The sequence below is a fragment of the Aequorivita viscosa genome (assembly GCF_900106795.1).
Classification (GTDB): domain Bacteria; phylum Bacteroidota; class Bacteroidia; order Flavobacteriales; family Flavobacteriaceae; genus Aequorivita; species Aequorivita viscosa.
Window position 1 is genome coordinate 57,672 of record NZ_FNNS01000014.1, and the last position, 40,483, is coordinate 98,154.

32 protein-coding genes and 1 pseudogene (1 of these 33 running past the window's edge) are annotated in these 40,483 nt (G+C 37.7%); 17 read left to right on the forward strand and 16 right to left on the reverse strand.

Features of this window, described 5'->3' with window-relative positions:
- Together BLW28_RS09530 and pbpC are read left to right on the forward strand one after the other, a co-directional pair.
- Positions 1-2,031, forward strand: the 3' end of a protein-coding gene (locus tag BLW28_RS09530; protein ID WP_073218333.1) for an alpha-2-macroglobulin family protein. The gene continues 3,585 nt to the left of window position 1, outside the view; the window shows 2,031 of its 5,616 coding nt (coding positions 3,586-5,616); the start codon falls outside the window, past its left edge; the stop codon is at positions 2,029-2,031.
- 191 nt (positions 2,032-2,222) lie between these two features.
- The gene (gene pbpC, locus BLW28_RS09535; RefSeq protein ID WP_073218330.1) at positions 2,223-4,580 is read left to right on the forward strand and encodes a penicillin-binding protein 1C; all 2,358 of its coding nucleotides are present in this window, start codon (positions 2,223-2,225) and stop codon (positions 4,578-4,580) included.
- Positions 4,581-5,276: 696 nt separating this feature from the next.
- Here pbpC and BLW28_RS09540 read toward each other — a convergent pair.
- Positions 5,277-6,800, reverse strand: coding sequence for a T9SS type A sorting domain-containing protein (locus tag BLW28_RS09540; RefSeq protein ID WP_073218327.1), 1,524 nt, complete (start codon positions 6,798-6,800; stop codon positions 5,277-5,279).
- A 223-nt stretch (positions 6,801-7,023) separates the two neighbouring features.
- Here BLW28_RS09540 and BLW28_RS09545 point away from each other — a divergent pair, with 223 nt between their 5' ends.
- The 6 genes from BLW28_RS09545 (at position 7,024) to BLW28_RS09565 (ending at position 14,086) form a co-directional block, all read left to right on the forward strand.
- A complete protein-coding gene (locus BLW28_RS09545; protein ID WP_234946472.1) occupies positions 7,024-7,512 on the forward strand; it encodes a GbsR/MarR family transcriptional regulator in 489 nt (162 codons plus the stop codon).
- Positions 7,513-7,524: 12 nt separating this feature from the next.
- Entirely contained in the window at positions 7,525-8,655 is a 1,131-nt protein-coding gene (locus tag BLW28_RS09550; protein ID WP_073218324.1) for an efflux RND transporter periplasmic adaptor subunit, read from the forward strand.
- Positions 8,656-8,664: 9 nt separating this feature from the next.
- Complete coding sequence (locus BLW28_RS09555) at positions 8,665-11,811, forward strand: efflux RND transporter permease subunit (RefSeq protein WP_073218321.1); 3,147 nt, start codon at positions 8,665-8,667, stop codon at positions 11,809-11,811.
- Positions 11,812-11,823: 12 nt separating this feature from the next.
- Entirely contained in the window at positions 11,824-13,215 is a 1,392-nt protein-coding gene (locus tag BLW28_RS09560; RefSeq protein ID WP_073218319.1) for an efflux transporter outer membrane subunit, read from the forward strand.
- A 143-nt stretch (positions 13,216-13,358) separates the two neighbouring features.
- Positions 13,359-13,601 carry a copper homeostasis protein CutC gene (locus BLW28_RS16060; RefSeq protein WP_262481108.1) on the forward strand — a complete coding sequence of 81 codons (243 nt, stop codon included), beginning with the start codon at positions 13,359-13,361 and terminating at the stop codon, positions 13,599-13,601.
- The gene (locus BLW28_RS09565) at positions 13,598-14,086 is read left to right on the forward strand and encodes a copper homeostasis protein CutC (protein WP_262481109.1); all 489 of its coding nucleotides are present in this window, start codon (positions 13,598-13,600) and stop codon (positions 14,084-14,086) included. Before BLW28_RS16060 ends, BLW28_RS09565 begins: the two co-directional genes overlap by 4 nt.
- Positions 14,087-14,119: 33 nt before the next feature.
- On the opposite strand, the gene BLW28_RS09570 is transcribed toward BLW28_RS09565, so the two are convergent.
- Positions 14,120-14,590, reverse strand: a complete 471-nt coding sequence (locus BLW28_RS09570) for a CYTH domain-containing protein (protein WP_073218316.1) — start codon at positions 14,588-14,590, stop codon at positions 14,120-14,122.
- A 45-nt stretch (positions 14,591-14,635) separates the two neighbouring features.
- A complete protein-coding gene (locus BLW28_RS09575; protein ID WP_244885845.1) occupies positions 14,636-15,334 on the reverse strand; it encodes an NAD(P)H-binding protein in 699 nt (232 codons plus the stop codon).
- 75 nt (positions 15,335-15,409) lie between these two features.
- Here BLW28_RS09575 and dinB point away from each other — a divergent pair, with 75 nt between their 5' ends.
- Both dinB and BLW28_RS09585 read left to right on the forward strand, forming a co-directional pair.
- Entirely contained in the window at positions 15,410-16,513 is a 1,104-nt protein-coding gene (dinB, locus tag BLW28_RS09580) for a DNA polymerase IV (RefSeq protein ID WP_073218310.1), read from the forward strand.
- Between the two features lie 48 nt (positions 16,514-16,561).
- The gene (locus BLW28_RS09585) at positions 16,562-17,323 is read left to right on the forward strand and encodes an SH3 domain-containing protein (RefSeq protein WP_073218307.1); all 762 of its coding nucleotides are present in this window, start codon (positions 16,562-16,564) and stop codon (positions 17,321-17,323) included.
- Positions 17,324-17,448: 125 nt separating this feature from the next.
- On the opposite strand, the gene BLW28_RS09590 is transcribed toward BLW28_RS09585, so the two are convergent.
- A complete protein-coding gene (locus BLW28_RS09590; RefSeq protein WP_083540715.1) occupies positions 17,449-18,939 on the reverse strand; it encodes a phosphatase PAP2 family protein in 1,491 nt (496 codons plus the stop codon).
- A 318-nt stretch (positions 18,940-19,257) separates the two neighbouring features.
- Here BLW28_RS09590 and BLW28_RS09595 point away from each other — a divergent pair, with 318 nt between their 5' ends.
- Together BLW28_RS09595 and BLW28_RS09600 are read left to right on the forward strand one after the other, a co-directional pair.
- Positions 19,258-20,352, forward strand: coding sequence for a mechanosensitive ion channel family protein (locus tag BLW28_RS09595; RefSeq protein ID WP_073218304.1), 1,095 nt, complete (start codon positions 19,258-19,260; stop codon positions 20,350-20,352).
- A 68-nt stretch (positions 20,353-20,420) separates the two neighbouring features.
- On the forward strand, positions 20,421-21,362 hold the full coding sequence (locus tag BLW28_RS09600) for a YeiH family protein (protein ID WP_073218301.1): 942 nt from the start codon (positions 20,421-20,423) through the stop codon (positions 21,360-21,362).
- 93 nt (positions 21,363-21,455) lie between these two features.
- Here BLW28_RS09600 and BLW28_RS09605 read toward each other — a convergent pair whose 3' ends face one another.
- The 6 genes from BLW28_RS09605 to BLW28_RS09630 all read right to left on the reverse strand — a co-directional run bounded on the left by BLW28_RS09605 (position 21,456) and on the right by BLW28_RS09630 (position 26,736).
- Entirely contained in the window at positions 21,456-22,844 is a 1,389-nt protein-coding gene (locus tag BLW28_RS09605) for an NAD(P)(+) transhydrogenase (Re/Si-specific) subunit beta (RefSeq protein ID WP_073218299.1), read from the reverse strand.
- 139 nt (positions 22,845-22,983) lie between these two features.
- Entirely contained in the window at positions 22,984-23,280 is a 297-nt protein-coding gene (locus BLW28_RS09610) for an NAD(P) transhydrogenase subunit alpha part 2 (protein ID WP_073218296.1), read from the reverse strand.
- Positions 23,281-23,298: 18 nt separating this feature from the next.
- Complete coding sequence (locus tag BLW28_RS09615; protein ID WP_073218294.1) at positions 23,299-24,411, reverse strand: NAD(P) transhydrogenase subunit alpha; 1,113 nt, start codon at positions 24,409-24,411, stop codon at positions 23,299-23,301.
- Positions 24,412-24,482: 71 nt separating this feature from the next.
- Positions 24,483-24,863, reverse strand: a complete 381-nt coding sequence (locus BLW28_RS09620) for a hypothetical protein (protein WP_143036861.1) — start codon at positions 24,861-24,863, stop codon at positions 24,483-24,485.
- A gap of 70 nt (positions 24,864-24,933) precedes the next feature.
- Positions 24,934-25,350: a GreA/GreB family elongation factor gene (locus BLW28_RS09625; RefSeq protein WP_073218289.1), complete on the reverse strand. Its 417-nt coding sequence runs from the start codon at positions 25,348-25,350 to the stop codon at positions 24,934-24,936.
- 90 nt (positions 25,351-25,440) lie between these two features.
- Complete coding sequence (locus BLW28_RS09630; protein ID WP_073218286.1) at positions 25,441-26,736, reverse strand: Glu/Leu/Phe/Val family dehydrogenase; 1,296 nt, start codon at positions 26,734-26,736, stop codon at positions 25,441-25,443.
- Between the two features lie 524 nt (positions 26,737-27,260).
- Between BLW28_RS09630 and BLW28_RS09635 the strand changes: the two genes are divergently transcribed.
- Positions 27,261-27,449 (forward strand): hypothetical protein, encoded by a 189-nt coding sequence (locus BLW28_RS09635; protein ID WP_073218283.1) that lies wholly within the window; start codon positions 27,261-27,263, stop codon positions 27,447-27,449.
- A gap of 78 nt (positions 27,450-27,527) precedes the next feature.
- On the opposite strand, the gene BLW28_RS09640 is transcribed toward BLW28_RS09635, so the two are convergent.
- The 6 genes from BLW28_RS09640 to BLW28_RS09665 form a co-directional block, all read right to left on the reverse strand.
- Positions 27,528-28,847, reverse strand: a complete 1,320-nt coding sequence (locus BLW28_RS09640) for a sigma-54-dependent transcriptional regulator (RefSeq protein WP_073218451.1) — start codon at positions 28,845-28,847, stop codon at positions 27,528-27,530.
- A gap of 2 nt (positions 28,848-28,849) precedes the next feature.
- Entirely contained in the window at positions 28,850-29,941 is a 1,092-nt protein-coding gene (locus BLW28_RS09645; RefSeq protein WP_073218280.1) for a sensor histidine kinase, read from the reverse strand.
- Between the two features lie 131 nt (positions 29,942-30,072).
- Positions 30,073-30,426 (reverse strand): hypothetical protein, encoded by a 354-nt coding sequence (locus BLW28_RS09650; RefSeq protein ID WP_073218277.1) that lies wholly within the window; start codon positions 30,424-30,426, stop codon positions 30,073-30,075.
- A 134-nt stretch (positions 30,427-30,560) separates the two neighbouring features.
- Positions 30,561-31,466 carry a DUF6268 family outer membrane beta-barrel protein gene (locus tag BLW28_RS09655; RefSeq protein WP_083540714.1) on the reverse strand — a complete coding sequence of 302 codons (906 nt, stop codon included), beginning with the start codon at positions 31,464-31,466 and terminating at the stop codon, positions 30,561-30,563.
- 25 nt (positions 31,467-31,491) lie between these two features.
- Positions 31,492-32,985: an aminotransferase class V-fold PLP-dependent enzyme gene (locus tag BLW28_RS09660; protein WP_073218448.1), complete on the reverse strand. Its 1,494-nt coding sequence runs from the start codon at positions 32,983-32,985 to the stop codon at positions 31,492-31,494.
- Between the two features lie 60 nt (positions 32,986-33,045).
- A complete protein-coding gene (locus tag BLW28_RS09665; protein WP_073218445.1) occupies positions 33,046-35,118 on the reverse strand; it encodes a protein-disulfide reductase DsbD family protein in 2,073 nt (690 codons plus the stop codon).
- Positions 35,119-35,396: 278 nt separating this feature from the next.
- Between BLW28_RS09665 and BLW28_RS09670 the strand changes: the two genes are divergently transcribed.
- The 4 genes and pseudogenes from BLW28_RS09670 to BLW28_RS09685 form a co-directional block, all read left to right on the forward strand.
- On the forward strand, positions 35,397-35,906 hold the full coding sequence (locus tag BLW28_RS09670) for a hypothetical protein (protein WP_073218272.1): 510 nt from the start codon (positions 35,397-35,399) through the stop codon (positions 35,904-35,906).
- A gap of 288 nt (positions 35,907-36,194) precedes the next feature.
- Positions 36,195-39,599: an isoleucine--tRNA ligase gene (gene ileS / locus BLW28_RS09675; RefSeq protein ID WP_073218442.1), complete on the forward strand. Its 3,405-nt coding sequence runs from the start codon at positions 36,195-36,197 to the stop codon at positions 39,597-39,599.
- A 3-nt stretch (positions 39,600-39,602) separates the two neighbouring features.
- Positions 39,603-39,986 (forward strand): TraR/DksA family transcriptional regulator, encoded by a 384-nt coding sequence (locus BLW28_RS09680; protein ID WP_073218269.1) that lies wholly within the window; start codon positions 39,603-39,605, stop codon positions 39,984-39,986.
- A gap of 231 nt (positions 39,987-40,217) precedes the next feature.
- Positions 40,218-40,483: pseudogene (locus tag BLW28_RS09685) on the forward strand (IS982 family transposase); the annotation flags it as partial.

Sequence of the window (40,483 nt, forward strand, 5' to 3'; positions counted from 1 at the left end):
GGGGGTGGCGATGAAGCTTTGGGGGCTAAAAACCGAAAGGCTGACCGATTTAAACCTGTGGTGAAATATCTCGGTCCGTTTGAACTCGCGGCTGGGAAAACGACAACCCATCAAATAATGATGCCTAATTATGTAGGTTCTGTACGAACAATGGTCATTGCGGGCGATAACTCAAAAGGCGCTTATGGCAATGCAGAAAAAACAACACCCGTTCGCAAACCATTGATGGTGTTGGCTTCGCTTCCGCGGAAATTATCTCCAGGCGAAACTGTTACCCTTCCTGTCACTGTTTTCGCAATGGAAAATAAAGTGAAAAATGTTTCCATCACTGTAAAAACAGGAGATGCCCTAAAACCTATAAATGGAACTTCAAAAACTGTTTCGTTTAGTTCTCCAGGAGAACAGATTGTTAATTTCGAATTCCAAGTTTTACCAACCCAGGAATTTCAAACAATTGAGGTTTTGGCTTCCGGAAATGGTGAAAGTGCTTCTTATAAAGTTGAAATCGACGTAGAAAACCCCAACCCGATTTCGCAGAAATCCACAAATTATACTCTAGAAGCCAACTCTTCCCAAACCATCGATTTTGAAACTTTCGGTGTGCCGGGCAGCAATTCCGCTACATTAGAGTTTTCCACTTTACCTCCAATGGATTTTAGCAGACGGATGGAATTCTTGATCCATTATCCCTATGGCTGTTTGGAGCAGACCACTTCGGCAGCTTTTCCACAGTTGTATTTGGCAGATGTTTTTGATATCACCTTCGACAAAAAGCAGCAAATGGAGAAAAACGTAAAAGCGGCAATCGAAAGAATGGGAAGATTCCAAACCACCAATGGCGGACTTGCTTATTGGCCAGGCGAACGAGAAGCGGATGAATGGACGACCAATTACGCGGGTCATTTTATGCTGGAGGCCCAACAAAAAGGATATGCTTTGCCAATTAGTTTTATGAGCAATTGGTTGCTTTATCAGCAAAACACGGCGCGACAATGGCGAAATTCTTATGCGGTTTACAATTCTAGTTTGGTACAGGCTTATAGGCTTTACACTTTAGCCTTGGCCGGAAAACCAGAACTGGCCGCGATGAACCGACTTCGCGAGAGCAAGGAACTCAGCAATGATGCCAAATGGAGATTGGCAGCGGCTTACGCCTTGGCGGGCAAGAAAAACGTTGCGGAACAGATTGCACAAACGGCAAATATCAATTTCGTTCCACAGAAATATGACTATTACACTTACGGCTCCCCTTTTAGAAATAAAGCAATGGCCTTGGAAACTATGGTGCTTTTAGGGGATTCCAAACAGCGAGATTTAGCATTATCACTAGCCAAGGATTTATCATCAAAACGTTGGTACAGCACCCAAGAAACTGCTTATGCATTGATGTCTCTAGCAAAAATGGTTGAAAAGAGCGGAGGGAAAGAAATGGAGCTCACCTTCACCAAAAATGGAAAAACCAAAGAGGTCAAAACCGATCGTGCCATTGCACAACGCGATCTTTCCTTTGTAATGGGCGGAAATTCCGTTACCGTTACCAATAAAAAAGGGAATTTAGTTTACGTTACGCTTTCACAAAGAGGTAAACTTCCTTTAGGAGATGAACTGGCCGAACAGCGAAACCTTTCTATTAAATCGCAGTATTTGGATGGGACTGGAAAAGCTTTGGACGTTTCCAATCTACGTCAGGGAACAGAAATAATTGCAAAAGTCAGCATCACCAATACTTCCAATAGCAGCATAAATAATGTAGCGTTAGCGAAAATTTTTCCAAGTGGTTGGGAAATTGTAAACACCAGTTTTACGGAATTCGGCGGCGGTGCGACAGGAAAAGCTAGGTATACCGATATCCGCGATGACAGGGTAAATTTCTTCTTCGATTTGGATATAAATGAAACGCGGACTTTTACGGTTAAATTGAATGCATCTTATCTAGGTACTTATTATTTGCCGGGAACCCAGGTTGAAGGGATGTATGATAATAATTATTATGCACGGAATAAGGGAATGTGGGTGAAGGTCCAGTTATGAGTATTTCAAGTTATGAGTTTGAGCAATTAAGGGCAGAAAAAAGGATTTTAAAATTTGCAAGGTTTTCCAAATGGGAAATCTTTGAACGAAATTCCTGCAAGGTGTTCCCCGCTTTTTCTGCGGGGCTCCTTGTAGGTCTTATTCCAATATTTATTCGTGCAAGTTCGTGACATTAGTGGTTACTCCAGAAAATGAAAAAGATTATTCCCTTCCTCAAAACCCACAAAATAAAACTCGGCATTGCGTTGATTGTATTTTTATTTTGGCTTTTCTGTCTCCCTTCGCCATTATTCAATGTTCCCACCGCAACCGTTGCAGAAAGCAGCAACGGACAAATGCTGGGTGCACGGATTGCGGATGATGGGCAATGGCGGTTTCCGCAAATGGATTCGGTGCCCGAACGCTTTGAAAAATGTGTGCTCTACTTTGAGGACGAGCATTTTTATTGGCATCCTGGGTTTAATCCAGTTTCAATTTCAAAAGCGCTTTGGAATAATCTCACCACAGATTCCCGCCGTGGAGGAAGTACAATTACCCAACAAGTTATTCGCCTTTCCCGACAAAATAAAGGTCGAACGTATTTTGAAAAACTAATCGAAATCTTTCAAGCTACCCGTTTGGAGGCGGGCTATAGCAAAAAGTCAATTTTGAATTTATATTCGTCCTACGCACCTTTTGGTGGAAATGTGGTAGGGTTGGAAACTGCCTCTTGGCGGTATTTTGGAATTCCCACCAGTGAATTGAGCTGGGGGCAATCTGCAGCGCTAGCTGTCCTTCCCAATGCGCCTTCTTTGATATTTCCAGGAAAAAACGAAACTATTCTAAAACAAAAAAGAGATGCGCTTTTATTGAAACTTTTTCAGAAGAATGTCATTGATGAAACTACTTTCGAACTCGCTTTGGAAGAAAATCTACCGGGAAAACCGCATGGGTTACCTGAATTCGCCCCTCATTTAACCGAAAAAATTCGAAAGGAACACCACGGCCAACGGATTAAGACAACGATTGATTTTTCACTTCAAAATAAAGTGAATTATATTGTAAAAGAGCATCATTACATATTGGCTCAAAATCAGATACACAATCTCGCAGTTTTGGTGATGGACGTGAATACACGAGTGATTCTGGCTTATGTAGGCAATTCTCCAACTACCGCCGACCATCATAATTTTGTGGATATCATTGAAAAACCCAGGAATACCGGGAGTATTTTAAAACCTTTCCTCTTTGCGTCGATGCTTGATGCGGGAGAAATCCTTCCAAATGTTTTAGTTGTGGATATTCCAACTTCGGTGAATGGATATTCCCCAGAAAACTTCGACAAGAAATATAATGGCGCCGTACCCGCAAGTGTGGCATTGTCACGGTCATTAAATATTCCAGCCGTTAGGATGCTTCGCGAATTTGGATTTCAACGATTTTACAATATTCTGAAAAAGACCAATCAAAAAGCGATTGACAAACCTGCCGATTATTACGGGCTCGCGATGATCCTGGGTGGCGGAGAAAGCAGTTTGTGGGATATCACCAAAGCGTATGCGGGAATGGCTTCAACCCTTAATTTTTTCAATACTTCTTCAAGTGAATACAGGGAAAACGAATTTGTGGAACCTGTTTATGTGAAAAATCACGCTGACATTCCCTTTGGAAAAGTTCAGCAAAAACCTTCGGTTTGGAATGCGGGTGCTATTTATGAAACCTTTGATGCAATGCAGAAAGTGAATCGGCCAAATGGAGAAGAAAACTGGGAATTCTTTACCAGTAGCCAACCCATTGCCTGGAAAACAGGAACAAGTCACGGATTTAAAGATTCTTGGGCCGTTGGGGTTACTCCAAAATATGCAATTGGCGTATGGGCAGGAAATGCATCAGGGGAAGGGCGACCGGGATTGACAGGGATTCAAGCAGCTTCCCCGATATTATTTGATATTTTGAATATTTTACCTAAAAGTGGTTGGTTCGGAATTCCTTATGATGAACTGGCTGAAGTTGAAATCTGCGCTAAAAGTGGCCATTTGGCTGGATTATTTTGTGAGGAAACAAAAAAAGAATGGATTCCTATAAATGGAACTCGGACAGACGCCTGCCCGTATCATCAAACGATTTTCTTGAATGCTTCGGAAAATTATCGCGTCAATTCTTCCTGTTATCCGCTTTCAGAAATGGTTCAAAAGAATTGGTTTGTCTTACCTCCTGTCATAGAATATTATTACGCCGCGCTTCATCCAGAATATAAATCCCTTCCTTCTTTTGCTCCAGATTGTTTGCGCGAAGGAGAAAACCTGATGGCTTTTATGTATCCGAAGCGGAATGAAGCGGTACTTCTTCCGAAGAATTTCGATGAAAATATAAACGATGTCATTTTTAAAATCGCTCATCGTTTTCCAGAAACTACAGTTTATTGGTATTTGGATTCGCAATATATCGGCAGCACCCAAACCTTTCACGAGTTGGCGGTTTCTCCAAAACCTGGAAGCTATATTTTAACGGTAGTGGATAGTGATGGGAATACGTTAAAAGAAAGAATTGAGATTGGACAAATTGAATAAAAAGACAAACGGCAATAGAACATAACTCCTTCACTCGGGTGCGCCCGAAATCATGAACTTTATCTAACTTGACTTACGCCTAGTTAATTTGCGCATTAAAAAAAGATAGATTTTTAACAAAGTGTTTATATGGAAGGAATTTGGCTAAAGCCGGATCTGCATTCAGCATTTTACCCACGGGCTAAAGCACCGTGGTTATTCAAGATTGTATTTAAATAACCCAGTGCTTTAGCTCGGGGAAATTCAATGAAAATTCAAACGGCAATAGAGCGTAACTCCTTCACTCGGGTGCGCCCGAAATCATGAACTTTATCTAACTTGACTTACGCCTAGTTAATTTGCGCATTTAAAAAAGATAGATTTTTAACAAAGTGTTTATATGGAAGGAATTTGGCTAAAGCCGGATCTGCATTCAGCATTTTACCCACGGGCTAAAGCACCGTGGTTATTCAAGGTTGTTCTTTAAATAACCCAGTGCTTTAGCTCGTGGAACTAACAAAAATGGACATCGGCTTTAGCCAAATTCCCTTCAAACCTTTCCGCAGCAATCAGCTTTATTAAAAAAGAGGCTATCCCGTAACGGAAAAACCTCTTTTTTATAGTTTGTAATCTTGAGGACTCATCAATTTCTTAGGAAAAATCATTCCTAAAAACTACGCTGTTTTATGTCCTAAGTCCTACCGTCCTAGGTTCTTTTTATTGTTTCACAAAACGAACCGTAGTCGATTGTGAATTCGAATTCAACTTCACCAAATAAGTGCCTGAAGCTAAATTTGAAACATCAACTTGCCCTACTTTATGAATTTCCGAAGAAATTACTTTCTTGCCCAACATATCATAAATTTCCAATTGGTATTTAGATGAAGCATCGTTCATTTCAATTGTCAATTGCTCGCGAACAGGGTTTGGATAAAGACGGAAGTCAGCATTTTTGAAATCATCAGTTCCCACCGTATCTTCATTTAGGAAACGCGCAATCTCAAATTCAGAGCCACCGCCACCGTATGAATATCCTGCCAATATAATCTTGTCATCGGCCTGAAGCGCAATTGCATACCCGTAATCTTCACGACCCATATTATCAAAACTCACCATGCCGTCGCCATTAAATGTTGAATCTAGGTTTCCATCGGTGTCAAATCTCACCATAGCCATATCAATTATGCCGTGAAATATAGTATAACCCATCAAAATAGGCTTGTCGTCTGCCTGCAATACCAAGTCGTTGGCATAGTTTGCACCATCAACCAATCGAGCTGTAGCGACTCCAGAAGTTCCATAAGAAGCATCAAGGCTTCCATCGGTATTCAGTCTTGCAACAAATAAATCGTGTCTCTGGTCAAGATTGGCAATCCATTTATGCCCACCGATCAATATTTTTCCATCGCTTTGTATTGCGATACCTTCACCAAAGTCGTTCCAGTCGCCTACATTAAAAATCACTTTGCCATCTGTTCCAAACGAATTGTCTGTTGAACCATCTGCATTAAGTCTTGCAGCGGCAACATGAAAGCGATTTTCGCTACCATTCAACGCAAATCCAGAGATTACAATCTTTCCATCATCTTGAAGGGCAAGATCGTCTGCGTAACTAGTAGCGCCGTCGTAAGTAAGAACCGCCCAGCCATTCACGCCAAAAGTGGTGTCCATACTACCATCAGTAGTGATTTTTGCCACGGCTAAATTATCATCTCTATAACCGACCATTAAAATTTTTCCATCATCCAAAAGAGCCATAGCTTCAGAGGCTTCGGCTTCTGGTGTTTCAATGCGAAAAATACCGTTTGTGCCAAAGGTGTTGTCAAAGCTACCATCTTCATTAAGGCGAACTATGGCAAAATCGCCCGAAACGTTGTCCCAAGTACGTCCTCCCAAAAGAATTTTGCCATCAGGCTGTTGTGCCATATCCATAACATATGATTTTACAGAGCCAACAGGAAAACGCAATGTCCCTTCCGTTCCGAAAGAAGTGTCCAAAGTTCCATCTTCATTATATCTGGCAACAGCCATTTGATAGGATGATGGAGTACCAGCGGTTCCTGCCACTAAAATTTTTCCATCGGCCTGAACAATTGTGGATTCTGCCATATTGTAATTTGAATGAACAGCAGTGGTAACCACGCCATCAGTACCAAACGTTGAGTCCAAAACTCCCGATTGGGCAAAGGTTAGTAAAGGGGATGCAAAGAGTAATAATAGAAAATAGGTTTGTTTCATCATAATGTGTTTTTTAAATGTTTGATGCGAAGGTATTAAGTTCTTGTTTCGTTCTTGGTAAAATGCGTAGATATACGTGTTTCAATAATAAATATATTAATCACTGTTAATTTGAAACATAACAATCTGACTTTCAGCTAATTAAAAATTAACAAAATTTTATCACCTGTTCAGTTCGGTTTTTTGCGAACCAAAGCTATATTTGCACTCTTAAAATTTCATTGCTTTGAATAAAAAGGATAAACTAATAGAAAAAATGGGTGTGCACTTAGAGCATAAGGAGCAATTGGCTCCTTTGGCTGCTCGTATTCTGTCTAGTCTAATTCTAAAGGGAAAAAAAGGGGAGACTTTTGAAAACTTGGTTTCTGAGCTTCAAGCTAGTAAAAGCACAATTTTCACTCATCTTACAACCTTACAAGCATCACATAGAATTACATATTACACCAAGACTGGCGACCGTAAAAAATACTTTATTTTAAGTCCGAATGCGTGGATACAATCTATGGATGAAATGATAAATAATTGGAATGATGAACGAGATATTCATCTAGAAATCATAAATTACAAAGCCGAAACCAATAAAAACTTTCCTGAAGATTCTGATGAAAGGTTTGATTTGGGCTTCCATCATGAGTATCTAAGTTACTTAAATCAAGCTACAAGCCTGATGGAAAACCTGAGACAGAAACTAATTGAAAACCATAAAAACGACTAATTACATATTCATATGAAAAAAATACAATTCACCTATTTGCTTTCCGGTTTGGTGTGCATTAGCCTATTATTTGTAAGTTGTGGCGATGATAAAAGTCAAGCACAGAGAGGGCCGCAGGCATTGCCTTTTCCTGTTATTACCATACCTTCACAAACAGTAACCGCCTACACAACCTATCCAACTAGTTTGGAAGGTATAATAAATAGTGAAGTTCGTGCAAAGGCTTCTGGTTTTATTACTGATGTATTGGTAGACGCGGGTCAAAAAGTTAAAAAAGGACAAACCTTATTTAGATTAGAGACGCAAACTTTGAGTCAGGATGCGGCGGCTGCTCAAGCAAATGTAAATGCCGCTCAGGTTGAGGTTAACAAATTAAAACCACTAGTTGAAAAGAATATTATTAGCAGTGTTCAATTAGAAACCGCAAAGGCTAAACTAGCGCAAGCACAAAGTAGTTATAACGCTATTGCCGCAAATATTGGGTATGCAACAATTAAAAGTCCTGTTGACGGATTTGTAGGTGCAATTAACTTTAGAGAAGGAACATTGATAAGTCCTACTTCACCATTACCGCTCACTACCGTTGCCGATATAGACAAAATTTACGCTTTCTTTTCGCTAAATGAGAAAGACTTTCTCGATTTTATAAGTAACGCCAAAGGTGAAACTATGGATGAGAAAATTAAAAACATGCCTAAAGTTCGTTTGGTCCTAGCCAATGGAAGTCTTTTTGAGCAAGAGGGGACAATTGAAACAATTAATTCGCAAGTGAATCCATCTACAGGAACAGTTTCATTTAGAGCGATTTTTGATAATCCAGGACATATACTTTCAAGTGGTTATAGCGGGACAATTCAAATCCCGAAATTATATACTGATGCTACTGTTGTTCCAGCAATGTCAACTTTTGAAAGACAGGGTCTTACGTATGTTTATAAGGTGCAAGGAGATACTTTGGCTACATCAAGTTCTATAAATATTCTTGATCGTGTTGATAATATAATAATAGTAAAAGACGGAATTGCTCCGGGCGATAAAATTGTTGCAAAAGGAGTAGGGAAGTTAAGAGATCAGTCTCCTATTATTGCGCAACCAACAGAATTCGACAGCATTGCAAAAGGATTACAAAAAGTATTCAAATAAGAAGAAATTATGATCAAAAAGTTCATCGAACGACCCGTATTATCGAGCGTTGTTTCCATCATCATATTAATACTGGGAGTGCTTGGAATTGCAACACTGCCCACTACACAATATCCCGAAATTGCGCCACCAACAGTTCAGGTTTCTGCCAATTATCCAGGTGCAAATGCCGCTACAGTTCTTGAAAGTGTAATTGTACCTATTGAAGAGCAAATTAATGGAGTAGAGGGAATGACTTATATTACTTCTACAGCCAGTAACAACGGTAGTGCGAGTATTACCGTGTTTTTTGACCAAACCGTAGACCCAGATATTGCTGCTGTAAACGTTCAAAACCGTGTTGCACGGGCTAGTGCATTGTTGCCTTCAGAGGTTACACAATCGGGAGTAATTACTCAAAAGCAACAAACTAGTGCATTGATGTTCTTAACTATGTATTCAGAAAATGAAGACTACGACGGAACATACATTCAGAATTATTTGAACATAAACGTTCTTCCCGAATTAAAAAGGATTGACGGCGTTGGAGGTGTTAACGTTTTTGGAGGTAAGGACTACGCAATGCGTATATGGTTAAAACCTGAAAAACTTGCTGCTTATAAGCTCGAACCTGCAGATATTACTGCTGCAATTAGAGAACAAAGTAGAGAAGCCGCAGCCGGGTCTTTGGGACAAAACAATGCTGAATCTTTTGAATATGTACTAACGTATAGTGGTCGATTTAAAGATGCATCACAATACGAAGATATCGTTATTAAAAGCTTAGGAAATGGAAAATTCTTAACGCTTAAAGATGTAGCAGATGTAGAATTGGATGCGCAAAACTATGGTTCCATTTCATTTACAAACGGAAATCCTGGAGTAAGTATGGCTATTTACCAAACATCAGGGTCAAACGCTCAGGAAATTATCCGAACGGTGCACAAAACTTTTGGAGAATTAAAGAAAGACTTCCCGCAAGGAATAACTTATATCGTGAATTTCGATTCAAACGAATTTCTTGAAGCTTCTATCAGTAAAGTGGTTCATACCCTTATTGAAGCCTTTATATTGGTATTTATTGTAGTATTTATATTTCTACAAGATTTTAGATCTACTTTAATTCCTGCAATTGCGGTTCCTGTTTCAATTGTTGGAACTTTCTTTTTCCTTAATCTATTTGGGTATTCTATAAACCTTCTAACGCTATTTGCACTTGTTCTAGCCATTGGAATTGTGGTAGATGATGCCATTGTTGTGGTCGAAGCGGTTCACGCCAAACTTGAAGAAGGCGCCAAAACCGCATTAAAAGCAACTCACTCTGCAATGGACGAGATTTCAGGCGCTATTATTTCTATTACACTTGTAATGGCTGCAGTATTTATTCCTGTAACCTTTATTACAGGGCCAACAGGGGTTTTTTACGAACAGTTCGGGGTAACATTAATAGTCGCAATTGTAATTTCAGCTGTTAACGCACTTACACTAAGTCCCGCTTTATGTGCTATTTTCCTAAAATCGCACGATGAGGAAGTTAAGAAGAAGAGTTTAATGGGAAGGTTTTTCAGTAAGTTCAACACGGCATTTGATGTAACTACTAAAAAATATGTACGCTCATTAGGCTTTCTTTACAGACACAAATGGATGAGTGTTGTGTTTTTAGTAGCTTGTATTGTAGGAATTGTTTGGGCTTCAAATACCACTCCAACAGGGTTTGTTCCCGATGAAGATAGAGGGTTGATTTTCGCCGATATCGAATTACCACCTGGAGCGTCGTTAGATAGAACCGTTGCGGTATCTACAGAACTTGGTGAAAAAATTAAAAACCTACCTGGTGTTAGTGATTTTTCACTAGTAAATGGCTTCAGTATTATTAATGGTTCTGGAAGTAACTTCGGAATTAGCTTTATTAAACTAGACAATTGGGACGATAGAAAAGATGAAAGTAAATCTGTTGAAGCGCTAATTGGTCAGCTCTTCGGAATTGCTGCCACTATTCCAGATGCTAAAATCCTCTTTTTTCAGCCTCCAAGTGTACCCGGATTTGGTGCTTCATCTGGTTTTGAAATGAAAGTATTGGATAGAGCTGGAGGTAGTTTTAACGATTTGAGTGAAGTGACGCAAAGCTACTTGGGCGAATTGTCTAAACGTCCAGAAATTATGTATGCTCGATCTTCGTTCAATACAGAATATCCACAATACGAAATTGATATTGATGTAGCCAAAACTAAAGAAGCTGGTATAACTATTAGCTCGCTCCTTACAACGTTACAAGGGTATATAGGAAGTATCTATACAGCCGATTTCTCTAAATACGGAAAACAATATCGTGTTTTTGTACAATCCTTACCAGAAGATAGAGCTTCTGTTGGTAGCTTAAATCAGATGTTTGTTCGAAATGCACAAAATGAAATGGCACCAATTACTGAGTTTATAAGCCTTAAAAGGGTGTATGGGCCACAATCGGTTACTCGTTTTAACTTGTTTAACTCGGCAAGTGTTAACGGGGCTGCAGCACCAGGATATTCTTCGGGAGATGCTATTAGAGCAGTTCAAGAAGTAAGTGAAACCGCATTGCCGCAAGAATATACAGTAGCTTTCTCTGGACTTACGCGTGAAGAGATTTCTGCAGGTAACCAAACAACTTTTATTTTCGTTTTAGTGTTATTGTTTGTTTACTTCATTCTAGCTGCGCAATATGAAAGTTATTTAATTCCATTTTCAGTGATACTTTCCGTACCTATTGGAGTATTTGGCGCCTATATGGTTACAAAGTTTGCGGGCTTAGAGAACAACGTTTTCTTCCAAATTGCACTTATCATGCTCGTCGGGCTTCTGGCTAAAAATGCAATTCTAATTGTAGAATTTGCTTTACAACGACGAAGACATGGATTCTCCAGGATGGATGCCGCTTTTGAAGGAGCTAAATCGAGACTACGACCTATTTTGATGACATCATTTGCCTTTATCATTGGATTATTGCCATTGGTATTCGCAACTGGAATTGGAGCTCGTGGTAACAAAGCTATCGGAACAGGTGCTGTTGGTGGATTATTGATTGGAACTATTTTCGGGGTTTTTGTAATCCCTATTCTGTATATCTTCTTCCAATGGTTGCAAGATAAAATGAATAAAACCCCAGACACTTTTGAAGTAGAAGTGAAGGAGGAAAACTAAAGAATTCAGGATATGAAATTTATAAAAATTAGTTTAGTATCTCTTGTATTTCTTACGCTTCAATCCTGTTTTGTTGCGAAGGATTACAGTAGACCACAAGTTGTTGTTGAATCAGAAAGATTTCGAACAGACCAATTGCCACAAGACAGTTTATCTATGGCAACGGTCTCTTGGAAAGAAATTTTTACAGATCCTATTCTTCAAGATTACATTGAAGAAGGGTTAAATAACAATATGGATATTCGCATAGCCTTACAACAAATAGCTATTGCCGAAGCGTATGTGAAACAAGGAAAAGCGGGATATTTTCCAACCCTAAACCTAAATGCAAGTGCGGCACACCAACAATTTTCAGATAACGGACAGTTTGCAGGACAAGCTTCATCTGCAAACCAATTTGAAGTCGCTGGAGGCCTTTCGTGGGAAGCCGATATTTGGGGCAAAATTAGAAGTACAAAACGTGCTTCCGATGCTACTTATTTGCAAAGCGTTGCAGCGCATCAGGCCGTAAAAAGTAGATTAGTTGCCAATATTGCAGCTACCTATTTTCAGCTTTTAGGAATCGACGAACAAATTCGCGTAACCGAAGAAACCATTAGAACTCGTACCGAAGGTTTAGAAACAACCATAGCGTTAAAGGATGCGGGTATTGGAAATGAAGCAGGAGTAAAACAAACTGAAGCGCAATTGTATACAGCAAAGGCTATTTTAATCGATTTAAAAAAACAATCTCGCCTTGTTGAAAACACATTGTCGATTTTATTAGGGAGCGCACTGCAGCAAATTAAAAGAGGAACGCTAGATGCTCAAAGTATCGATATTCCTTTAGAAACTGGTATTCCAACGCAATTGTTGAGCAACAGGCCCGATGTAATTGCCGCAGAGTATAGTTTAATAAATGCTTTTGAACTTACCAATGTTGCACGTAGTAGCTTTTACCCTTCATTAACGCTAAATGCTAGTGGCGGATTACAAAGTTTAGAACTCGATAAACTTTTTAATGTGAATTCACTTTTTGCGAGTGTTATGGGCGGTTTAACGCAACCTATTTTTAATAGTAGAAAAATAAAAACTCAATACGAGGTTTCACAAGCAAGACAAGAACAAGCTTTATTAAACTTTAAATATGCTTTGCTCATTGCTGGAAAAGAAGTTTCCGATGCCATGTATTCAATAGAAGCTGCAACAGAAAAAATAACAGTTAAAGAAAGCGAAAACGACGCTTATAATTTGGCGACGGACTATTCAGAAGAATTATTGGACAATGGTTTAGCTACCTATTTAGAAGTGTTAACATCACAAGAGCGCGCGCTAAACTCCAGTCTAGATTTAGTTGCTGCAAAAAACAACCGCTTACAAGCTATAGTAGATTTATACGAAGCCCTTGGTGGCGGATGGAGATAAAAATTTGTTCATTTGGTTGATTAGTTGTTTGGTTAGCTGCCCTGGCGATTTTTTGCTGGGGCAGTTATTTTTTGGTCCATATTTTATTGTTCTTCACTGAAATTGAACTAGTTTAGATGCACTTCACCTAAATGGTTCATTAAATGAATATTGAAATTTGCGCCAATAGTTTTGCAAGTGCCAAAGCAGCTCAAGATGCAGGTGCGCACCGCATTGAATTGTGTACAGAACTTTCTGTTGGTGGCTTAACTCCCTCTCACGGATTAATAGAAAAAGTAATCGACGATTTAGATATTCCTGTTCACGTATTAATTCGTCCGAGGAGTGGCAATTTTACTTATTCTGAAGAAGAAATTGATGTAATGTTGAAAGATCTTGCCTTTTGAAAAAAATAGGCTGTGCTGGAATTGTAAGCGGAATTTTAAATAATGAGAATGAAATCGATTTTGAAAGAATAAAACGACTAGTAAATGCTTCCGAAGGAATGGAGTTCACCTTTCACCGAGCGTTTGATTGGGTTGAATATCCGTTACAAGAACTCCAAAAGTTGATGGATTTAAAAGTAAACAGATTGCTTTCCTCAGGTCAAAAATCAACTGCGGTTCAAGGGATTTCTCTATTAAAGAATCTTAAAGGTTATTCAAAAGGTAAAATAGAAATTATGCCTGGAAGTGGAGTGAATATTGAAAATGTTTTAAAGTTTAAGAAAGCCGGTTTTAGTAGTATTCATATGTCCGCAACTATCAAAAAGCAAGTGCTTTCGCAAAAGCCAAAAGTTGCAATGCACAGCGATGCGTTTTTTGAGGAAGGAATTATTGCTACATCAGACAAAGAAACAATTCAAAAAATGATTCAGCTTCTATCACAGTAATATTGCCAACTGCAACTGCCAATTGCTACTTTTTCATTGCCATTTTTGAAACGGATTCTTACTCAAATTTGAATTATAATATTTCACTTCACCCGTAACTTCCCTTCCCAACCAAGTAGGTTTTAAAAAAGCTTCATCTTCCGATTTTAGTTCAATTTCGGCTACAATCAAGCCTTCATTTTCACCCAAAAACTCATCAATTTCAAATATATGATCTCCGTTTCTAACTTCAAAACGGTTTTTGTCTATCGTTCCAGGTTCACAGAGTTTTAGTAGTTCTTCAGCTTCTGCCAGTGAGATTTGTCGCTCCCATTCAAACCGAGAAACACCAGTGGCATTCGGCTTACCTTTAACCGTAATAAAGCCTTGTTCGCCGTGGATGCGAATTCGGACAATGCGTTCGGGATTCGAATTCAAAAATCCTTGTACAATACGAGCCTGTTTAAAAGCTTCATTCTTGAAATCTTCAGAAGTCACTAAAAATTTACGTTCTATTTCTTGCATTTTGAAAGTTGTTTACCCTGCAAGGCTATAAAAACTTTGTAGGTTTTATGCGGCAATTTCTTTTATTTTATCTGAAGTAATACATTTTTCAGAATATCCTTCTTTCGCCAAAATTAACATCGCTTGAGCAATGATTTCGGCTTTTATCACTTTATATTTTTTCGGAATTAAAAACCCGAAAGCTTTCATAACTATGCCGGCTATTTTTTCGCCAAATCTAGATTCGTTTCGGTCACCATCTATTAATGCGGGTTGAAGAATGTATGTTTTTTCAATACGCTGTTTTAATACATCGCGCTCCATTTCGCCTTTGGTTCTATTGTAGAAAATGCGGCTGTTTTCATTAGCGTCCAAGGCTGAGATAACGATAAACGATTTTATGCCATTTTCTTTAGCGAGTTTTGCCGCTGAAACTGGAATGCCGTAGTCAATCTTTCTGTAGGTTTCATCATCGGGAGTTTTGGCTTTTGTTGTTCCGATACAACAGAATACCACATCGGCTGTAAAGTCCTTGGAGTGTTTTTCCAACTGGAATAAATCGATTAAATGTTCTTCGACTTTGGGACTGTTTTTTCCTGCCGAACTGCGAGAAAAGAGTTTGATTTTATCAAAAGAATCATCTTCGATTAATCTGTATAATAAAATACTTCCAGTTAAGCCTGTTGCGCCTAAAATAATTGCTGTTTTCATAGTATAAAGATACCTACAAGGTTTTGAAAATTGTACTGGAAGTTGGGAAAACATCTAAGGAAGGGTTTAACCTAAAAGGTTTTTGAAACCTTTAGGGTTTGAGAGTCTCCAAGATAGTATTTTTACAACATGTTGGAAGCGCACCAAATCCGAAAAATAATCCATATAGACATGGACGCATTTTACGCGTCTGTGGAACAATTGGATAACCCCGAATTGGTTGGAAAGCCTTTAGCCGTAGGAGGTAGTGAAAAGCGTGGTGTGGTGGCTGCTGCAAGTTACGAAGCAAGAAAATTTGGAGTTCGAAGCGCAATGAGTGGTGTGGCAGCCAAACGGAATTGCCCAGATTTAATTTTTGTGCCGCCACGTTTTGACCGTTATCGTGAGATTTCAAATGAAATACGAAAGATATTTTTTGAATACACAGATTTGGTTGAGCCCCTTTCGCTTGATGAAGCCTATCTGGATGTTACCGAAAACAAAAAAGGAAATCCCAGCGCCACTATGATCGCAGCGGAAATTCGGAAGAAAATTAAAGATAAAACTGGATTGAACGCTTCTGCCGGAATTTCGATCAATAAGTTTGTAGCGAAAATTGCGAGTGACATCAATAAGCCGAACGGACAGAAAACCCTTTCACCAGAAGAAGTTATTCCCTTTTTAGAAACGCTAGATGTTAAAAAATTCTTTGGTGTAGGAAAAGTTACAAAGGAGAAAATGTATCGTTTAGGAATTTACACGGGTAAGGATTTAAAAAGTCAGACTTTGGAATTTTTAACTGAGAACTTCGGAAAAAGTGGAATCCATTATTACAATGTGGTGCGTGGAATCCACAATAGTAAAGTAAAACCTTCGCGTATACAGAAATCATTGGCCGCCGAACACACTTTCTCGGAGAATATTTCTTCTGAAATTTTTATGATGCAGCGTTTAGAAGAAATCGCAATGGAAGTAGAGGATCGCTTGCTCAAACGAAAGCTGGCAGGAAAAACCGTAACCTTAAAAATTCGGTATAGCGACTTTAGTATTCAAACCCGTAGCAAAACTGTCCCACTTTTTATCGCTTCAAAGGAATTGATTTTGGAGGTCGTTAAAGAATTGTTATATCAGGAAAAAATGAAGGAGTCGGTACGGTTATTGGGAATTTCTATTTCGAACCTAAATAATGAAATTTCAAAGAAAAAGGAGGTTCTAAAAGAATCAATTGACGTACAACTCAAACTTGAATTTTAATTATGTAAAAAAGCTACTTATCTTTAAACTAATTTAAAACTCCAAATTATGAAGACCGTAGCTATCTCCATTATTGCCCTTGCAGGTTTCACTATTCTTTTTTCCTGCAAAAATGAAGTCAAAAACAACGAAGAAAACCAAACTGTCGCTGCCGATACCATTCCGCAACAAACAGTTCAGGAATATATGTACGTTACGGCTGTTAGCGGATTAACCTTGCGCGAATATCCAAATTTGCAAAGTGAAAAGTTGGTTGTAATGCCGCTTGGAACGAAGGTTAAAATTATTAATGCCGAAGGAAAAACCACTATGAATGTGGGTGGAATTGATGGCGCAATGGACGAAGTTGAGTACAATAATCAAAAAGGATTTGCCTTTAATGGTTTTATGTCGAAATTTTTTCCTCCTGGAGAAACTGCTGTTGCAAAGAATTATTCAGAAGAATTAAAAAAGGATTTTCCCAGCGTGGAATATTCTGAAACCAATGGCGGCACGGCAAGTAAACCTACAAAAACCGAAACTCTAATTTTGCCAACAGACAAATGGCACGAAGCGTTTTTTATGGCACAGCAACTTTTTAACATTCCGAAAGCGTTTGCTTTTCCCAATCCAAAAGGTTCAAATAATGAGACACAACAAGACGGAAACAAAAAGAAAAACGATTTTATAAGTGAATTACAAATTTCTAGAAATGCAAACCAACTTCAGAAGATTGTTTATAATTATAAAACCACTGGATATGGGTTTATAGTTACAATTTCAGAGGATGCTAAGGGTATGAAACTAGAAAAAACTGAGGTTGCGGATTAAGGTGAATCCAAATATTCTAACTTTTGAGCAATCCTAACTTTGACAAAGTTAAAAACCGCGATAGCTCGAATCTAACAATTAAAAAATAATGAATCTAGATTGTTTTTCACCTACCTAGAAAGGCATTAAAAAAACGCAATCACCTTTGCTCCAATAGCCCAATAACTAAAATCATTGGTTTCGATACTCGAAGATGGGTTTGGATCATCTGGGTCGGAATCGTCATACATAATTTCAGTGTATATAAAATCAGGTTTGGAATAGGTGTAATCAAAGTAGCCGCTTAATCCAATTCGTTTGGTAACCATCCTTGTTATAGCGATACCTGCTGTGGTTTTAAAAGCGTTTTTTGGTTTGTAAGACAAAAGCTCCAATTCGTTTTCTACCACATTATCGTCTTCATCTACCTCGGTTAATGCCAAGGATACTTTTCCGGAAGCACCAATGGCTACACCGGCATTTAGTTTTGCTTGTAAAAGCCAGTGGTCGCTAAGAAAAGCGGTGTAATTGGGTCCAAGCATTACATTCATTACGCCCATAGACTGAGTAACTATAGAGGCGTTGAATGATCCGAGATCGTCGTCATATTGAAAAATATCTTCAGTAGAAATAGGGAAACTAGCAACCGAGAATTCAGCTCCAATTCCCCAATTGTGAGAAAAATAATATGCTCCTTCCAAACCTATTTCAAGTCCGGCTTTAGATTTTACACCAATTCCAAAATTGTCGACCAAATTGCTTATAGAATTTGCCGAGCCAACCTTAAGGCTTAAAAACGATGGTTTTGAAAGCGGATCTTTTTTATACGGCACATGTTCGTGATCTCCGTCGTTTTTATAAAACCTGTCCACTATAAAATATCCTAATTCCGTCGAGAGTATTCCTATTCCCATTCCGGCCAAAACATCAGAAATCCAATGGCGATTGTTAAGGTTTCTTCCCAATGCCGTAAAGGTGCCTGCGGAATACCCGGCGATACTGTAAGCTGGATTTACAAAACCATATTCCTTGTCTAAAAAAGCGGCATTCATAAAAGCATTGGAGGTGTGTCCTGAAGGAAACGAATTGTTTGTGCTGTTGTCAGGACGTTCTACTTTTGCAGTGTGTTTAATTGAATTTACTAAAATCGCCATAATTGCTGCGCTTGTAGCGTATGAAATAGTAGTTCTGCCTATATTATTTCTTCCCTTAACTCCAGCTAGTTTTAAAGTGTAGACCGCTGCCGCTGGTGCGTATTGTATGTAATCATCGTACTTATTCTCAAAAGTGGGGATATACCTGTTGCGTAATTCCCTTATTTCCTTTCTGCTTCCCCAAGTAGCAGCACTGGCTCCAAAAAAAACTAAAGGAACAAAACCAATTTGTGCCGCATCGGTTTCAAAAAAGGACTTTTTATCTGGCGTAGTAAAATCAGTGGTGTCTTTTTGCTTTAGTGATATAAATTGTTCAGTGTATTCATTGGTAGCAAATCCGTTTTTGTTCGCTAATAAAGATGGTCTTTGAAAATTAAATAAGACGGTGTCCGATTTTTCAAAAGCTAAAGAATTTTCAAATTGTCCAAATACCGAATTTCCAATTATTAATGCAGTAAGTAAGAGTATTCGTTTTATAAACATTAATGTTTTGGTTTAGAAGGTTAAATTGAACGATAAATATATATAATTTTCAATTGGAAAATAATCAAAAATGAGTCTCTTACATTATTTTTATTAGAATACATCGTAATATGTTTTAACTAAGTAAATTATTCATTTAAAGTAGCTGCCTTGTACAATTGCTATTTATCTTTGTACGTCCTTTTTACTTGATAGTTTTAGTGCGCCAGAATAATTTGGACACTAGGTGTTCTGTAAAAAAAATAGTACGTTAAATATAGGAAATAGGGTGATTGAGTTTAACGGTAATACTTGATTTTTGGAACCTAATTATACATCATGATTGAATTTTTTGAAACATATAAATCTGAGTTGCTTTATGCTTTCTTGGTAATTTGTGGAGTCGTACTATTATGGTTTTTAACAAACGTTGCCTATAAATGGATTTTAAAAGAAGATCAGAAAAAATTTCGTGGCTTACGGCCTACTTCACTTAAACTTGTTAAGCGAATTATCAATTCTATTTGGCTCGTTTTAGCAACGATGATAATACTGTCTTTGTTTTTTAATGAGTTTTATGGAGAGCTTCAAAATAATTTCCGCCTCATTCTTTATATCGGTGTTGTTTCAATTGTTACTATTTTATTGGCTTCCTCGGTTAATATTTGGTTTCGAGTTAGGGCCGAACAAAAAGCTTTATTAAACGAAGATCCAACGGTTTTAAAGTTCATGCGGTACGTGGCAGTTTTTGCCGTTTATCTAGTAGGACTGTTATTTATTCTTTTGGCAATTCCAGCATTTAAAGGAGTTGCGCAAACTGCGTTAGGAGGTGCAGGTGTTATAGCGCTCATAGCTGGGGTTGCATCGCAAGAAGCTTTGGCGAATTTAGTGGGAGGTGTGTTTATTATTTCTTTTAAACCCTTTAAAATTGGGGATATAATAAAACTATCTGATTCTATGGTTGGAACTGTTGTCGATATAACGCTTAGGCATACAGTACTGAGGAACTTTGAGAATAAAATGATCGTTATCCCCAATGCGATGATAAATAAGGAGAAATTAATTAATTACGATTTAGACGATTTAAAAATTTGTGAACGTATTGAGATTGGGATTTCTTATGATAGTGACATAGATCTTGCAAAAAAAATTATGCGAGAGGAATGTGAAAATCATCCGTTGCTCCTAGACAATCGAACCGCTACAGAAATCCTTGACGGAAAGCCAAAGGTTAGAGTTGCGCTTACTTCGCTTAATGAATCCTCGGTAACCATACGTGCGTGGGCTTGGGCTCATAATTATTCTGATTCGTTTAGTATGCGATGCGACTTATTGGAAAGTATTAAAAAACGTTTTGACAAAGAAGGTATAGAAATTCCATTTCCGTATAGAACAGTTGTCTTCAAGGGAAACAAAGAGCAGCAAACTTTATAAATAATTATGTTTGTAATTAGTACCCAAAACTTCGGAATGCAATACTGTAAATTTCACCGGTTTTTGAAATGAAAAAAATTACAATTGATAAACCTACCCTTACAAAAGTCCTTTTTGTAATCATTATGGCACTCTGTATTTTAGGGTACATAAGCAGTCCGGTGGCTTTAGTTGGAGGATTTCTATTTTCTTACTTTTTGGGCAATCCTTTTATGCAACTAAACAGCAAGGCTGTTAGTTGGCTTCTGAAAATTGCCGTGGTAGGACTGGGCTTTGGAATGAATCTATCCGAAACTGTAAATGCTGGAAAAGACGGATTTTTATTAACCATTTTTTCAATTGCCATCACTTTAATTCTAGGTTATTTCTTAGGAAAAATGTTGAAAATGGATCGCAAGGGCAGTCATCTTATAAGTTCTGGAACTGCTATTTGTGGAGGAAGTGCAATTGCTGCTGTTGCTCCAGTGATAAAAGCTTCGGAAAAGGATATTTCAATTTCCTTGGGAGTAATTTTTCTATTAAACTCTATTGCTCTTCTGGTTTTTCCGCCGTTAGGACATTTGTTTAATTTGAGCCAGCACGAATTCGGACTTTGGTGCGCCATTGCCATTCATGACACAAGTTCGGTTGTAGGTGCGGCATTTACTTTTGGAGAGGAAGCTTTGAAAGTGGCAACTACGGTAAAATTAGCACGTGCGCTTTGGATAATTCCACTTTCGTTGCTTTCAGTATTTCTATTTAAAGGAAAAGGGAAAAGCGTGAAAATTCCGTATTTTATCTTCCTTTTTGTTCTCGCAATAGTATTGAATAGTTATTTGCCAATTCCTGAAATAATTACTCACGGAATTACGAGCATTTCAAAATCGTTGTTGGTGTTAACGCTTTTCTTGATTGGAGCTGGACTTTCTATTGACAAAATAAAATCTGCCGGTTGGAAGCCGATGATTCTAGGTATTTCACTTTGGATTTTTATTTCTGTTAGCTCCCTCTTAGCAATTATTTCACTTTAAGTTCTGAAGGAGAATAACTAAAATTCTGTAAACTCTGTAACTCTTTGGTGATTTTTTCACCACAAAGACACAGAGCACACAGAAGATAATTATTTAGATAAGCTTCAACTGGTTGATAATTTCTTGAAGTGAAATCTTAGCATCTCCAAAAAGAAGGCTACAATTGTCCATTTCGAATAGGTCGTTCACCACACCTGCATAACCCTTGCTCATTCCTCGCTTCATTACAATTACTTGCTTGGCCTCGTGCGATCGAATTATTGGCATTCCATAAACTGGGCTGTCAGGATTGTTTTCGGCTGCTGGATTTACCACGTCATTGGCACCGATAACTAAAACTACATCGTATTGCGACATTACCTCATTTCCTTCATCCATTTCCTTTAAACGAGAATAATCAACATTGGCTTCAGCTAAAAGCACATTCATATGTCCAGGCATACGGCCAGCAACAGGGTGAATTATATAATCGACCGTACAATCTCGTTTTTCTAATAATTGCTGCATTTGGGCGCAGGTGTGTTGCGCCTGAGCAACTGCAAGACCATACCCTGGAATAACGGCAACCTTTTGCGCAAACGAAAGGGCTAGTGCGGTTTCAGATACGCTTATTTCTTTAATTTCTTGATCTTCTTCAGAAACGGCGCCAGTACTCTTTTTGAATTTTCCAGCCAAAACCTTCATCAAGGAACGGTTCATCGCTGTACACATAAGTAAGGTTAAGAAAATACCTGCCGCTCCAACAAAAATCCCACCAGCAATCATTACTTTGTTTCCGTAAACGAGCCCTGTGAAAGCTGTTGCTATACCTGTAATACTGTTTAATAATGATATAACCACGGGCATATCTGCACCACCAATGGGAAGAACAAATAGAACTCCATAAATCATCGCTAAACCTGCTAGGGCAAAAACAAAAGGTGCAAAACCAATAGGAAGTAACCCGAAAAAGTAGATTACCGGTAACAGAATCATTAACAATAGAAGAATTCTAGCCGAAAAAACAACACCCATGGTTCGATAATCTTTTACTTTTCCTGCTAGTTTACGCTCGGCAATGATACTGCCAGTAAAGGCTATTGCTCCGGTTATTAAACCAGCTATGAGTAGAATTTGTGAAGTCAATTCGGTTTCTTGTAGGTGCATTGGATTCGCTTCTACTAAACCCAAAAGCATGGCGCATCCACCACCTGTAGCATTAAACAATGAAACTAATTGCGGCATCCCGGTCATTTCAACTTTATCGGAAAGTCGTTTTCCTACAATCGTTCCTATTGCGATTGCCGCAAGCATTATGATTAAGTTTGTATACGGAACCGTTTCGGTATAACCTGCTACAAAAGTTAGCACGACTGCCATTACCATCCCTATTGCGGCGATGAGGTTTCCTGTTTTGGCATTTTTAGGAGAACTCATAAACTTGAGTCCTAAAATAAAAGAAAGAGTTGCTAATAAATATCCTATTTCGATAATTGCTTCCATCGGAGGGTGTTTTCTAAACTTGCTATTGGCAAGCGGTTGGTTGATTTAATTGGGTTGGTTGAAATTTGCTAAATTGAAATTAAAGCGACACTTTTCATAGTTTAATTATATAGAAAAGAACTGCATCTTTAACCGTAAATTATTTTTTGGGACTAAACATTTTAAGCATACGCCCAGTGACAAAAAAACCACCAGAAATATTTAAAGTCCCCAAAAAGATAGCGATTCCGCCCAAAGTTAAATTGAGGTAATCATCACCTGGAATTTGCAGCATCATATAGACAGCACCTACCAAAATCACCCCGCTAATTGCATTTGCACCCGACATTAAAGGGGTGTGCAAAATGGAAGGAACATTGGAGATTACTTCTATGCCAATGAAAATACAGAAAATTACAAAGTAAATTTCTTGGATATGTTGATTGATGAAATCCATAAATTATTTGGTTTGAGATTATTTAAAATGTGGATGCGTCCATTCGCCTTTACTTAAAACTTGACTTGGCGTAAGTAACGGATCATTTTCTTTATTCGCTTTGTCCATATATTTTAAAAAGGAGAAGTAGTTGTTAGAAAGAAGGCGAGAAGCTGCGTTAGAAATTTCGGCTGCAAGATTTGAATTTCCTAAGATGGTTACGCCTTTGTGGTTTATTACTTGGTTGTTTTTGGATAGTTCGCAATTTCCGCCTTGTTCTGCGGCAAGATCAATGATTACGCTTCCTGCTTGCATGGCTTCTACCGATCTAGTTTCAATAAGTAATGGAGCTTTTCTGCCTGGAATATTAGCGGTGCTTATAACCACATTGGCTGAAAGAATATGTTGATGAATAAGTTCTTTCTGCTTTTGTTTATATTCTTCGGTTTGTTCAACCGCATATCCACCAGCGCTTGCTGATTCTGTGTGCCCTTCTACTTCAACAAAGGTAGCGCCAAGACTTCTTACTTCCTCGCCTGCTGAGGTTCGTACGTCAAAAGCTTCCACTACTGCGCCTAAACGCCGTGCGGTGGCGATAGCTTGTAAACCTGCCACACCAGCACCTAAAATCAACACCTTTGCGGGAGTCAAGGTTCCCGCAGCCGTTGTAAACATTGGGAAAATTCCGTTAAAAAAATCTGCTGACTTAATTACAGCTCTATATCCAGACAAAGATGCCATGGAAGAAAGCACATCCATAGATTGAGCTAAGGTTGTACGTGGCAATAAATCTAAGCTATAAACTGAAGCTGCGTGTTCTTTGTAAATATTTAATTTTGAAGAATGAAAGAGCGGATTAAAAATCCCGATAAAGTGACTGCCTTGCTTTAGCGTCTCTCCGTTGAAAGTGTGATTTACAGAAGTGATTAAATCTGAAGTTTTAAAGATATCTTCTCTCGAAACACAACTTGCGCCTGCTTCGATATATTGATTGTCTTCAATTTGAAGTGAATCGCCTAAGCCAGGTTCAAAATGGACAATATATTTCAACTCTTTTGTAAGGCGTTTTACTTCCTTTGGTAATAAACAAACCCTGGGATCATTTGGGGTTTTGAGGATTCCAATTATTTTTGGCTGATGATTTTCGCTCATAAGTTTTTTGGTCGGTAATATGGCTAGAACATTATTCTAAAGCCCTTTTTTAAAAACAGTAACTTTAAAGATTATTTGCTTAGAATATCAAAATAGGCTTCTTTTATCTTTCGATAGTTTTCTAAATGCGCTCGATATGATTTTCGGTATTTATCGTGTTCGTTTACGTAAAACATATCGCACGATACGTCTTCACATTCTGCAGCCTTTGGAAGGTTGTTTCTGTATTCATTAAACTTGTCAATTGTAATTGAGTTTTCTTTCTTTTGGTTTTCCAATTCTGAAAGTAGCGGCGTCAGATCATCGGTATTAACACGATCGGTTATTGCTATATTCAATAGGCTTGTAATTTCCTTGTCGATATAGGTTAAGTGTTCGAGCCAGTTTTCAAGCTCAATTGAATTATTTTTATACGTAATAGCTTCAGGAGAATCGTGATCGTAAATTTGCATTTTCATTGTTTTTGTAAGCTATATTACAATACAGCTTTGGTTTTCCTATTAGGAGAGTTTTAACCCTTACTTACAAGAGTACGTCAATATCTATAGGTTTTTCAGCTTGCTTTACACTTGTAATTTTTAACTCTTTGACGCCATTTGGAAAGTTCCATTTTACTGAATCCCCTAGTGCATAGCCCATCACAGCCGAACCCATTGGTGCTAAGATAGAAATTTTATTTGCAGAAATATCCCGGTCTGTAGGGATTACTAACTGAAACTCTGTTTCCCAAGCACCAGATTGAACAGTAATAACGCTGTTAAACCTAATTACATCATCGGGCATTTCATCATGGTCAAAAATGAGGGCGTTATTAAGCTCTTCACTTAATATTCTTAAGGAATTTATTGTGTTTTGGTCTTTGTAGTAGTTGGAAACATTCAACAAGCGTTTTAAAAAGACGTATTCTTTTTTTTCCAATATCAAATTTCCATATTTCATAATTGCGGGGGATTATCGAAAAAGACAGGGCATCTTCATTTAATTTAAAATAGATGCAGATGCCCTTGCTTTTTCTGGAATATCTAATTATTATGGGAAAATTCCTCTAAGAATATATGCTTTTTCTATACGCTCTATCGCTAATGCGAATGCGGCGGTACGTAAATCCACTTTTTTGTCGTCTGCATAGTCTGTAACCTTATTAAAAGTAGTGCGAAGTTTTTTCTCTATTTTTTCTAAGATTTCATCGAGTTGCCATAATTCACCATTACGGTTTTGAAGCCATTCAAAATAACTGCCAATCACTCCTCCAGAATTACACATAATGTCTGGAATAATGGTAATGCCACGTTCCAATAATATTTTTTCGCCTTCAACATCAGTCGGGCCATTTGCGCCTTCTGCTATTAAAGTTGCTTTTATGGAGTTTGCATTTTTTGGAGTTATCTGGTTGCCTAAAGCAGCTGGAATACAAATGTCGCAATCAATGCCAAAGAAATCCGATCCGTCCATAGCTGAAGCTTCAGGAAAATCTACAATGCTGCCACTGTTTGATTTGCTATAATTGAATAAATCTTCAACTTTAATTCCGTCGTTATTTTGGATACTTCCAAAAGCATCTTGAACACCTACCATTTTTGCACCTTCGTTTTCGAGAAAGTGTGCCGACCAATAGCCTACGTTTCCGAATCCTTGAACGATAAATTTCTTTCCGTTTAGATTAACTTTGTTTTTTTCTGCCCAAAACTTAATTGTTAAAAACACTCCAAATCCTGTTGCGCGATCACGACCTTCTAGTCCACCGCTGCCTACTGGTTTTCCTGTTACAACGTGCATGTTTTTAGAACGTTCGGAAGTACTTTTTGTACTCATATAAGTGTCTGCAATCCAAGCCATTGTTTGTGCATTGGTATTTACGTCTGGGGCTGGAATGTCGTGTTCTGGACCAATGTTTTCACCAAGTGCGTAAGTAAATCTACGTGTAATACGCTCTAATTCGCTTGATGAGTATTTTGAAGGATCAATTTGAATTCCACCTTTGGCACCACCATATGGAAGGCCAGCTAATGATGTTTTCCAAGTCATCCACATTGCTAACGCCCTTGCAGCATTAATATCTACTGTAGGGTGAAAACGAAGTCCACCTTTATAAGGACCAAGCGCGTTGTTGTGCTGTACTCGATAGCCAGTAAAAATCTCCACATCGCCATTGTCCATACGAACAGGGAAGTTGATGATTATTTCAGTGTTTGTAATTCTAAGTATTTTCCGGACGTTTGGATTTAGTTCAATTTGATCGGCTGCGTGATCAAATTGTTCCAATACGTTGTCTAACATTCCTTTTTTCACAGGTTTTGGTTTTTCCACTGTTTGTTCGTTTATCATCTGCTTTTGATTTTAGAAATAACCTATTTGGATATTCCGTTTATTAATGGGGTTTATTCCATTAGCCTTTAATGGTCGATAACCCTAAGTACAACCTATGTGCCGATATTTTTAATTTTTTAGAAATAATTCTTAAAAAACAGATAGTCAGGTGTATATAAATTTTAAGAAAAATTAACAAAATTAAATGAATTGGGGAATTATTTCTCTACTGGGGAGAAATTACCCAGTTTTTCGTTTGGTTAATTTGAATGTTAATCCTTGATTAAATATTGATATATTAGCAGTAATAGGAATTAACGAGAACAGGAATTTTCAATTTAATATCTAATTGTAGGTTTACAAAGAAGGAGCTAGATTGAATCTAATGTCGTAAAATTGATACGTTCATTAGAAAATTGAAAAGTTGAAACTATGTTTGAAGCTGCTTTCTAATTTTTTGTATATTCGAAAGCACGTGCTTATGTGCATAGTTTACGCGACTATCCGTAATTAATAAAATGAATTCTTTAATTTAAAAAACCATGAAATATAAAAGTCTGGACAAATGGTATAACAATACTACAATTGTAGATACATTATTGTTCCTTTTGCCTCCCGTTGGACTGTACGGCCTCTATAAAACAGAACGCTTAAAGCATAATGTAAATAAAGTTTTTTACGGTGTTATCGGGTTTATTTCCCTTTTTCTTATAATTATCTACCTATCTTAAATTCTGAAAACTTAAAGCTGTTTAAAACTTCTATTTTACTGAAGTTTTTTTGAGCAAAGTAGTTCTAACACAAAGATTTTAAATCTCCCGGATCTTTGCCCTTAATGTTTTCCTGTCAATTTGAAGAATTTCGGCTGCCTTAGTTTGGTTATTGTTTGTGGCTGCCAACACTTTTTGTATGTATTGCCGCTCTAGCTCTTTTAGAGGAAGTAGTCCTTCTTTAGGAAAGTCGATTTGATATTTTAACGATTCTGGAAGGTCTTTAATGCCAATAGTACGATCGCACATTATTACTGCGCGTTGAATTACATTTTCTAGTTCGCGAATGTTTCCCGGCCAATCGTAGCGAGTTATTAGTTCTTTTGCCTCCGTATCAATGGTTACGTACCGTCCTTTGTATTCGTTGCCGTATTTAAATAAGAATTTATCGGCAAGTAACGGAATATCTTCTTTTCTTTCCCGAAGTGGTGGCACGTGAATTTCTACCACGGTTAGGCGGTAATAAAGGTCTTCTCGGAAGGTCTCTTTTGCAACCATTTCTTTCAAATCGCTATTGGTTGCGGCGATTACACGTAGGTCTATTTTTTCACTTTTTCGCGCACCTACTTTTACTACTTCTTTTTCCTGAAGCACTCGTAATAAACGGGATTGAACACCTAAAGAAGCATTTCCAATTTCGTCCAGGAAAATTGTTCCTCCTTCGGCTGCTTGGAAAAATCCTTCACGGCTGTCTTCTGCTCCAGTGAACGCACCTTTTATATATCCAAAAAGCTCGGATTCTAATAGGTTTTCTGGAATTCCACCACAGTTGACAGCTATAAAAGGTTCGCGTGAAAATTTGCCGTTATAATGAATGGATCGCGCAACCAGTTCTTTTCCGGTGCCACTTTCACCGCTAATGTATACAGTTGCTTTATTGTCCTTAACTCGATCTATTATTTGAATTACGTTTCTAACTTGTTTGCTTTCTCCAATTATTTCGTCATATTTTTTCAGGCTTGTAGCAGAATCAGTTGATTTCTTCTTGGTTGAAGAAGATAAGGATTTTTGTACTGCCTGTTTTAATTCGGCTTTAGTGAATGGTTTTACTAAATAATCCACCACACGCGATTTAATTGCCGATAGCGCATCTTGAATTGAAGGATAGCCAGTTACAACTAACTTTGGGATATTTGGATAATGTTCTGAAACAAACTGAATCAATTCAAACCCATCTACCTCTGGCATTTTTAAATCGGTGATTAATAAATCTATTTCAGTGTCGCGTAGAATGGCCACGGCTTCTTTCACCGAAACTGCCTTGAAGGTATGGTAGTCCATAGAATGCAAGTGCCGCTGAATCAATTCTAAGATCCCGATGTCGTCGTCCACTATTAATATGTTTTCCTTTTGAAGCATGGTCATTGTTGTTTGGGAAAAGTAATGGTGAAAATTGCACCTGTTGGATTATTTGATTTGTATTCAATAGTGCCACGATGCCCTTTTATGATACCGTGAACAACACTTAGCCCTAATCCTGAACCGTTTCCAACTCCTTTTGTTGTAAAAAACGGCTGAAAAACTTTTTCTATATTTTCGGGAGTAATACCAGGTCCTTCATCAGAGATTTTAAGAACTATTTTTTTTGGAGTTTGGGTCAATCGTAACTTAATTAATCCTTCTTTTGGTGAAAAGTAAACCGCATTTAACACCAAATTGAAAATTACTTGTGTAAGTTGTATAGTATCTACCTTCATCAGCACCTCCTCTTTTGGAAGTCGGATTTTGTATTTCACTTCATTTTTGGTAAGTGTTGAGTCGAGCAGGTTCATTGCGTCGCTTACCACAGGAACAATGTCCACTTCAGTCATATTCTGTGGCATTTCACAAGCAAAGAACATTAATTTTTTTACTACTTCACGTGAATATATAGCGCTGTTTATTATTTTTTCAATATCCTTTCCGCTTTGCGAATCTAGGTTATTTTTACTTTTTATAAGCTCTGCAAAACCTAAGATGTTTGCAAGGGGAGTGTTGAGTTCGTGAGCAATTCCGGCGGTTATTTCGCCTAAAATACTCAAACGATCGGCGTGTTCCATTTTTCGTTTTACTACTGCTTCATTGTCGCGAATAGCTGCTCTTTCTAGCAAATCTCCAATGTTAACGGCAACCGTTTTGAGTAAGGTGATTTCTTCAATTAAAAAATCTTCTTTTGTGTATTTATTTGCGGGATAATGAATTTTAATAAACCCTTTCGGCTCGTTAAACACTTTAATGTCACTTTTTATTGAAACACTTTTTCGTGGCAGCGCAGAAGAAATTAGGTGAAAGGGGCTCGAATGTATTTCAACAATTGTATCATCGTCAAATTGCAAAGCACGGCGGACACTGAGCGCTATGGAATATAGCGTTTTGTCCAACTCTTTGTAGTCGTTATTTACAATAATTGATGAAACCTCGTACAGACAGGTAAGTTCTTTAATACGTTCCTTTAGGTCTTTTTCGATTGTCATGGACAAATATTCAGTTTATTCAAAGGTAGTAAATTTGAATGGTAGCTCGATTTAACCTGAAGAATGGATTTATATAAATATTGTGATTAGCTAAAAGAACGATGCGAGTTCAGTTTCTGAAAATTCTGTAATCAATCAAGATCTTTTTTTACTAATAGATAAATGTTATTATCAAGAGGGAGATAGCCTTGATCATAAAGGTAAAAATATGTGGAACCAGATTTTGTAGTATAAATACTTGTGAAATAGTCAAAACTAAATCCAAGTCCTAATAGTTTCTCCTTGGTTGTTTTCGTTTTGCCTTCGGGGTTAAGGCTTTCTAAAATCCGGTAGTTTTTCCGAAGCCAATTATTGGTAGTTCGAACTATATTTTTTCGGTCTTTGTTGAGTAGATTATTGCGCATATTGCGGCATTGGTCGCTGCAGTATATTTTGTCTGCGCGGCCCTTTACCTTAGTTCCACATTCTGGACAGATTTTTTCCATAATCTAAAGATAGGATATTTTTTAAAATTACCAATCTTCAGAAAACTCGACAAGAGACTTTGGTTGAATGTTATTTGGTTTAAGCTGCTTTAGAACAATTGTTTCCCACAATATCGCACTCCTTTTATAGTAGTTTACTTGGAGTTCGATTTTGCTAAATCGTATCTATAAACCATTTCAAGTTTCACAAAAATACTTCCTTTAAACGGTGGGTTTAATTGGGTGCGGTCATCCCCAAATCGAAAAGCCGAAAGGGCTAAATCAATTTTGTCGTTTTTTTCATAAACTTTATAATCGTCGTTTGCGTAGCCCAGTTTGGTGCGCAATAAAATTCGTTCATCAAAAACATTGAATTGAAGGTAGGTAGCAAATTCAGTAGAGCTGAGGTCTGCGTACATTGCAGGCGAATTATCGAATTGTAGATTAAAACTACGACTAATACCGAAGTAATCAATTCCTAAGGTTGCGGCTCCTAAATTATAGTTTATATCGCCCTTTATAGGAAGGCTCAAATCCATTTCGAATTTTTCGTTAGGACTTTTGTAGTAAAGCCCCAAAATTGGAGTTGCGAAAACACCATAAGCTTCCTGCGAGGCATAAAATCCAATTCGATATAATAGATTTTCACTTTTCTTATATTTCAATATCCCGATTCCACCTATGTAAAAATCATCACTTGAAATTTGTTTATAATCTGAAGCAATTTTAGGAAGTAAAACTAGTGTTGTGCTCCATTTTTCAGACCAAGTAGATGCCAGCCCAAGGGAGAGAAATGTATTGTAAAGATTCTTAAATTCTGAATCAGGAAACAATTGTAATTTATTAAAACTAAATTCCGCTCCCGTAATTAAGGCGTGATTTTCATTAATAGGAATAGGAACAGTTAGCCCAGCTTTGAAAGATGTTATACTAGTGCTTTCGTCAATATTTTTAAATTCATTTTTAATGGATTGCCCGTACCCAATTTTGAAAAGATCAATATATTCTTGACCGATACAGAAAAAAGGTAATAAGAAGATTATGAGTACGCTTTTTCTCACGATTGAAATCCGTTAATTTATAGGATTATTCAAAGGTGAACCAATCCTTCATAATGTTATCGTCCGTTTCATTTAAATGAACAAATTCATTGCTTTGAGTATTATGAGTGTAGTCTTTCGCCCATTCCGAAAAATTTTCAGACAATTGTTTAATGGCGTCACAAACATAATAAGCTTCTTCACTCGTACTTGTAGGGTGGAGAGACATCCGTATCCATCCGGGTTTGTGCGTTAAATCCCCAAGATCTATTTCACAGGTTATATTACTTGAAGTTTCTTGGTCTACATGAAGCAAAAAGTGGCCGTAAGTTCCTGCACATGAACATCCACCACGGGTCTGTATGCCGAAGCGATCATTTAAGATTTTTACACCTAAATTGAAATGTAAATCGTCTATGTAAAAACTAAAAATTGCTAACCTGTCTTGAGTGTGAGGAGCGAGAATTTTGAGGTTTTCAATGCCCGAAAGCTCTTTAAAAACGATATTTAAAAGTTCATGCTCGCGTTTCAACATATTTTCCACGCCAATCTGTTCTTTCAAACGAATAGAAAGTGCGGTGCGGATTGTTTGTAGAAAACCAGGTGTTCCGCCGTCTTCCCTGGTTTCAATATCGTCTATATATTTATGATTGCCCCAAGGGTTTGTCCAAGATACAGTACCGCCACCAGGATTATCGGGAATTGTGTTTTTATATAGATTATTATTAAAAATTAGGACTCCACTGCTTCCCGGACCTCCTAAAAATTTATGAGGCGAAAAGAATATTGCGTCTAAATGGGCGCCTTCTTCTTCGGGGTGCATATCTATTGCAACATAAGGTGCAGAACAAGCAAAATCTACAAAACAAAGGCCACCGTTTTGGTGCATTAGCTTGGCAATTTCGCGATATGGAGTTTGAATTCCAGTTACATTAGAACAGCCGGTTACAGCGGCTATTTTAATAGGGTAATCTTTATGTTTTTCAAGTGCCTCTTTAAAATTATTCATGCATACCAAAACATCATCATTTGGGGCAACAACCACAACTTTGGCAATAGTTTCTAGCCATGAAGTTTGGTTGCTATGATGTTCCATGTGTGTTACAAAAATTACAGGCCGCATTGCATCGGGAATCGTTGTATAAGGACGTATGTTTTCAGGGATTTTCAATCCTAAGATGCGTTGGAACTTGTTAATGGCTCCAGTCATACCGCTTCCTGAAGTAATGAGCACGTCGTTTGAATTGGCGTTAACGTGCTTTTTAATGATGTTTCGCGCTTCGTGATACGCTTTGGTCATTGCGGTTCCCGTTACTGAAGTTTCGGTATGGGTATTCGCAACAAAAGGTCCAAAATCATTTAATAACTTTTCCTCGATGGGGCGATATAGTCGGCCACTGGCAGTCCAATCGGTATAGATAATTTTTTTCCTTCCGAAAGGGGAAGTGAATTCTTGGTCTATACCTACAATATTGTTTCGGAAAGGTTCAAAATACTTCTCCAAATCACTGATTTTAGCTTTATTCTCCGAAGTCATCATTTCTTTCATTACACTATAAAGTTATATAATGCTATTAAAAATAAGCATATTATACCTTGATTATTTCTCAAAGGCTTTCACGCCGCTTCGCAACCAAGCGTAATATTCTTCACCATCGGGAGTATAACCTATTGGATCTACTAGGTTTGATTCATCGTGATCCATCAAAACGTAGAAAGGTTGAGCGTTTGCTTCATATTTCAGAATTTGGAATTCGCTCCATTTTTGACCGATATAGCGAAGTTTTTTTCCAGAGATTTCGGAAGTTATTTCTTCGCCATCAGGCAACGGGCGTTTGTCATCAACATATAGTGAAATGAGTACGATATCTTCTTTTAAAAGTTTCAAGATTTTTGGCTCACTCCATACGCGCTCTTCCATTTTTCGACAGTTAACGCATGCAAAACCAGTAAAGTCAATTAAAACGGGCTTTCCAACCTTCTTTGCATAAGCCAATCCTGTGTCATAATCTTTAAAGGCGATAATGTCTTGTGGGCCTAAATGTGAACCTTCAGGAAATTCCTGTGCAGTAGCTCCACCTCCGCCACTCGACTTGGTGTAACCAACTCCATAAGGAGATTCGCTGTACTGCATCGGTGGTGGGAAACCGCTGATTAATTTTAATGGCGCACCCCAAAGTCCAGGGATTAAATAGACGGTGAATGCCAAAACTAGCATCGCAAGACTCGCGCGACCTACAGAAATATTTGTAACGGGTGAATCGTGTGGCAACTGAATTTTTCCGAAGAGGTATAACGCCAAGGCTCCAAATACTGCAATCCAAATAGCTAGGAAAACTTCACGCTCTAACCAATGAAGTTGAAGTACTAAATCGGCATTGGATAAGAATTTGAACGCAAGCGCTAGTTCCAAAAACCCTAAAAATACTTTTACTGTGTTAAGCCATCCTCCCGATTTTGGTAGTGAATTCATCCACCCTGGAAATGCTGCGAATAGCGCAAAAGGTAATGCTAGCGCTAATGAAAAACCAAACATTCCAACGAATGGCGCAATTCCTCCTTTAGAAGCTGCTTCAACCAGCAAGTACCCAATAATAGGTCCGGTACAAGAAAAAGAAACTATTGCCAAGGCAAGCGCCATAAAAAAGATACCAATCATACCACCTCTGTCTGCTTGTTTATCGGCTTTGGTTGCCCAAGAACTTGGGAGTGTGATTTCGTAAGCGCCTAAAAAAGAAAACGCAAAAAATAAAATGAGTAAAAAGAAAATTACATTAAACCATACATTGGTTGAAAGTGCATTGAGCGCATCTGCCCCAAAAAACCAGGTTACAACGGCACCTAGAAATACATAAATTACAATAATTGCAATTCCGTAAATAATTGCGTTTTTAATACCAATTGCCCGTGTCTTGCTTTGTTTCGTAAAAAAGCTAACCGTCATTGGTATCATTGGGAAAATACAAGGCGTAAGTAAAGCGGTGAATCCAAAAAGGAAAGCCACAATAAATATAGTCCACAAGCCTTTTTCTTCTTGCTTTTTAGTCTGTTGTACAGCAGAAAGCGATGCGTCTTTTGAGGCTTGTTCAGCGTTCAGTGCTGTTTCGTCCGATGGAGAATCTATCGCTGCTAAAGCCTCGTCTGTTTCATCTGAAGAATCTAGGTTTTCAGAAGCTTCGGTATCATCAGTTGTAGTTGTAGTTGCTGAACCAGGTGCTGGTGCAGGAATGTTAAAAACCAAATCTACGTAGGTGGGCGGTAAGCAATTAGTGTCATCACACACCATAAACTCAAGTTCTCCTTTTACGGTAGTTCCTTTGTTTCCTGTTAATTTTATACGTTGGGTAAAAGTGGCAGTTTTTTCAAAATAGGTAATTACCATATCAAAAACAGGATCGAGTTCGGTAACTCCTTTGTCTTCTTTTGTTTTCCCAACCAACTTATATGCATCGTTTGCTTCAAATCTAAAAACAGTAGGTAACGGGCCGTCTTCTGGTACTACTTGTGAGTATAAATGCCATTTATCGTCGATGATTGCTTTTGAGATAAGATCGTATTCAGTCTCTGATACTTTTTTAACACTGGTAGACCATTCTACGGGGTCAAGTATTTGAGAATGAACGGCGGTGAAAGATATTGTGGCAAGTAGGAGGGAGAGAAAAAACTTCTTCATTGGGGAAATGATATTATATAGATGCATAGTATTTGTCAAATTCGCAGGAACAATTAGGTCTCTAATTTTTGATTTCACAAGTGTAAAATGTGAAAAAATAAACGCAAATATACATATCATGTTTGATTTTAATATTCTAATAGAATGTAAATAGGCACTTTAATTAATATGAAATTGGCTGATTCATATTTAGGTATAATATAAAAATAGCTTTACTTTTGGAGTTGCTATTCAAATTCACATTATATTCGCCGAAAATTTCTTAAAACTATTAGATAATGAAATTGACTAAACTCTTTTCTATATTATTAATCGCTGTTGTTTCATTTAGTTGCAGCAAAAGCGATGATAGCTCCGACGCTTACCAATTCAATAAAGACAATCTAACAGGAACTTATTCCTTAAATTCGTTTAAAAGTAAAGAGATTAAAACTATAAAAGTGGAAGGTTTTGATGTGGTTACCACCATTGTATCTACTGGTGATACTTTTGATATGATGTACAAATTCGATTCCAACAATGTGCTTACAAAGGATGGCACATACCGCGTTACCGAAGTAAAAACCCTAGGTGGTGAGACTTCGCAAGAAACTTATATTATCGATTTGGATGGTGAAACAGAATCGTATTCAGTTAATGCGAACACAACCGAATTAACAATAAAAGATATAACATACCAAGTTGGCAACTTTAGTCGTACCGGCTTTAAAATTAGTTATGAGTACGTAACTGTCGAAGAGAACGGAAATAAAGTTGAGTATAACGAAGAGTGGGTATTCAAGAAGTAAGAAAAAACATTTTTTTAAATAATAAAAGCTATCCGAAGGGGTGGCTTTTTTTGTTGGAAAATCCCGTTTTACAATATTGTTTGAACAAAATTTGATTAAAATTGTGTTGCTTGAAGGTTGAGCTAACCATCAAATCCTCATATCATTCTATTAGTTTAAATTCAAATTTAGAAGAGCTTAAGTCAATATAATATTTCAAGATTTAAATCGCCCGATGCATTGTAATAATCCATATTAATTTCCTTCAAAATTGCTTACTTTTGCAAACTTTATTGAATGAATAACGTTATGGAGAATAAATTTAAGGAATACAAAGGGTTAGACCTTCCCAAAGTAGCAGAGGATATACTCGATTTTTGGAAAAAAGAAAATATTTTTGAAAAAAGTATTTCTATTCGAGAAGGATCAGAGCCATTTGTGTTTTTTGAAGGACCGCCATCAGCCAATGGTCTTCCTGGAATTCACCACGTAATGGCGCGAGCAATCAAAGATATTTTTTGCCGCTACCAAACCCAAAAAGGATATAAAGTAGATAGAAAAGCAGGTTGGGATACCCACGGATTGCCTATAGAACTTGGCGTTGAAAAAGAATTGGGGATTACCAAAGAAGACATTGGAAACAAGATTTCTGTAGAAGAGTATAACGCTGCTTGTAAAAAAGCAGTAATGCGATATACCGATGTTTGGAATAATCTTACCGAAAAAGCGGGTTATTGGGTAGATATGGAAAATCCATACGTAACCTACGAACCAAAATATATGGAATCGGTTTGGTGGTTGCTTAAAGAAATATACAACAAAGATTTAATTTATAAAGGATATACAATTCAGCCGTATTCCCCGAAAGCGGGAACGGGCCTGAGTTCGCACGAGCTTAACCAGCCTGGAACGTATCAAGATGTTACAGACACCACTGTTGTGGCTCAATTTCATGCAGTAGCCGAAACATTGCCCGATTTTTTAGCAGAAGAATCAAACAACATCTGGTTTCTAGCCTGGACCACAACCCCGTGGACATTACCTAGTAACACCGCGCTTACCGTAGGGCCAAAGATTGATTATGTGTTAGTAAAAACGTATAATCAGTATACATTTCAGCCAATAAATGTAATTTTAGCTAAAAACTTAGTTGCTAATCAGTTTTCTGGAAAATTTGAAGAAAAACCGAATGCCGATGCCTTAGAAGCGTTTAAGCAAGGCGATAAAAAGATTCCTTATTATATAGTCAAGGAATTTAAAGGGTCCGATTTGGTTGGAATTAAATATGAGCAGCTGCTCGATTATGTGCTTCCCTATGAAAACCCGGAAAACGCTTTCAGAATAATTTCTGGAGATTTCGTAACTATTGAGGATGGAACCGGAATTGTGCATACCGCACCAACTTTTGGAGCCGATGATGCCAAAGTAGCAAAAGAAGCAGAGCCAGAAGTGCCGCCAATGTTGGTTAAAGATGAAAACGGAAATTTAGTTCCTCTTGTAGATTTACAAGGAAAATTCCGCCCTGAAATGAAAGAGCTTGCAGGCAAGTATGTAAAGAATGAATATTATGACGATGCAGATGTGCCTGAAAAATCAGTAGACGTTGAGTTGGCAATTAAGTTAAAAACAGAAAACAAAGCCTTTAAGGTTGAAAAATATGTGCACAGCTACCCAAACTGCTGGCGTACTGATAAGCCTATTCTTTACTACCCAATGGATTCGTGGTTTATAAAAGTAACGAGCTTTAGAGATCGTATGCATGAATTGAACAAGGAAATTAATTGGAAACCCAAAGCTACGGGGGAAGGCCGTTTTGGCAACTGGTTAGCCAACGCGAACGACTGGAACCTTTCACGTTCTAGATACTGGGGGATTCCGCTGCCTATCTGGAGAACTGAAGATGGAAAAGAAGAACTTATAATAGGCTCTGTTGAAGAGCTTATGACTGAAATGGACAAATCTGTAGCCGCCGGATTTATGTCGAAAAATATTTTTGAAGGATTTAAGGCAGGCGATTTCTCCGATGAAAATTACAACCAAATCGATCTTCATAAAAATATAGTCGATCAAATAATTCTTGTATCACCAAGTGGAAAACCGATGAAGCGCGAATCCGACTTGATAGATGTTTGGTTTGACAGCGGAAGTATGCCCTATGCACAGTGGCATTACCCTTTTGAGAATAAAGAAAAAGTGGATACAACTTGGCGCAAAGCCGACTTTATAGCGGAAGGTGTAGATCAAACCCGAGGTTGGTTCTATACTTTGCACGCCATCGCCACGATGATGTTTGATGATGTTGCCTATAAAAATGTGGTGTCAAATGGTCTCGTTTTAGACAAAAACGGGCAGAAAATGAGTAAACGATTGGGCAATGCTATTGATCCTTTTGAAGTAATAAACCAATACGGGCCAGATGCAACACGATGGTATATGATAAGCAATGCCAATCCGTGGGACAATCTTAAGTTTGACCAAGATGGTATTTCGGAAGTGCGCAATAAATTTTTCGGAACGCTTTATAATACCTATAGTTTTTTCAGCCTATATGCCAACTTAGATAAGTTTCATTATCTTGAAGAAGATTTCCCATTAGAGAAACGGCCTGAAATTGACCGGTGGGTACTGTCAGAATTAAATACACTTATTCAAAAAGTAGATGAATATTATGCGGAATACGAGCCAACCAAAGCGGTTCGTGCCATTTCAGAATTTGTTCAAGAAAATTTAAGCAATTGGTTTGTTCGCTTAAGCAGAAGAAGATATTGGAAGGGTAGCTATAGTGACGATAAGATCTCGGCCTATCAAACGCTTTACACTTGCTTATTGACCGTTGCAAAGTTGGGTGCTCCCGTGGCTCCGTTCTTTATGGATCGATTGTATAAAGACCTAGTTGCTGGCACGTCGGGAGAGGCAATTGAATCTGTGCATTTAACCAATTTTCCAATAGCAGATATATCTTACATTGATAAAAAGCTAGAACACAAAATGCAAAAAGCACAAACAATTTCGTCTTTGGTGCTTTCATTGCGCCAGAGAGAAAAGATTAAAGTGCGACAACCGCTTCAAAAAATTATGATTCCCGTTTTAGAAGAAGCTGAAAGAGAAGAAATATTGGCCGTTTCCAATTTGATAAAAAGCGAAGTAAACGTAAAGGAAATTGAGTTAATTGATGAAGGAAGTGGTCTGTTAGTTAAGCAGATTAAACCCGACTTTAAAGTGCTTGGACCGCGTTTTGGAAAAGACATGAAGGCCGTCGCAGCTGCTATTATGACTTTTGATCAGCAACAAATTAACACTTTGGAAAAAGACGGTGAAATATCTGTTTCTATTAATGAAAAAATCACTACTTTGGCTCTTGAGGATGTAATTATAAGTTCTCAGGATATTGAAGGTTGGCTAGTTGCCAATGCCAACGGAGTAACTGTAGCTTTAGATGTAACGCTAACCCCAGATTTGCGAAACGAAGGAATAGCAAGAGAGTTGGTAAACAGAATTCAAAACTTACGAAAAGATAGTGGTTTTGAAGTGACAGATAGGGTTGAAATAACCTTACAAGAAGAAGAAAAATTAAAAGTAGCAGTTGACCAGTATTTTAAGTATATTAAGGAAGAAACATTAACAGAGGTTTTGCAGTTTCAACCTATAGTTGAAGAAGGAATAGAAATTGCTTTTGATGAGATTGAAACAAGAATTAGTATTAAAAAACATTAGATTATGACAGAAACAGAAAAAACCAGATATACTGATGCAGAGCTAGAAGAATTTAAAGCGTTGATTAACGAAAAAATTAGAAAAGCTACAGAGCAGTTAGACCTTATTAAAAGTTCGTATAAAAACGACAGTAATAATGGTACAGATGATACATCGCCTACCTTCAAAGCTTTTGATGAAGGAAGTGAAGTAATGAGCAAGGAGGCAAATTCACAATTGGCTATCCGTCAAGAAAAATTTATCCGTGATCTTAAAAACGCCTTAGTGCGTATCGAGAACAAAACATACGGAATATGTAGAGTTACTGGCAATTTAATTAACAAGGAGCGTTTAAAGTTAGTTCCGCACGCTACCTTAAGTATTGAAGCTAAAAACATGCAGAAATAATTGTTTGCGCATTTCGTCAAGAAATGTTGGAAAAATTAAACTGTCCGAAAATCGAATATAGCTAAGATAATTGACGGCTCCGATTTTCAGACAGTTTTTTCGTAATAATCAACAAAGCTCTTAATCTATAAAAAATTAAGAGCTTTACCCGTTGTGCATTATGATTTAAAAGAAAAAAGTTGTCCATATTACTGATAATCAGTATCTTGTTTTAGCTATAAAACATTATATATGAACAACTTAAGTGCAAATTACGAAAGAATATTGGAAGTTTTAAGAAAAATATCAAAAGATCAACTTTTACCCTATCAAAGGCGTGAACCAAAGCTCTGTGACTTGGAACTGATAAGTTTGAGTTTAACGGCTGAGTTTATGGGCATAGATAGTGAAAACGATCTTTTCAGAAAGCTTCCCACAACAATTTCTTCAAAAATTGAGCGAAGTGTATATAACCGAAGAAGGCGTGGGTTGGCTGACCATATAGATGGCATTCGATT

Excerpts from the sequence above, each read along its gene's own strand:
- BLW28_RS09590 (WP_083540715.1), bottom strand. The coding sequence starts at position 18,939 with ATGTTTATAAAACGAATACTCTTACTTACTGCATTAATAATTGGAAAT.
- BLW28_RS09650 (WP_073218277.1), bottom strand. The coding sequence starts at position 30,426 with ATGGAAAAAATCTGTCCAGAATGTGGAACTAAGGTAAAGGGCCGCGCA.
- pbpC (WP_073218330.1), top strand. The coding sequence starts at position 2,223 with ATGAAAAAGATTATTCCCTTCCTCAAAACCCACAAAATAAAACTCGGC.
- BLW28_RS09615 (WP_073218294.1), bottom strand. The coding sequence starts at position 24,411 with ATGAGCGAAAATCATCAGCCAAAAATAATTGGAATCCTCAAAACCCCA.
- dinB (WP_073218310.1), top strand. The coding sequence starts at position 15,410 with ATGTTGGAAGCGCACCAAATCCGAAAAATAATCCATATAGACATGGAC.
- BLW28_RS09605 (WP_073218299.1), bottom strand. The coding sequence starts at position 22,844 with ATGGAAGCAATTATCGAAATAGGATATTTATTAGCAACTCTTTCTTTT.
- BLW28_RS16060 (WP_262481108.1), top strand. The coding sequence starts at position 13,359 with ATGAATATTGAAATTTGCGCCAATAGTTTTGCAAGTGCCAAAGCAGCT.
- BLW28_RS09620 (WP_143036861.1), bottom strand. The coding sequence starts at position 24,863 with ATGCAAATTTACGATCACGATTCTCCTGAAGCTATTACGTATAAAAAT.
- BLW28_RS09665 (WP_073218445.1), bottom strand. The coding sequence starts at position 35,118 with ATGAAGAAGTTTTTTCTCTCCCTCCTACTTGCCACAATATCTTTCACC.
- ileS (WP_073218442.1), top strand. The coding sequence starts at position 36,195 with ATGGAGAATAAATTTAAGGAATACAAAGGGTTAGACCTTCCCAAAGTA.
- BLW28_RS09540 (WP_073218327.1), bottom strand. The coding sequence starts at position 6,800 with ATGATGAAACAAACCTATTTTCTATTATTACTCTTTGCATCCCCTTTA.
- BLW28_RS09560 (WP_073218319.1), top strand. The coding sequence starts at position 11,824 with ATGAAATTTATAAAAATTAGTTTAGTATCTCTTGTATTTCTTACGCTT.
- BLW28_RS09600 (WP_073218301.1), top strand. The coding sequence starts at position 20,421 with ATGAAAAAAATTACAATTGATAAACCTACCCTTACAAAAGTCCTTTTT.
- BLW28_RS09645 (WP_073218280.1), bottom strand. The coding sequence starts at position 29,941 with ATGACAATCGAAAAAGACCTAAAGGAACGTATTAAAGAACTTACCTGT.
- BLW28_RS09640 (WP_073218451.1), bottom strand. The coding sequence starts at position 28,847 with ATGCTTCAAAAGGAAAACATATTAATAGTGGACGACGACATCGGGATC.
- BLW28_RS09610 (WP_073218296.1), bottom strand. The coding sequence starts at position 23,280 with ATGGATTTCATCAATCAACATATCCAAGAAATTTACTTTGTAATTTTC.
- BLW28_RS09575 (WP_244885845.1), bottom strand. The coding sequence starts at position 15,334 with ATGTTTTCCCAACTTCCAGTACAATTTTCAAAACCTTGTAGGTATCTT.
- BLW28_RS09550 (WP_073218324.1), top strand. The coding sequence starts at position 7,525 with ATGAAAAAAATACAATTCACCTATTTGCTTTCCGGTTTGGTGTGCATT.
- BLW28_RS09630 (WP_073218286.1), bottom strand. The coding sequence starts at position 26,736 with ATGATAAACGAACAAACAGTGGAAAAACCAAAACCTGTGAAAAAAGGA.
- BLW28_RS09585 (WP_073218307.1), top strand. The coding sequence starts at position 16,562 with ATGAAGACCGTAGCTATCTCCATTATTGCCCTTGCAGGTTTCACTATT.
- BLW28_RS09595 (WP_073218304.1), top strand. The coding sequence starts at position 19,258 with ATGATTGAATTTTTTGAAACATATAAATCTGAGTTGCTTTATGCTTTC.
- BLW28_RS09660 (WP_073218448.1), bottom strand. The coding sequence starts at position 32,985 with ATGATGACTTCGGAGAATAAAGCTAAAATCAGTGATTTGGAGAAGTAT.
- BLW28_RS09680 (WP_073218269.1), top strand. The coding sequence starts at position 39,603 with ATGACAGAAACAGAAAAAACCAGATATACTGATGCAGAGCTAGAAGAA.
- BLW28_RS09555 (WP_073218321.1), top strand. The coding sequence starts at position 8,665 with ATGATCAAAAAGTTCATCGAACGACCCGTATTATCGAGCGTTGTTTCC.
- BLW28_RS09670 (WP_073218272.1), top strand. The coding sequence starts at position 35,397 with ATGAAATTGACTAAACTCTTTTCTATATTATTAATCGCTGTTGTTTCA.
- BLW28_RS09635 (WP_073218283.1), top strand. The coding sequence starts at position 27,261 with ATGAAATATAAAAGTCTGGACAAATGGTATAACAATACTACAATTGTA.
- BLW28_RS09570 (WP_073218316.1), bottom strand. The coding sequence starts at position 14,590 with ATGCAAGAAATAGAACGTAAATTTTTAGTGACTTCTGAAGATTTCAAG.
- BLW28_RS09625 (WP_073218289.1), bottom strand. The coding sequence starts at position 25,350 with ATGAAATATGGAAATTTGATATTGGAAAAAAAAGAATACGTCTTTTTA.